Source organism: Micromonospora yongxingensis (genome assembly GCF_052601155.1).
Genome location: NZ_JBQXEO010000030.1, coordinates 1 through 56,205, shown reverse-complemented (window position 1 = coordinate 56,205; position 56,205 = coordinate 1). Strand labels below are relative to the sequence as shown.

Genomic DNA, 56,205 nt, shown 5'->3' with positions numbered 1-56,205 from the left:
GTCGCCCGGTCGCTCTGCGAGCACGGGGCTGCCGTGCTGTTCATCTCGCACCGGTTCAACGAGGTGTTCGACCTGTGTCACCGCGTCACCGTGCTGCGCGACGGCGCCTGGGTCTCCAGCGACCACGCCACCGACCTCACGGTCGACGAGGTGGTGCGACGCATGGTCGGCCGGGACGTCGCCTCCCTCTATCCGAAGCAGGACGCCGAGCTGCGGGACACGCTGCTGGAGGTCCGTGGGCTGACCCGGGCCGGCGTCTTCGCCGACGTGACGTTCTCCGTCCGGGGCGGGGAGATCGTGGCGCTCGCCGGCCTGGTCGGCGCCGGCCGCAGCGAGGTCGCCCGTGCCGTCTTCGGCGTCGACCGCTACGACGCTGGCGAGGTGCTGGTGGCCGGCCGAGCCGTCCCGGCGGGAAACCCGGGCCGGGCGATCGCCGCCGGCATGGCGCTGGTCCCCGAGGACCGACGGCAGCAGGGCCTGGTCATGGAGCTGTCTGTGGAGCGCAACGCCACCCTCGCCCGCCGCCGGGCACTGAGCCGGCTGGGCCTCCTGCTGGGCGGCGCCGAGCGTGCCGAGGCCCGCCACTGGACGCGGCGGCTGCAGGTGAAGACCTCCCGGCTCGGCGCGCCCGTGGCGACCCTCTCCGGGGGCAACCAGCAGAAGGTCGTGCTCGCCAAGTGGCTCGCCACCGAACCACGGGTCCTGATCATCGACGAACCCACCCGTGGCATCGACGTCGGCACCAAGTCCGAGGTGCACCGGCTGCTCTCGGAGCTGGCCGGTGAGGGCCTGGCCATCCTCATGATCAGCAGCGAGCTGCCCGAGGTGCTCGGCATGGCCGACCGGGTCCTGGTCATGCACGAGGGACGGCTGGTCCGAGAGCTGCCCCGGGACGAGGCGGACGAGACCTCCATCATGTTCGCCGCCACCGGTCAAGGAGCGACCGCATGAGCCTCACCGACGCCGGCGCGCCCGAACGGGCAGCCGGGAACGCCCCGAGCGACCCCGGCCGGCAGCGCCGCGGCCTCACCGAGCGGCTGCTGGCCGTACGCGAGCTGAGCCTGCTGATCGCGCTCGGCCTGCTGGTCCTGGTGACCACCGTGCGCAACGACCGGTTCCTCAGCGGCCAGAGTGTCAAGGACCTGCTGCTGGGCTGCGCGATCCTGGTGATCCTGGCGGTCGGCCAGACCCTGGTCATCATCACCCGCAACGTCGACCTCTCCGTCGGATCCATCCTGGGTCTGGTCGCCTTCGCCACCGGCTCGCTGTTCCTCTCCGCGCCCGGCACGCCCTGGCCCGTGGCGCTCGTCGTGGGCGTCGCGCTGGGTGCGCTGTGTGGCGCGGTCAACGGCGGCCTGATCGCGGTGGCCCGGGTGCCCGCCCTGGTCATCACGCTGGGCACCCTCTACGCCTTCCGCGGCATCGACTACTACTGGGCGTCCGGCAGTCAGATCAACGCGGCCGACATGCCACCGTCGTTCCTGCGGCTGGGCAACCAGACGGTGCTCGGCGTACCCGTGCTGTTCCTCGTCGCGCTGGTCGTCGTCGCCGTCGTCGGTTTCTACCTGCGCTCCTACCGCAGTGGCCGCGAGCTGTACGCGATCGGCTCCGAACCGGCCGCCGCCCGGCTGTCCGGCATCCCCGTGGGGCGGCGGGTGTTCGCCGTGTTCGTCGCCAGCGGCGCGCTTGCCGGCCTGGCCGGGGTGCTGTACGCGGCCCGGTTCGGCACCCTCGACGCGGCCGCCGGCACCGGCCTGGAACTCCAGGTCGTCGCCGCTGCCGTGGTCGGTGGGGTGGCGATCTTCGGAGGCAGCGGCAGCGCCTACGGCGCGGCGCTCGGCGCCGTGCTGCTGACCACGATCGGCAGCTCGCTCGCCGTCCTGCGCATCGACCCGTTCTGGCAGCAGGCCGTGGTCGGCGCACTCATCCTCGCCGCCATCGGGCTGGACCGGCTCCTGGCCCTGCGGGTGGCGGCCCGGCTCCGAGGGAGAAGCGCACATGGCGCATGACAGCCTGTACGCCGCACCGCCCACCGCCGAGGCCGAGCCCGGCGCGGGCCGCCTCGCCAGCCTGCGCGGGCTGCTGGGCTCCTGGGACGCGGCGATCGTCGCCGCCCTCGTGGTGGCCGTGCTCGTCGCCAGCCTGACCGTGGAGAACTTCGCCACCGGCCGCAACGCCCAGTTCCTGCTGCTCGACCTGGTGCCGCTGGCGCTCATCGCGCTGCCGATGACCCTGATCGTGATCACCGGCGAGATCGACCTCTCGGTGGCCAGCATGGTCGGCCTGTGCAGCACCCTGATGGGGCAGCTCTGGCTCTCCAGTGGACTGTCCCTGGAGCTGATCTGCGTCCTCGTGGTGCTGCTCGGCGCCGTGCTCGGCGCGGTCAACGGCCTCTTCGTCACCGGCTTCGGCCTGCCGTCGCTGGCGGTGACCATCGGCACGCTGGCCCTCTACCGTGGGTTGTCCTTCGTCGTGCTCGGCGACCAGGCCGTCGCGGACTTCCCGGCCGACTGGACCGCCGCCGTGGTGCGCACCATCCCCGGCACGTCGATCCCGGTCGTGGTGGTCCCGCTGCTGGTGCTCGCGGTGATCTTCGGGGTCGTGCTGCACGCCACCGCGGCCGGCCGGGCGCTCTACGCCATCGGCAACAACGACCAGGCCGCCACGTTCACCGGCGTCTCGGTGGCCCGGACGAAGTTCTGGCTCTTCGTGGTCTCCGGCGCGGTGTGCGGGCTGGTGGGCATCCTCTGGACCCTGCGGTACGCCAGCGCGCGCGGCGACAACGCCACCGGCCTGGAACTGACCGTGGTGACCGCCGTGCTGCTCGGCGGTGTCTCGATCTTCGGCGGTCGGGGTGCGCTGCTCGGTGTGCTGGCCGGCGTCCTGCTCCTGGGCGTCCTGCGCAACGCGCTGCAACTCGCCGACGTCGACGCCAACGCGCTGACGATCGTCACCGGCACCCTGCTCATCGCGTCCGTCGTGCTGCCCAACGCCGTCGCGGACGTCCGCGCCCGGCTGCACCGTCGACGACAGCGGCACCCCGCCGCTTCGTGACGTCCCCCGCGCACCAACCACCCCCGGAAGGATGACGATGTCCGCGTACCGCAGAGGCCTCCGTGTCGGGGCCACCAGCCTCACCCTCGCCGCACTGCTGCTCAGCGCCACGGCCTGTGGCGGCACCACCCGGGACAACTCCGGCAACGACGCCGGCGCCGGCAACCAGGCCAGCGGCGCCGCCAATCCCGACGCCGCCATCAAGGAAGGGCTCAAGATCGCCTTCCTGCCGAAGGCGCTGAACAACCCCTACTTCACCGTCTCGGACAACGGCGGCAAGGACGCGGTCACCGAGATCAAGGGTGAGTTCAAGGAGGTCGGCCCCTCCGAGGCCAGCGCCTCGTCCCAGGTCAGCTACATCAACACCCTGTCCCAGCAGGGCATGGACGTGATCGTCACCTCGGCCAACGACCCGAACGCGATCTGCGGCGCACTCAACCAGGCCAAGGCGGCCGGCGCGAAGATCGTCACCTTCGACTCCGACACCAAGCCGGAGTGCCGGCAGATCTTCGTCAACCAGGTGACCGCCGAGGGCATCGCCGAGAACCAGGTCAAGCTCATCAGCGAGCAGATCGGCGGCGAAGGCGAGATCGCCATCCTGTCCGCGACCGCCAACGCGACCAACCAGAACGCCTGGATCGCGCTGATGAAGGACGAGCTGAAGAAGCCCGAGTACAGCAAGATCAAGCTGGTCACGGTGGCGTACGGCAACGACGACGACCAGAAGTCCTTCCAGGAGACCCAGGGTCTGCTGCAGTCGTACCCCAACCTCAAGGGCATCATCTCCCCGACCACGGTCGGCGTCGCGGCGGCCGGCCGCTACCTCAGCGGGTCGCAGTACAAGGGCAAGGTCAAGCTGACCGGGCTGGGCACCCCGAACCAGATGCGCCAGTACGTCAAGGACGGCACCGTCGACGCGTTCGCCCTGTGGAGCCCGGCCGACCTCGGCTACCTCGCGGCGTACGCCGGCGCCGCACTGGCCTCCGGTCAGATCACCGGCGCCGAGGGCGACACGTTCAAGGCCGGCAAGCTCGGCGAGTTCACCGTCGGCAAGGACGGGGTGGTCGTCCTCGGCCCGCCCACCGTCTTCGACAAGAACAACATCGACCAGTTCCAGTTCTGACCGCACTCCCGGTCGGTGCCGGCGCACGCCGCGCCGCACCGACCGGGGGAGCCGACAGGAGAACCATGCCCCGCGTCTGCTTCACCCTCCAGGTCGACCCCGACCGCCTGGACGAATACCGCGCCCGCCACTCGCGGGTCTGGCCGGAGATGCTCACCGCCCTGGCCGAGAGCGGCTGGCACGACTACTCGCTCTTCCTCCGCGAGGACGGGCTGCTGGTGGGCTACCTGGTCACCGACGACTTCGCGGCCGCCCAGGCCGCCATGCGGACCAGCGACGTCAACGCCCGGTGGCAGGCGGAGATGGCGCCCTACTTCGTCGACCTCGACCACGGCGCCCCCGACCGCGCCATGCGGCCGTTGGACGAGGTCTTCAACCTTGAGGCGCAGCTCGTCGCGGCACGTGCGACGCGGCTCGCCACCGAGCCTGAGACGCGGCTCGCCGCGAAGACGGGAGAAACCCCATGACGCAGCCCGACGCGCGGACCCTCGAACGGGTGAAGCAGGCCCTGCGCGCCCAGCGCATCGAAACCCCGTCCTGGGCATACGCCAACTCCGGGACCCGGTTCAAGGTGTTCCCGCAGGAGGGTGTGCCGCGCAACCCGTACGAGAAGATCGCCGACGCGGCGGTCGTGCACCAGCTCACCGGCGTGGCGCCGACGGTGGCGCTGCACATCCCGTGGGACCGCGTCGACGACTACGCCGACCTGGCCGCCTACGCGGCCGACCAGGGCGTCAGCCTGGGCGCGATCAACGCCAACGTCTTCCAGGACAACGACTACAAGCTGGGCAGCGTCACCAACCCGGATCCGGGGGTACGCCGCAAGGCGATCGACCACCTGCTCGAGTGCGTCGACATCATGGACCGCACCGGCTCGCGCGACCTGAAGCTCTGGTTCTCCGACGGCACCAACTACCCGGGCCAGGACGACATCCGCGCCCGGCAGGACCGGCTCGCGGCGGCGCTGCGCGAGACCTACGACCGGCTCGGCGAGGGTCAACGGCTGCTGCTGGAGTACAAGCTGTTCGAGCCGGCCTTCTACGCCACCGACGTGCCGGACTGGGGCACCGCGTACGCGCACTGCCTCCAGTTGGGCCCCAAGGCGCAGGTGGTCATCGACACCGGGCACCACGCGCCGGGCACCAACATCGAGTTCATCGTGGCGATCCTGCTGCGCGCCGGGAAGCTCGGCGCCTTCGACTTCAACTCCCGCTTCTACGCCGACGACGACCTGATGGTCGGTTCCGCGGACCCGTTCCAGCTGTTCCGGATCATGCACGAGATCGTCCGCGGCGACGCGCTGGCGCCCGAGGCCGGCATCGCCTTCATGCTCGACCAGTGCCACAACATCGAGCCGAAGATCCCGGCGATCATCCGTTCGGTGCTCAACGTGCAGGAGGCGACGGCCAAGGCGCTGCTCGTCGACCGGGAGGCGCTCGCCGCCGCTCAGCAGGCCGGCGACGTGCTCGGCGCCAACGCCGCGCTGATGGACGCGTACAACACGGACGTCCGGCCGCTGCTCGCCGAACTCCGTACCGACCTGGGCCTCGATCCGGACCCCATGGCGGCGTACGCCCGCTCCGGGTACTTCGAGAAGATCCGCGCCGAACGCGCCGACGGCCAGCAGGCCGGCTGGGGCGCCTGACCACCACCGAAGAACGCAGACTGGGGACGTGAGGACGATGCAATCCGAGGTTCAGGCGCTGATCGCGCGCAGCAACCGGCTGGGTGCCGACCCGACGACGACGAACTACGCCGGTGGCAACACCTCCGCCAAGGGTGTGGACACCGATCCGGTCACCGGCGGCCCCGTCGAACTGCTCTGGGTCAAGGGTTCCGGCGGTGACCTCGGCACCCTCACCCGGGCCGGTCTGGCCGCGCTCCGGCTGGACCGGCTCCGCTCGCTCGTCGAGGTCTACCCCGGGATCGACCGGGAGGACGAGATGGTCGCCGCGTTCGACTACTGCCTGCACGGTCGGGGCGGCGCCGCGCCGTCCATCGACACCGCGATGCACGGGCTGGTCGACGCCGCGCACGTCGACCACCTGCACCCCGACGCCGGCATCGCCATCGCCGCGGCCGTGGACGGGCCGGAGCTGACCAAGGAGATCTTCGGCGACCGGGTGTCGTGGGTCCCGTGGCGGCGGCCGGGCTTCCAACTCGGCCTGGACATCGCCGCGGTGGCGCGGGCCAATCCGCAGGCGATCGGGGTGATCCTCGGTGGGCACGGGATCACCGCGTGGGGCGCGACCAGCGACGAGTGCGAACGCAACTCGCTGGAGATCATCCGGTCCGCGCAGGCGTACCTCGACCAGCGGGGCGCGGCCGAACCGCTCGGCCCGGTCATCAGCGGCTACGAGCCGCTGCCGACCGACGAGCGGCGGCGTCGGGCGGCCGCGCTGTTCCCGGTGCTGCGTGGCCTCGCGTCCACCGACCGACCGCAGGTGGGTCACTTCACCGACAGCGACGTGGTGCTGGACTTCGTGGCGCGGGAGAAGCATCCCGCGCTCGCCGCCCTCGGCACCTCCTGCCCGGACCACTTCCTGCGCACCAAGGTCCGGCCCATGGTGCTCGACCTGCCGCCCACCGCCCCGCTCGAGGACGTGACCGCCCGCCTCACGGAGCTGCACGCCTCCTACCGCGACGACTACCGCGCCTACTACGAGCGGCACGCCGGCCCGGACAGCCCTCCGATGCGAGGTGCCGATCCGGCGGTCGTCCTGGTGCCGGGCGTGGGCATGTTCAGCTTCGGGGCCAACAAGCAGACCGCCCGGGTCGCCGGCGAGTTCTACGTCAACGCCATCAACGTCATGCGTGGCGCGGAATCCGTGTCGACGTACGCGCCGATCGACGAGGCCGAGAAGTTCCGGATCGAGTACTGGGCACTGGAGGAGGCGAAACTCCAGCGCATGCCGAAACCGAAGGCCCTCGCCACACGGGTCGCGTTCGTCACCGGCGGTGGCTCCGGCATCGGCCGGGCGATCGCCCACCGGCTCGCCGCCGAGGGCGCGTGCGTCGTGGTCGCCGACCGCGACGCGGAGGCGGCCGCCGCCGTCGCCGCCGAGATCGGCACCACGGACGTCGCGGTCGCCGTCGCCGCCGACGTCAGTGACGGGGACGCCGTGGCCAGCGCCCTGCGCGAGGCGGTGCTCGCCTTCGGTGGCGTGGACCTGGTCGTGAACAACGCCGGCCTGTCGCTGTCCAAGTCGCTGCTGGAGACGACCGAGGCCGACTGGGACATCCAGCACGACGTGATGGCCAAGGGCTCCTTCCTCGTCTCCCGGGAGGCCGCGCGGGTGATGCTGGCGCAGGGGATGGGCGGGGATCTCGTCTACATCTCCAGCAAGAACTCCCTGTTCGCCGGCCCGAACAACGTGGCCTACGGTGCGGCCAAGGCGGATCAGGCGCACCAGGTCCGGTTGCTCGCCGCCGAACTCGGCGGCCACGGCATCCGGGTCAACGGCGTCAACCCGGACGGGGTGGTCCGCGGCTCCGGCATCTTCGCCGGTGGCTGGGGAGCCCAGCGGGCCGCCGTCTACGGCGTGCCGGAGGAGAAGCTCGGTGAGTTCTACGCCCAGCGCACGCTGCTCAAGCGCGAGGTGCTGCCCGAGCACGTCGCCAACGCGGTCTTCGTGCTCACCGGCGGTGAGCTCTCGCACACGACGGGAATGCACATCCCGGTGGACGCCGGCGTCGCCGCGGCGTTCCTGCGCTGAGCACGGTCCCCCGGAGATGAGGACGATGTGGTGAGCGGCGCCGTGCGCCTCGCCGCCGTCGACCTGGGTGCGTCCAGCGGCCGGGTCATGGCCGCCCGCGTCGCCCCCGGGGAGCTGGCGCTGGCGGAGGCGCACCGCTTCCGCAACGAACCGGTGTGGGTGGCGGGCACGCTGCACTGGGACGTCCTGGCGCTGTACCGGGGCGTCCTCGACGGCCTGCACGCCGCCGGCCCGGTCGCCAGCATCGGCGTCGACACGTGGGCGGTCGACTATGGACTCCTGGACGCGACGGGCGCGCTGCTCGGCAATCCGGTGCACTACCGCGACGGGCGTACCGACGGCGTCGGTGACCGGGTGGCGGAGCAGGTGGGGCCGGAGCGGCTCTACACCACGACCGGTCTGCAGCACCTGCCGTTCAACACCCTCTACCAGCTCGTCGCCGCGGCCGGCACACCACAGCTGGACATGGCGCACCGGCTGTTGCTGATCCCCGACCTCATCGCGTACTGGCTCACCGGTGAGATCGGCGCCGAGGTCACCAACGCCTCCACCACCCAGCTGTACGACCTGCGTCGCCGCGCCTGGGCGACCGACCTGATGGCCGACGCGGGCATCCGCGCCGAGCTGTTCCCGCCGCTGCGGGAGCCGGGCACCCGGATCGGCCCGGTCCTGCCCGCACTGGGCCTGCCCGGAAACCCCGACGTGGTGGCGGTGGGGTCACACGACACCGCGTCGGCCGTGGTGGGCGTGCCGGCGGTGAGTGAGCACTTCGCCTACATCTCCTGCGGCACCTGGTCCCTGGTCGGGGTCGAGCTGGACGCCCCGGTGCTCAGCGAGCAGAGCCGGCGGGCCAACTTCACCAACGAGTCCGGCGTCGACGGCACGATCCGCTACCTGCGCAACGTGATGGGCCTGTGGCCGCTGCAGGAGTCGCTGCGCGCCTGGGGCACCACGGACCTGCCCGCCCTGCTCCGGCAGGCGGCCGTCCAACCGGCCTTCCGCTCCGTCGTGGACCCCGACGACCCCACGTTCCTGCCACCCGGCGACATGCCCGCACGCATCGCCGACGCCTGCCGCCGCGCGGGGGAGCCGGTGCCGACCACCCCGGCGGCCACGGTCCGGTGCATCCTCGACAGCCTCGCGCTGGCGCACCGGCGCGCGGTCCGTCAGGCGCAACTGCTCGCCGGCCGGCACGTCGACGCCGTCCACATCGTCGGCGGCGGCGCCCGCAACGAACTCCTGTGCCAGCTCACCGCCGATGCCTGCGGGCTGCCGGTGCTCGCGGGGCCGGTCGAGGCCACCGCGTTGGGTAACGTTCTCGTGCAGGCCCGCTCCCTCGGCGTGGTCGGCGGCGACCTGTCGGCGCTGCGGACCGTGCTGCGCGAGACCCAGCAGATCGTGCGCTACGAGCCACGCGGCGCCGAGACGACGTGGCGGGCGGCCGCCCGGCGTCTCGGATGGGAGGACTGAGGATGCGAATAGCCCTGTTCGTCACCTGCCTGGCCGACACCCTGTTCCCCGAGGCGGCCAAGGCGACGGTGCGGCTCCTGGAACGGCTCGGCCACGAGGTCGTCTTCCCGCAGGATCAGACCTGCTGCGGGCAGATGCACATCAACACCGGCTACCCGGACGAGGCGGTGCGGCTGGTGCGCCGGCACGTGCGCACCTTCGCACCGTACGACGTGGTGGTCGCGCCCTCCGGCTCGTGCGTCGGCTCGGTGCGCCACCAGCACGCGGTGGTGGCCCGGGGCGCGGGTGACGAGCGGTTGGCCAGTCGGGCCGAGGAGGTCGCCAGCCGCACGTACGAGCTGTCCGAGCTGCTCGTCGACGTGCTCGGGGTGACCGACGTCGGCGCCTTCTACCCGCACCGGGTGACGTACCACCCGACCTGCCACTCGCTGCGGATGATCCGGGTGGGGGACAAGCCGCTGCGGTTGCTGCGTGAGGTGCGCGGCCTGGACCTGGTGGAGCTGCCGCAGGCCGAGGAGTGCTGCGGCTTCGGTGGCACGTTCTCGGTGAAGAACGCGGACACCTCGACGGCGATGCTGGCCGACAAGATGCGCCACGTGCTGGCCACCCGGGCCGACGTCTGCACCGCGGGGGACGCCTCCTGCCTGATGCACATCGGCGGTGGGCTGTCCCGCCTCCGGGCCGGCGTACGCACCGTGCACCTCGCGGAGATCCTGGCCAGCACCGAGGCCAGCGGTGGGCCGGTCGAGCTGGCGCAACGGCAGACCGGGGTGGTGACGGCGTGACCCGCACCTTCCTCGGCATGCCCGCCACCGCGCCCCGCGGCGTCGGTAACCTGCGCGGTGACGAGCCGTTTCCCGTCGCGGCCCGGCGAAGCCTCGCCGACGCCCAACTGCGCCGCAACCTCGGCCACGCCACCGCCACGATCCGCGCCAAGTCGGCGGCGGTCATCGACGAGGTGCCCGACTGGCAGGAGCTGCGCGAGGCCGGGCGGGCCGTCAAGGCCGACACCATGGCCCGCCTGCCCGAGCTGCTCCAGCAGTTGGAGGCCGCGGTCACCGCGGCCGGCGGCACCGTGCACTGGGCCGCCGACGCCGTCGAGGCCAACCGGATCGTCACCGACCTGGTCAGGGCCACCGGCAGCGACCGGGTCATGAAGGTCAAGTCGATGGCGACCCAGGAGATCGGCCTCAACGAGGCGCTGGAGGCCGCCGGCATCGAACCGGTGGAGACCGACCTCGCCGAGCTGATCGTCCAGCTCGGGCGGGACAAGCCCAGCCACATCCTGGTGCCGGCGATCCACCGCAACCGGGCGGAGATCCGCGAGATCTTCCTGCGCGAGATGCCCGGGGTCGACCCGGCGCTGACCGACGAACCCGCGATCCTGGCGGCCGCGGCCCGCCGCCACCTGCGTCGGACGTTCCTCAGCACCCGGGTCGCGGTCTCCGGGGCGAACTTCGCGGTGGCCGAGACCGGCACCCTCGCCGTGGTCGAGTCGGAGGGCAACGGCCGGATGTGCCTCACCCTGCCGGACACGCTGATCACCGTGATGGGCATCGAGAAGGTCATCCCCACCTGGGCCGACCTCGAGGTGTTCCTCCAACTGCTGCCCCGGGCCTCCACCGGCGAGCGGATGAACCCGTACACCTCGATGTGGACCGGTGTGACACCCGGCGACGGGCCGCAGGAGTTCCACCTCGTGCTGCTGGACAACGGCCGCAGCGCCGTCCTCGCCGACGAGGTCGGCCGTCAGGCGTTGCACTGCATCCGCTGCTCCGCCTGCCTCAACGTCTGCCCCGTGTACGAGCGCACCGGCGGGCACGCGTACGGCTCGGTCTATCCCGGGCCCATCGGGGCGGTGCTGTCACCGCAGCTGACCGGCGTGGAGGACAACGCCTCGCTGCCCTTCGCCTCCTCGCTCTGCGGCGCGTGCTTCGACGCCTGCCCCGTGAAGATCGACATTCCGTCGATCCTGGTGCACCTCCGCGCCCAGCACACGGCGGCGTACCGCAGTGAGCACCGCCTGCCCAGCGCCGAGGCGGTCACAATGGCCGCCGCCGCGTACACGATGGACCACCGCGCGCTGTACGAGGCCGCGCAACGGGCCTCGCGGGCCGCCCGCCTCGCCGGCCGGCGCGGCCGCGGCCTGCCGCCGCCGCTGTCCGGCTGGACGGTTGGCCGTGACCTGCCGCAGCCGCCGCCGCAGACGTTCCGCGAATGGTGGGCGCAACGATGACCTCCCGTGAGTTGATCCTCGGCCGCCTGCGCGCGGCCCTCGGCGGGACGCCTCCCACCCCCGGCGAGGTGCCACGGGACTACCGGCCCGCCAGCGGCGCCGGCGACCTCGATGTGCTGGTGCACCGGCTCACCGACTACCGGGCCACCGTGCACCGGTGTGCCGACGGCGAGGTCGCGCAGGTCGTGGACGGGATCCTCGGTGGCCGACGCGTCGTGGTCCCACCCGGGCTGCCCCGGCACTGGCTGCCCGACACCGTCGACGTGCTGACCGACGACGACCTCCCGAGGGAACAGGTCGCCGGGGCCGACGGGGTGGTCACCGCCGCGGCGGTCGCCGTCGCCGAGACCGGAACGGTGATCCTCGACGCGTCCCCCGACCAGGGGCGACGGGTCATCACGCTCCTGCCCGACGTGCACATCTGCGTCCTGCGTACCGATCAGGTGGTGGCGGGAGTTCCGGACGCCCTCGCGCGCCTCCACCCGCACCGCCCGCTCACCTGGATCAGCGGGCCGTCCGCCACCAGCGACATCGAACTCAACCGGGTCGAGGGCGTCCACGGCCCCCGGAACCTGCACGTGGTGATCGTCCCGGTCTGACCCGCACCGGGCCACAGGTGCGGGTCACGGTAGGAGCACGTTACAACCCGGCCTGCTCGGTGAACGTCTGTCGCAGGTAGTTCTTGGGCCTGGACCCCACGGTGGACCCGACGACCTCGCCCCCGCGGAACACCAGCAGCGTCGGCAGGGACATGACGCCGTAGCGGCGCGTGGACGCGGGGTTGTCGTCAGAGTTGATCTTGGCTACGACCATCCGGTCGCCGAACTCCCGGGCCAGCTCGGCGAGGCTCCGCTCGATCGCCTTGCACGGCGGGCACCACTCCGCCCAGAAGTCGACCACCACGGGCCGGTCGCTGGCCAGCACCAGCTCGGCGAACGTGTCGTCGGTGACGGTGACTAGGGAGCTGGTCTCCGTTTGGGGCATGTTTCCTCCCGGTGTGCGATGGCGTGGGCGAGCTGGGTGTGGAGCTGCTGGCGTACCGCGCCGAGCCGGTCGATGACCGCGTCGACCTCGACGAGCTTGCGTCGCAGCACCAGCACCGAGTCCGGGCAGACGTCGCCGGACGTGTTGCCGGCCCGGAGGCAGGCGACGAACGGGCGGACGTCGTCGAGGCCGAAGCCGACGTCGAGCAGCGCCCGGATCTCCCGCACGACCCGCAGTTCCGTCTCGTCGTAGACCCGGTAGCCGTTGGCGGAGCGCTGCGCGCGTACCAGCCCGTGCGCCTCGTAGTAGCGCAGCGACCGCGTACTCGTGCCGGCCCGCTCAGCCAGTTCGCCGATCAGCATCCGACCCCCTCCACCAGCCCGTCGCCACCACGCTAAACCTTGTCGCCAGCGTCAAGGCAAGCGTGTGCGAAGGGCGTCCGGCCGCGTCTCCACGCGCCGCCGCAGGGCCGCCAGCGGGAGGGTTCAGCCGAGCAGACCGCCGGTCGGCAGTGGCAGGCCGGGAAGTGACGGCAAGGGCACCGACGGCAGTGGCGCCGACGGCACCGGCACCGGCGGCAGTGGCAGTCGGGGCACCGTCGGGTCGGTGCCGGATGTCGGCGAGCGCGTCGGCGCGGGACGCTGTGGCGCCGGTGCCGTCCTGCCCGGTGTCGTGGCGGCGGAGGGCACGGGTGCGGCCGTCGACACCGCGGAAGACGGCATCGGTGCCACCGGTGCCGGCGCGCAGCGGGGCCAGCCGGGACACCCCTGCGCCGCCAGGTCCCGCAGGACGGCGTCGATGTCGGCACGCAGGCGGGTGGCGTCGGCCGGGTCGCTGACCCGATCCAGGTCGCGCTGGGCCTGGTCGATCAGGCGCTGGGCCTCGTCATACCGCCCCTCCGCGACGGCCCGGCGGGCCAGGCTCGTGGTGTGTTCGACGCCGAGCACGTCCGCCCGCTCCGGATGGAACACCTTGGTCAGCGACCACAGCGGACTGGTCGGCCCGGCGTCGCGGCTGGCGACCCCCAGCCCGGTCGCCAGCGTGAGGGCGGCGATCACCGCGGCGGCCGACCCCACGGCAAGGCGTCCGAGCGGTTGACGCCGGGGCGGGCTCGGGACCGAGACGGTGGGGGTGCCGGCCCGCAGCGTCCGGGACCGTCGGTCCGGAGTTGGCGAATCGGCGCCGGCCGCGCCGACCACGGTCTCCGGCTGGTCGGAGGTGATGTCGGCGCGCCACGCGGCCAGCATCGCGGCGAGGTCGTCGGCGCCGGCCTCGTGCTCGCCGCGTCCCAGCGCGTCGAGGAGCAGGTCGTCGCGGTTGATGCCGGCGAGGTCCAACTCCTCGCCACCGTCGGGCCGGGGCTCGCTCATGCCGCCACCTCGTCAAGTCCGTCGCCGGCAAGCGTACGGAGCCGGGCCAGGGCACGGGACTGCGCCACCCGTACGGCCGCCGCCGACATGCCGAGGATCGCGCCGACCTCCTCGGCGGTCAGGCCGACCGCCACCCGGAGGACGATGATCTCCCGCTGGACGTCGGGGAGGCGGTGCAGCAGCGCCGAGAGTCGACGGGCCAGATCGGTGGCGACGGCCTGCTGCTCCGGCCCCGGCGTGGTGTCCTCCTGCTCCAGATCCGAATCGGGGACGGCGATGGCGGCGCCACGGACCGCCGCACGTTGGGCGTCGGCGACCTTGTTCGCGGCGATGGCGAAGACGAACGCGGAGAACGGCCTGCCCTGGTCGCGGTAGCGGGGAAGGGCCTTCAACACCGCCAGGCAGACCTCCTGCGCGACGTCGTCGGCCGTGGTGTACGCCCCGCCGACGCGGCCCAGCCGTGCCCGGCAGTAACGGACCAGCCCTGGCCGCACGGTGCTGAGCAACGCAGCGAGAGCTGCCCGGTCACCCTGGGCGGCCAGGTGGACGAGCTCTGGCTCGATCACTGTGGTCATGGGGACGCGAGACACCTTCGTTACCGGCCGGTTAACCGCACGCTATCGAGACGCACGCCACTTTGCCTAGTTCACGGTCGGTGTTGGTGGCGTGGCGCAAAGAAGTTGTTGCGTTCGGCCGGGCCGCCGCGATGTCTCAGGTAGCGACCCGGGAGGGGAGGGTGGATGGGCGTCGAGGTGGCGGTGCAGGGGCTGACCAAGTCCTTCGGTGGTCAGCCGGTCTGGTCGGACGTCAGCCTGACCCTGCCGGCCGGCGAGATATCCGTGCTGCTGGGACCGTCCGGCACGGGCAAGTCGGTGTTCCTCAAGACCCTGGTGGGGCTGCTACGCCCCGACAGCGGGTCGATCTGGATCGAGGGCAAGGACCTGCCCCGGCTCTCGGAGCGGGCGCTGTACGAGGTGCGCAGGCTGTTCGGCGTGCTGTTCCAGGACGGTGCTCTCTTCGGCTCGATGACGATCTACGACAACGTGGCCTTCCCGCTGCGCGAGCACACCCGCAAGTCGGAGTCCCAGATCCGCGACGTGGTCACCGAGAAGCTCGACATGGTCGGCCTGGTCGGTGCCGAGAAGAAGCTCCCGGGGGAGATCTCCGGTGGGATGCGCAAGCGGGCCGGCCTTGCCCGCGCGCTCGTGCTCGACCCCCGCATCGTCCTGTTCGACGAACCCGACTCGGGGCTGGACCCGGTGCGCACCGCGTACCTGAACCAGCTGATCATCGACCTCAACCAGCGGACCGGGGCGACGTTCCTGATCGTCACCCACGACATCAACACCGCGCGCACGGTGCCGGACAACATCGGCCTGATCTACCACGGGCACCTGGCCATGTTCGGGTCCCGGGAGATGCTGCTGTCCAGCACCGAACCGGTGGTGCGACAGTTCCTCAACGCCCAGCGCATCGGACCGATCGGCATGGCCGAGGAGAAGGACGCCGAGGAACTGCGAGCCGAGGCGGACGCCGGCGCCGAACTGCCACCGCTGCCGCCCATCCCGCTGCAACTGCCGCCGACGGACGGGCGACCCCGCGCCGCCGAACGGCCACCGGGGCAGTGGTGCCGGGAGCACGGCGTCACCCCGCCACCCGGCTCCTTCGCCGGCCCACGCGACGCCGAGGGGTCCACGCTGGACGGACCACCGGCCGGGGACGGGCGGCAGGGCGCGGGGGTGTCCGGATGACGGGACCGCTCACCGCCGTACGGCACACCGGCGAGTTCTTCGCGTTCTGCCTGGACACCCTGCGCGGCCTCGGCCGGCGACCGGTGCAGGTCCGCGAGTTCGTCCAGCAGGCCTGGTTCATCAGCTCCGTGTCGATCCTGCCCGCCGCTCTCGTCTCCATCCCCTTCGGCGCGGTCATCGCGTTGCAGCTCGGCTCGCTGGTCCGTCAGCTCGGGGCGCAGTCGTTCACCGGCGCGGCGTCGGTGCTCGCGGTGGTCCGCGAGGCGGGGCCCATCGTCACCGCGCTGATCATCGCCGGCGCGGGTGGCTCGGCGATCTGCGCGGATCTCGGCTCCCGGAAGATCCGCGAGGAACTCGACGCGATGCAGGTGCTGGGCATCGATCCCATCCATCGCCTCGTGGTGCCCCGCGTGCTCGCCTCGATGCTGGTCGCCGTGCTGCTCAACGGTCTGGTCAGCGTGGTCGGGGTGACCGGCGGCTACCTGTTCAACGTGGTCCTGCAGGGCGGCACGCCCGGCGCGTACCTGGCCAGCTTCCAGGCCCTGGGGCAACTGCCCGACCTGCTGGTGGGTGAGGTCAAGGCGCTGCTGTTCGGCGCTGCCGCCGCGCTGGTCGCGTCGTACAAGGGCATGACCGCCAAGGGTGGCCCGAAGGGGGTCGGCGACGCGGTCAACCAGAGCGTGGTGATCACCTTCATGCTGCTGTTCGCGCTGAACTTCCTCGTCACGGCCGTGTACTTCCAGGTCGTACCGCAGAAGGGAAGCTGACGTGCTGGTGCTGCGACACCTCGACAACCTGGGCGGCCAGCTCGCCTTCTACCTGCGGGCGTTCGCCTGGGCGCCGCGCACAGTGCGCCGCTACAAGCGCGAGGTGGTACGGCTGCTGGCGGAGGTGAGCTTCGGCTCCGGGGCACTCGCCGTGCTCGGCGGCACCGTCGGTGTCATCTGCTTCCTGACCTTCTTCACCGGCACCGAGGTCGGACTGCAGGGCTACCAGGCGCTCAACCAGCTCGGCAGCAGCGCCTTCACCGGTTTCGTCTCGGCGTACTTCAACACGCGGGAGATCTCCCCGCTGGTCGCGGCGCTGGCCCTGTCGGCCACCGTGGGCTGCGGGTTCACCGCGCAGCTCGGGGCCATGCGGATCTCCGAGGAGGTCGACGCCCTCGAGGTGATGGGCGTGCCCTCGCTGCCGTTCCTCGTGACCACCCGCATGATCGCCGGGTTTCTCGCGGTCATCCCGCTGTACGTGGTGGGGCTGCTCTCCAGCTACCTGGCCACCCGCACCATCGCCGTGTACTACTACGGCCAGTCGGCCGGCACCTACGACTACTACTTCCACCTCTTCCTGCCACCCGAGGACGTGCTCTGGTCCTTCGGCAAGGTGCTCGTGTTCAGCGTGATCGTGGTCCTGGTGCACTGCTACTACGGCTACACGGCCACCGGTGGGCCCGCCGGTGTCGGCGTCGCCGTCGGACGGGCCGTCCGACTCGCGATCGTCGCGGTCAACATCGTCGACTTCTTCCTGTCGCTGGCCATCTGGGGCGCGACCACCACCGTCCGGATCGCGGGGTGAGCATGAGACATCGCATTCTCGGCATCGTCTTCATCGTCGTGCTGACCGCGGCGCTGACCGCCTCGGTGCTGCAGTACCGCAAGGCGTTCACCCCCGTCGACCGGGTCACGCTGCAGGCCGGTCGTTCCGGGCTGCAACTGAGCCCGGGGGCCGACGTCAAGGTCCGCGGGGTCGTCGTCGGCGAGGTGCGCTCGGTCGGCAGCGACGGCGCCGGGGCGAGGATCGGGCTGGCCCTGGACCCGGCCACGACGCCGCTGATCCCCGCCGACGTCAGCGCACGGCTGCTGCCCAAGACGCTCTTCGGTGAGCGGTACGTCGAGCTGGTCCCGCCGGTCGGCGGCACCGCCCCACCGATCCGCGACGGCGCCGTCATCACCCAGGACCGCAGCAGCACCGCCGTCGAGCTGGAACGGGTCCTCGACGAGGCGCTGCCGCTGCTGCAGGCGGTGCGGCCCGACCAGCTCGCCGCCACGCTGGGCGCGATCGCCGTCGCACTCGACGGGCGCGGCGAGCAACTCGGCGCGAACGTCGAGCGGCTCGACGCGTACCTGCGGCAGCTCAACCCGGCGATGCCGACCATCGCCGAGGACGTCCGGAAGCTCGCCGTCGTGCTGGACGGCTACGACGCCGCCCTGCCCGACCTGCTGGCCCTGCTGCGCGACGTCACCGTCACCGCCCGTACGGTCACCGACCAGCGCGCACAGCTGGCGGCTTTCCTCGCCGACGCCACCGACACCGCCGACGCCACCCGCAGCTTCCTCGACCGGCACGGTGACCAGATCATCGAACTCGGCCAGGTGAGCCGCCCCGTGCTGCAACTGCTCGCCACGTACGCCCCCGAGTACCCGTGCCTGATGAGCGGTCTGGTCGCCCTGCAACCCCGCGTCGAGGAGGTCTTCGCCGGCGGACGGATGCACATCACCCTCGAGGTCACCCGCGACGGTGGCAAGTACGAGAAGGGACGCGACGAACCCGTCTACGGCGCGCACGGCGGGCCGCAGTGCCGTGGACTGCCCCGACCGGGGCAGCCCGCGCCCGACGTACCCGTCGAGGACGGTTACGACCGTTCCGGTGCGCGCCCGCGTACCCCGTTGCCCGTCGGCCTGCCGGCGACCGCGCCCGCCGGCGCCTCCCCCGACATGGGCCGGGCCGCCACCGGCGAGGAGCGGGCGTTGGTCAAACCCCTGGTCGGCGCCGTCACCGGCATCCTGCCCGCGGAGGTCCCCGACATCGCGGTCCTGCTGTGGGGGCCGTTGCTGCGGGGAGGGGTGGTGAACGCGCGATGAGCAACCGGATCCTCGCCCCCTCGCTGAAGCTGGTGGTCTTCGCCGCGGTGACCCTGCTGCTGACGGCGCTGCTCGCGCAGACCCTCGGCGCCTTCCCACCCGGTGGCGTCACCTACCGCGCCCGGTTCACCGACGTGACCGGGTTGCTCGTGGGAGACGACGTCCGCGTCGCGGGCGTGCAGGTCGGTCGGGTCAGCGGCATCAGGGTGGTCGACGACACGGCCGCCGAGGTGGCCTTCACCGTCACCGCCGACGTCCCGGTGGCCACCAGCGTCCGCGCCAAGATCCGCTACCGCAACCTGGTGGGCCAGCGGTACGTGGCCCTCAGCGAGGGCCCGGGGGAGGGGCGACCACTGCGGCCCGACGGCCTGATCCCGCTCGGCCAGACCACCCCGGCGCTGGACCTCACCGTGCTGTTCAACGGTTTCCGGCCGCTGTTCACGGCCCTCGACCCGGACGACGTCAACAAGCTCGCCTACGAGATCATCCAGGTGCTCCAGGGCGAGGCCGGCACCGTCAGTAGTCTGCTGCGTCGCACCGCCTCACTCACCAACACCCTCGCCGACCGCGACGCCGTCATCGGCCGGGTCATCACCAACCTCAACAGCGTCCTGGGCACGCTGGCCGAACGGGACCAGAACCTCGACCAGAGCATCAGCCAGCTGCAGCAGTTCGTCTCCGGGCTGTCCGCCGACCGCACGGCCATCGGTGAGTCGCTGGTCAGCATCGGTGACCTCACCACCGCCACGTCGTCGCTGCTGCGTGACGTACGACCACCGCTCGCCGCGGACGTGCGCGCCCTGGACGAACTCTCCGGCACCCTCAACCGCAACGCGGCCGTCATCGACAGCACCCTGGGGCGGCTGCCCGAGCGGTACCAGTCCCTGACCCGCGTCGCGTCCTACGGCTCGTGGTTCAACTTCTACCTCTGCGACTTCGACGGCAACGTGGCGGTGTCGGGCCGGGCACCGCTCGACCTGCCCACCTTCAGCGCCCCGGCCGCCCGATGCGCCGGAGGCAGCCAGTGACACCGTTTCGGGAACGCAACCCCGTGGTCATCGGCACGCTCGGGCTGGTGCTGATCGTCGCCGTGCTGCTGGGCGCCTTCCAGCTCGACCGGCTGGCCGACCTCACCGGACGCGCCTACCAGGCGGCCTTCCACGACGCCAGCGGCCTCGTCACCGGCAACGAGGTGCGGGTCGCCGGCGTACGGGTGGGCAAGGTGACCGGCGTGGAACTCGCCCGCGACGGCGCGCCCCACGTGCGGGTCCGGTTCCGGGTGGACGACGACAGCGTCCGGCTCGGCACCGACACCGGCGCCACGATCAGGATCAAGACGGTGCTCGGCCAGAAGTACCTGGCCCTCGCACCGGCCGGACCGGGCCGACTGCGGGAGGGCGGGCAGATCCCCCTCGCCCGCACGGCGGCACCGTTCGACGTGGTGCAGGCGGTCACCGGGCTCGCCGACACCCTCGACAAGGTCGACACCGACCAGTTCGCCGCCGCCCTCACCACCCTGGCCGAGACCTTCCGGGACACTCCGGAGAGCGTCAACGCCTCCCTGGTCGGGCTCTCCCGACTCTCCCAGACCGTCGCCGGACGCGACGCCGAACTGCGGGCGCTGCTCGACCGCGCCCGGCAGGTGACCGCCGTGCTCGCCACCCGGGACGAGGAGTTCCGCAAACTGGTCACCGACGGTGAGGCGCTGCTGGGCGAGGTGAGCCGGCGACGGGACGCCATCCACCGGCTGCTCGTGGGCACCGACGAACTCGCCACCCAGCTGTCCGGACTGGTCAGCGACAACCGGGTCCAGCTCGCTCCGGCGCTGCACAAGCTGCGGGAGGTCGTCGCCATCCTGCAACGCAACCGGGACGACCTGGAGAAGACCATCCAGCGGATGGGTCCGTTCGTCACCGCGTTCGCCAACGTGGTGGGCAACGGCCGCTGGTTCGACTCGTACGTCTCCGGTCTGCTCCAGCCGTACCAGCCCACGACGGGAGGCCGCTGATGCCCGGTCCCATCCAGCGGTGGCGACGACCGGTCGCCGTCACCACCGTCCTCCTGGTGGCCGTCGCCGCCGGCGCGGTCGTCCTCCGCGACGGCACACCCCCACGGCGGGTGGTCGCCCACTTCACCCGCGCCGTCGGGGTGTATCCAGGATCGGACGTGCGGGTGCTGGGCGTCCGCGTCGGCGAGGTGGTCGCCGTGACCCCGCAGGGCCGCACCGTCCAGGTGACCATGTCCTACGACCCCGGCGTCGCCGTGCCCGCCGACGCGCAGGCGCTCATCGTGCCGCCCAGCGTGGTCAGCGACCGCTACGTCCAGCTCACTCCCGCCTTCGCCGGCGGAGCCGCGCTCGCCGACGGAGCCGAGATACCGCTGGAGCGGACCGCCGCTCCCATGGAGATCGACGACATCTACCAGGCGCTCGACGACTTCAACCGCACTCTCGGCCCGGAGGGTGCCAACCGCGACGGCGCCCTGTCCGACCTGGTGGCCACCGGCCGCGCCAACCTGGAGGGCAACGGCCAGAACCTGCACGACACCCTCGACGGGCTGTCCCAGGCACTGGCCACCCTCTCCGGCGGGCGGCAGGACCTGTTCGGGTCGGTGGCGAACCTGCAACAGTTCACCACCGCGCTGGCCCGCAGCGACCGCGAGGTACGCGCCTTCAACCAGCAGTTGGCCGACGTCGCCGAACAGCTGGCAGGGGAGCGCGACGAACTGGCCGCCGCGCTGCGCAACCTCTCCACGGCGCTGGCCGACGTCACCACGTTCGTGCGGCAGAACCGGGACGCGTTGACCTCCAACGTCGACGCGCTGGCCGACATCACCGGCATCCTGGTCCGCCAGCAGCAGGCCGTCATCGACATCCTCGACGTCGCCCCGCTCGCCCTGGGCAACCTCAACCTCGCCTACAACCCGCGATCCGGCACCCTGGACACCCGCGACAACGCCCTGGGTCCCTACGATCCCGCCGCCTTCGCCTGCTCCCTGATGGTGGACCAGCTCCCCGCGCGTCAGGTGCCCGCCACGTGCCTGGCACTCGCGCAGACCCTGCACTCCCGTGGGCTGCCCATGACCGACCAGCTGCGCAGGCTCCTCAAGCTGCCGCCCGGCGCCCCGGCGACCGGCGGGTCCTCACCGGGGAACCCTCCCCCCGGTGCGCCGATCCCCGACCAGGCGCCGGGCGGCGTCGACACCACCAACGACCCCACCCTCGGCGGCATCCTGCGGGGCCGGTCATGACCGCCCGGGCACTGCGAACCCTGGCCTGCGCGATCGTGGTGGCGATGCTGCCGGCCGGCTGCGGCCTGCCCGACCTCACCGATCTGCCGCTGCCCGGCGGTGCCCCGAAGGGCGACGGGTACGTGGTCACCGCCGAGTTCAGCGACGTGCTGGACCTGGTGCCGCAGGCCGCCGTGAAGGTCGACGACGTCACCGTCGGCAGCGTGGAGAAGATCTCCCTGGCCGGCTGGACCGCCCGCGTCACCCTGCGCATCGGCGCGGAGGTACGCCTGCCGTCCAACGCGACGGCCGCCGTCCGCCAGAGCAGCCTGCTGGGCGAGAAGTACGTGACCGTCGCGCCGCCGCCCACCGCCCCCGCCAGCGGTCGACTCGTCGACGGCGATCTCATCCCGCTGTCCCGGACCGCTCGCGGCGCCGAGGTGGAGGAGGTCCTCGCCGCCCTCGGGCTGCTGCTCAACGGTGGTGGCCTGGCGCAGTTGAAGACCATCAACCAGGAACTCGGCGCCGCACTCGACGGACGGGAACCGGCCGTTCGGGACGCGCTGCGCCAGCTCGACACGTTCATCGGCGGGCTGGACAGGCAGAAGGCAGACCTGGTCCGAGCCCTCGACGCGCTGGACCGGCTCAGCGGCCGGCTCGACCGGCAGAAGCAGGTGCTCGGCGAGGCCGTGGACTCGCTGGCTCCCGGCCTGACCGTGCTGGCCGGTCAGCGCGCCCAACTGACCCGGGCGTTGACGGCACTCGACCAGTTGGGCGACGTCGGCACCCGGGTCGTCAACCGGAGCCGCGAGGACACCCTGGCCGATGTGCGGGCGCTGCAACCGATCCTGGAGCAGTTGGCGCGCGCGGGGGACGACCTGCCGAAGTCGCTGGACTTCATGCTCTCCTACCCGTTCCCGCCGAACGTCACCGGCGCGATCGTCGGTGACTTCGTCAACCTCTCCGTCACCGCCGACCTCGACTCGGCGTCGATCCTGGCGAACCTGGTCGCGGCGGCGCCCGCCCCGGCCCGTCCGGCCGCACCGCCGGCGGGGACCCGGCGCGGCGGAGCACCAGCGGCGGGCGGTCCCGCACCTGCCACGCCGCGACCAGGCACCGGGTCCCGCCCCCTGCCCGACCTGCCGATCCTGAAGTGCCTGCCCGACCCGCGCAATTTCCCGGCGACGTGGACTCCGCCGAAGGACTGCCTGCTACCGGAGGGCTGTGTCCTGCTCAAGCCCGGCTCGACGGTGCCCATCGGCGGACTGATCCTGCCGAAGGGCCTCGTACCCCCGGGCACGGTCTTTCCCGCCGAGACCCAACTACCCGCGGGAACGGTCCTGTCGGCGCAGTGCGTCCTGCCGTTGACCGGCGCGGTGACCGGGCAGATCGGCGGCCTGCCGGACGTCCTGCGGGGAGGGCTGACGCCATGATCGGACGTACCGCGAAGGTTCAGGTTCTGGCGTTTCTGCTGGTGAGCGTTCTCGGCGTCAGTTATGTCGCCATCCGCTACGTGGGGCTCGGCGACCGGCTGCTCGGCGGAAGCTACGTCGTCCTCCTGGACCTCACCCGGGCCGGCGGCATCTTTCCCAACGCCCCGGTCACCTACCGGGGGGTGCCGGTCGGTCGGGTCGCCGCGGTCGCCCTGCGCGGCGACGGGGTCCGCGCCGACCTGCGGTTGCAGCGCGACGTCCGGATACCGGACGACCTGCGGGCCGTGGTGGCGCAACGCTCCGCCGTCGGCGAGCAGTACGTGGACCTGCGTCCGGAGCGTGACAGCGGGCCGTACCTCTCCGACGGCGCGGTGATCCCGGCCGACCGGACCGGTGTCCCGCTGGCGCCGGAGGTGCTGCTGAGCAACCTCGACGCCCTGGTCCGCTCCGTCGGCCCGGAGGATCTCACCGTCCTGATCACCGAACTCGGCACCGCGTTCGAGGGCAACGAGCTGGCTCTGGCCCGGATCCTCGACCACGGGGACGCCCTGCTGACCGACGCGACCACCCACCTGCCGGAGACACTCGCGTTGATCAACGACGGGCGAACCGTGCTCGCCACCCAGGCCGAGTCGGCCGAGGCGCTGCGCCGGTGGGCGGCGGGCCTTGCCCGGCTGGCGGCCACCGTCCGCGACGCCGACCCGGACCTGCGGCGGCTGCTCGCCGCCGGGCCTCCCGCCGGTCGGGAACTGGTCGCGTTGCTGCGCGGGCTGGAACCGACGGTCGGCACCCTCCTCGGCAACCTGGTGACCGTCAACGGCGTCGCGGCCCGGCGGCTGCCCGGCATCGAGCAACTGCTGGTGGTGTACCCGATCGCCGTCGCCGGAGGGTTCACGGTCACCCCGGGCGACGGCACCGCCCACCTCGGCCTGGTGCTGAACGTCGACGACCCGCCGCCCTGCGTGTACGGCGGCGGTGGAACCATGTGCGGCGCCGGGGACCGCGCGGCCGGCGCCAGTGTGCGGGGCGCCGCCAACGCGCCCCGACCGGGCGGACCGGAGCCCGCCGCCGACCCGGGGCCGTCCGGCGCCGCCCCGCCCGGCGGTTACGACCCCGCGACCGGCCTGGTGCTCGGCTCGGACGGCCGGCCACTGCAGTTCGGCGGGACCGGGGGCCAGTCCCGGATGGCCGGGGACCAGTCGTGGAAGCAGTTGCTGCTCGCCGGGGTCACCCGGTGACCGGCGTGAGCAAGGAGGTGGCGATGCGAGCTCGCAGGGACCACACGTTGAAGGTCATCAGGGGGGCGAAGGCCGGGGCTCCCGGCCGGGCTCCGCAGCGTCGGATCGTTCCCCGGCAGCTTCCCCGGGCGACGGAGCCGATCGACGACCTGCTGCGGCGGCTCGACCAGGAACCGGTCGAGGACCCGACGGAGTTCGACGATCCGGTGGGTGGGGACGACCCGGCGAGCGCGGACGGCACGCAGGAGGAGCCCTCCGGTGGGCGCGTCACGGACGAGCCGGGAAGGGCCGGGACGGCGGGACGGCGACGTGTCTCCATCGTCGTGCTCGTGGTGCTCCTGGCCGCGGCGCTCGGCGCCGCCGGCGTCACCGGCCGCCAGTGGTACGTCGAGCGGGCGACGGAGCAGGCCCGGCAGGCGGCCCTCTCGGCGGCCAGACAGGCCAGCGTCAACTTCGTCTCGGTCAGCGCGGCCAGCGTCGACCGGGACATCCAGCGGATCACGACCGGTGCCACCGGCGACTTCCGGGACGAGTTCACCCGGGGGCAGTCGCAGGTGCGCGCCGCGGTCGTGGAGAACAAGGTCGACTCGCGCGGGTCGGTGCTCCGGGCCGGGCTGGTCTCCGGGGATCGTCGTCGGGCGGTCGTGCTGGTGGCCGTCGACGCCACCGTCAAGAACGTCAAGGCACCCGAGGGGCGGCCGTCGCACTACCGGATCCAGCTCGACCTGGTGCGCGACCGGGAATCCGGCCGGTGGCTCGTGTCCCGACTGCAGTTCGTCGGCTGAGAGGGGGAGGACCGATGGGTAACCTGATCGAATTCGTGCGACGGCCGCGCGTACCCCGGCGGCGCCGGATGCGGCTCGTCCCGGTGCTGGCCGTCGCGATCGTGCTCGCGGCCGCCGTCGCCGGTCTCGGATGGTGGGGTGACCACCGGGCCGGTCAGCGGGACACGGCCGTACGGCAGGCGTTGGCCACCGCTCCCGCCGCCGCCAAGGCGATCTTCTCCTACGACTACCGCACGTTCGACGACAGCGTGGCCAACGGCCGAACCTTCGCCACCGGCTCGTTCGGCAGGGAGTACGAGCAGACCACGGCGGCGTTGAAGCAGACCGCGGCCGCGCAGCAGGCTGTCGTCGCGGCGGAGGTGTCCGCGACGGGTGTGGTGACCGCCACAGCGGAACGGGTCGAGCTGCTCGTGTACCTCAACCAGTACCGGCGCAACGTGAACACGGCCGGGGAGAAGGTCGACCAGAATCGGGTGGTGCTCACCCTGGTCCCGGTCGACGGGGAGTGGAAGGTGGCCAGGGCGGAGGCCATCTGACCGGCGGTCGCCCGCTGGCTCCGGACCGGGCGGGGGAGCCTCGTGACCTGCTTTGGAGCCGGAAAGCGCTAGGCTCCTGGCGTGATTGACGTGCAGGACAGCGGGAGCGACGAGCGGCTGCGCCGCATCGAGGCGGTCACCGACGCCGCGCTCTCCCAGCTCGACGTCAACGACCTCATGGAGGAGCTCCTCGAGCGTGTCCGAGAGGTGCTGAAAGTGGAAACGGCGGCCATCCTGCTGCTGGACGTGCACGCCCAGCAGTTCGTGGCCGCCGCGACGAAGGGGATGGGGGAGGAGATCCGGCAGGGGGCTCGGGTCCCCGTCGGCCACGGCCTCGCGGGTCGGATCGCCCGGGAGAAGCAACCCGTCATACTGCCCGACCTCGCCGCCGCCGACGACCCGGTTCTGTTCGGCCGCGGAGCCCGCTCGCTGTTGGGTGTGCCCATGTTCGCCCACGGGGAGGTGATCGGCGTCATTCACGTCGGCCGCCGGGCACCGCACCAGTTCACCGACGCCGACGTTCAGCTGCTGCAACTCGCCGCGGACCGGGCGAGCCTCGCCACCCGGACCAGGGCCAGTGGCCTCGACCGCACCGCCGCCCTCGCACTGCAACGCAGCCTGCTGCCCACCCACCTGCCGGACGCGCCCGGCGTGGACATGGCCGCCCGCTACGTGCCCGGTCACGACGCCGGCGTGGGCGGCGACTGGTACGACGTCTTCACGCTCCCGTCCGGCTGGCTGGGCGTCGTCATCGGTGACGTGTCCGGACACGGGCTGCGCTCGGCGGTCGTCATGGGTCGCCTCCGCAGTGCGCTGCGCGCCTACGCGCTGGTCTGCGACGACCCGGCCAGTGCGCTGACGCTGCTCGACCGCAAGATCCACCACTTCGAGGCCGGGAGTCTGGCCACGGTCCTCTACGCCATGATCTCCCCGGACCGCGCCACCATTCAGGTGTCCCTCGCCGGGCACCTGCAACCCATCCTGGCTTCGCCAGGACGCCCGGCCGAGCCGCTGACCATCCCGGTCGATCTTCCACTGGGTATCGGGCCGCGCCAGCCGGCCCGCCGGTGCACCGAGGTGGCGTTCCCGTCCGACGCCGTACTGGTCTGCTACACCGACGGGCTCGTCGAACGCCGGGGCGAGATCATCGACGTCGGCGTCGAACGGCTTCGCGCGGCGGTCGAACCAGGCTCCGCCGAGAAGGTCTGCGCCCGCATCATGAGCATGCTCGCCGGCAAACAGGCCACCGACGACATCGCCCTGCTCGCCATCCACACCGCCGACCGGATTCTCCCTGAGCCGCGCAACCCGGAGGCCGCGGCATGAGTACCGGTTTCGTGCATCCCGCCCTGTTCTACGCCGATCACGAGGAGTACCTGGCCGGGACGGTGCCGTTCATCCGGGCCGGTCTCGACGCCGACGAGCCGGTCATGGTCGCCGTGCCGGGGGACAACCTCGACCGCATCCGCACCGCTCTCGGCAGCGACGCGGCCCGGGTCCAGCTGCACGACATGAGCGTGGCCGGGCGCAATCCCGGGCGAATCCTCCCGGGCGTCCTGTTCGCCTTCGCCGCCGCCAACGCCGGAAAGCGTGTACGCATCATCGGCGAACCCATCTGGGCCGGCCGAAGCGAGACCGAGTACCCCGCCTGTGCGCAGCACGAGGCCCTCATCAACGCCGCGTTCGCCGGCCGGCCGGCCACCATCCTCTGCCCCTACGACACCGGCAGCCTGGAGCGGAGCTGGCTCGACGACGCCTACCGCACCCATCCCGTCCTGCAGATGGGCGGTGTGTCGTGGGAGAGCCCGGACTACGACGACCCGATCGCCGTGGCCGCGGGGTTCAACCTGCCGTTGCAGGAGCCGCCCCCCGAGGCGATCGTCATCGCCATCGATCTCCCGGCTCTCCCGGCCATCCGTCGGCTGGTGACCGCCGAGGCCGTAGCGGCTGGTCTGCCCCCGGACCGGGTCTCCGACCTGACCCTGGCGGTCAACGAACTGGCCACGAACACGATCAGGCACACCGCCGCCGGCGGCTCCCTCGCGGTCTGGACCGACCCGAAGAGGCTGATCTGCCAGTTCAGCGACACCGGGCACATCGCGAATCCGCTCGCCGGGCGGATTCCAGTGCCGCCGCAGCAGCCCGGCAGTCGAGGCCTCGTGCTGGTCAACCAACTCTGCGATCTGGTACGCGTCCACACCGTGCCCGGTGCCACCACCATCCGCCTGCACATGCACCGCTGAGGTCCGCGGGACGGCAGGGGCAGCCGGGCGGGGGATCGGCACTCAGAATGGCTGCGTGAGCCTGAAGATCGATCACATCTACGTGCCCGTCAAGTTCGACCTCGGCGGCACGTTGCAGGACGTGGAGCCGGCCGTTCCGCTGCTGGCCGGGTTGGGCGCCACCACCGTCGACGTGGTCGAGCACGAGGAGACCCGGGCCTACAACATCTCGTACCTCGCCACCCACCCCCCGGTGCTGCAACTCTCCCTCGGCACGTCGGCGGTGCGCGTCGGACACACCACCTGGGCCACCACCACCACAATCGTGATCTATCCGGCGCTGGGGGTGATCTCGGTGGACCTGCGGTTCGCCGCGCCAGAGCCGACGGCCGGCACCGAGGAGATCTGCCGGTTCTATGACGACCTGGTCCGCGAGAACACCCTCGACTACTTCCGGCACCTGCGCGACCTGGAGGTGTTCCCGGCGAACCTGGCAGGGCACCTGCGGGCGATCGAGGCCGAGCCCCGCGAACCGGGTGGCCTGAGGGTGTCCGCCCACGTCCAGGCGGTCCGCGCGATCCTGCAGGATTCACCCGGTTTCGAGCCACGGGAACGGTGCTACCCGTTTCAGAACATGCGGCAGTTCTTCGTGCTGCGCGGTCCGGAGGGCGGCGAGGACGAGCCGGTCGTGGAGTCCCTGCTGCGGCTCTCCGCGCTGCCGGTGACACCCGGTTCGGTGGCGGACGACGGTCCCCTGCGCCTGCGCGGCGTGGTGGTGCGCACGACGGGCTGGTCCACCGTGGCCGTCGTGCACGACGGGATCGAGGGCGGTCCGGCGACCGCCCGGATGGTCCAGGACATGTACGGGCAGATCCACGCCCAGTGGTTCTTCTGCCAGCTCTGGGTGGGGGTGGATCCGAATGACCACGACGAACTCGTCGGGCCGGGCCACTCACTCGGCGCGCGCATCACCCAGCTGGCCCGGGTGCAACTACAGCTCAGCCGAGGGCTGGCCGAGGTGGGCAACGTGGATCTGATGTACCGGGATCCGCTGCGGATCGCGGTGGCCACGTTCCTGATCGACGGCCTGCGGGTGCCCCGGCACCTCCAGGCCGCGCGGCAGCGCCTGGAACTGCTCCGCAGCAACCTGAGCCAGCTCTTCGGGTTGCAGACGGCGCTGTTCCAGCAGCGGTTGCAGTGGCTGTTCTCGATCACCGCGGTTGCCGGTGTCGCCGCGCTCCTGCCGGAGATGCTCCAGGTCGACAGCATGCGCTGGCGGGTCGTGACGGTCGCGCTGTTCGGCATGCTGGCGGTGTTCTGCTGGCTGCTGATTCGGCTGCTCGGACGCGCCGGCGTGCACGCGGGCCGAGCGAACCGCGCAGCCGGTCAGGCGACGGGCAGGCGGCCGCGGGTCGCCGTCGGGTGGGTCCGGCGGCGGCGCGGACGCTGACCGGCCCGTCGATTCTCAATTCAGCCCTTGCTGGATTCAGCATCGGCTGTATTGTGACGGGCATGCAGATGTTGACGCACGGCCAGGTGCTGGCCCGCTTCGGCCACGCCCTGTCCGACCCCGTGCGAGCGCGGCTGCTGCTGGCGCTGCGGGACGGCCCCGGATACCCCGCCGAGCTGGCCGAGCTGCTGGGCGCCACCCGGCAGAACGTGTCCAACCATCTCGCCTGCCTGCGCGGGTGTGGCCTGGTCGTCGCCGCTCCGGAGGGACGCCGCACCCGCTACGAGCTGGCGGACCCCCGCCTGACCCACGCCCTGGGAGACCTGCTGGGCCTGGTCCTCGCGGTCGACCCGGCGGCGTGCCCGACCTCCGTCGACGACGGGTGCTGCTGATGGTCACCCCGTTGCCGCTGGTGTCGCCTGGGCAGTCGCCGTCACGGCGGGCGACACTGACCCGGCGTGTGCGGCTGCTGGTGGCCGCGACCATCGCCTACAACACCGTCGAGGCCGTTGTGGCGATCACGGCCGGAGCCCTCGTCTCGTCGACCGCGCTGATCGGCTTCGGTCTGGACTCCGTCATCGAGGTGTCGTCGGCCGCGGCCGTGGCCTGGCAGTTCTCCGGCAGCGACCACGAGCGGCGCGAGCGGACCGCGCTTCGCATCATCGCGCTGTCGTTCTTCGGCCTGGCCGCCTACGTGACGGTGGAGTCCGTCCGGGCACTCCTCGGCGGCGACCGGGCCGAGCACTCCACGGTCGGGCTGGTGCTCGCCGCGGTGTCGCTCGCCGTGATGCCGGTCCTGTCCGCGGCGCAACGCCGCACCGGGCGTGAGCTCGGGTCGGCGTCGGCGGTGGCGGATTCGAAGCAGACGCTGCTCTGCACGTACCTGTCCGCGGTGCTGCTGGTCGGCCTGGCGGTCAACTCGCTGTTCGGCTGGTGGTGGGCCGACCCGGCCGCGGCCCTCGTGATCGCCGTGGTCGCGGTCAGGGAAGGCCGCGAGGCGTGGCGAGGGCGTCTCTGCTGCGCCCCGAGCTCAGCCACCGCACCCGGGGCGGCCGACTGCTCCGGGGGATGCTGCGCACCTGGGGAACAGCACTGAGGCCGGTCCCGCCTGCCTGGTGAGACGCCGAACGGTCGTCAACGTCGCAGGGTCGTGGACGGCGACTCACCGAAGCGCGCACGGTAGTCGGCGGCGAAGCGACCGAGGTGGACGAACCCGTGTTGCAGGGCAACGGTCGTCACGGACACCCCGGGAACGGTCGCTCGCAGCGCACGGTGGGCCGCGTACAGCCGGCACGCGCGCAGGTACGCCGTCGGCGTCGTCTGCAACTCCCGCCGGAAGCAGTCCTGCAGCGTCCGCACGCTCACCCGCAGAGCCTCCGCGACATCCCCGACCGTCAGGGCCTCGCCGTGGTGGTCGGTGATCAGGGCGCAGGCCTGACGGACGAGGCGCCCGGGGGCGGGGTGGCGTGGCGGTTCGGCGAGCAGGTCGGAATAGGTGTGCCGGTGGGCCAGCAACAACTGGGCGATGAGCCCCTGCTCGAAACGAGCGGCGACCTGGGGGTGGTCGAACAGCGACGCGTCCATGGGGTGTGCCAGCTCGTCGGCGAGGAAGTCCACACCGCGCGCCCACGCCCTCGCCGTGGGTGTGGTCATGGTCATGCCGATGTCGAAGCGGACCGGGCCGTCCACCGGGCGGCCCAGCAGGCGGGAGAGCTCCCGGTCGACGGTGCGCCGGTCGGCGTAGAAGATCCGGTGCGGTGAGCCTGCCGACCACTGCATGTCCGAGGCGTCGTACGGGGAGAGGACGGACGCGACGTCGGGTGTCGAGGTGACGCTGCGGCCGGCGTGCCGGACCACCGTGCCGCCACTGCGCGGGATCTGTACGAGGTAGAAGGTCTCCAGCGGAGTGGGCTGGATGCGTACGGCCTGCCCGTAGTCGAGGTCGATGACGCCCACGCCGCCCACCCGGTGGGCCGCCATCCGCAGCTGGACGCTGTGGACGCCCGACTGGGGCGTGAGGCGGTGCGCACAGAACACGCGACCCACCTCGGCCCGTGCCTGCTCGACGTCACGCGTCCGGATCGTCACGGCACCCATCCGACACCTCCCCGGCGTCCTGATGCGCTGACCCTAGGTGGCGACCGGGGTGACGGGGGTCGGAAAGGCGGCGACCCGACAAGGAGCAGGCCGGCTGCGCACGACGGACACATCCCGCGTGCGGCGGATAGCGGCCCATCGACGCTGCTGGTTAGCGTACGGACACCGCCGGCGCACCTGCTGCGGCGGTTCTCGTCCGCGGGTCACACCCCATCTCGGAGGCTGCCATGAGGATCGCCGTCGTCGGCGCCGGATTCGCCGGCCTGAGCGCAGCGAAGGTGTTGCGGCAGAGTGGCTTCCACGTCACCGTGTTCGAGAAGGCGCCCGACGTCGGTGGGGTGTGGAGTCGCACCCGCCGGTACCCCGGCCTCCGTACCCAGAACGACAAGGGCACCTACCACCTCTCCGACCTGCCCATGCCGGCGCGCTACCCGCAGTGGCCGACCGGCAAGCAGGTGCAGGAGTATCTGGAGCACTACGTGGACATGTTCGGGCTCGGCACAGCCCTGCGGCTCTCCACGGAGGTCGTCTCCGCCGAACTTCTCGACGACGAGACCGGGTGGCTGCTCGCGTCGCGGCCGGCGGGCGGCGGGGACCCGGTGACCATGGAGAGGTACGACCACCTCGTCGTCGCCAACGGCATCTTCTGCGATCCCCTCGTCCCGTCCTTCCCCGGCGCCGAGGACTTCACGGCCGCCGGCGGACGGGTCCTACCCGCGGGGGAGTTCCACGACCTCGCGGCGGCGCGGGGGAAGAACGTCGTCATCGTCGGGTACGGCAAGTCCTCCTGTGACGTGGCGATCCCCGTGAGCGATGTCGCCGCCCGGACCCACGTCGTCGCCCGCGAACTGCTCTGGAAGATGCCCAGGAAGCTCGGCGGCGCGCTCAACTACAAGTACCTCCTGCTCACCCGCATGGGTGAGGCGCTGTTCCGGTACATCACGCTGAAGGGCTTCGAGCGGTTCCTGCACGGTCCGGGCAACGGCCTGCGCCGCGGCATGCTCGACAGCGTCGGGTCGGTCGCGACCAGGCAGCTCAAGCTGCGTGAGCTGGGCCTCGTGCCGAACGGCAGCTTCCAGGACATCGCCCGCAGCACCGTCAGCCTCGTGACGGAGGGCTTCTTCGAGCGCGTCGCCGACGGCCGCATCAGCGTCCACCGGGACCGGACGATCAGCGATCTGCTGGTCGACGACGGTCGACCGGCCGCCCGTCTCGCCGACGGCACGGTGCTCGCCGCCGACCTCGTGATCTGTGGCACCGGCTTCCGGCAGCACGTGCCGTTCTTCGACGACGCGCTGCACGCCCGACTCCAGGACGACGCGGGCAACTTCATGCTGTACCGCCAGATCCTGCCGATCGACGTGCCACACCTGACGTTCGCCGGCTACAACTCCTCGTTCTTCAGCCCGCTCAGCGCGGAGATGGCCGCGGTCTGGACCGCCGCCTACCTGCGGGGCGGGATCACGCCGCCGCCGGTGGACCGGATGCGCGAGGAGGTCCGCGCGCGGGTGGCCTGGATGGCGGCGCGGACCGGAGGGCGGCACGCCCGAGGCACGAACGTCATCCCGTTCTCGATGCACAACATCGACGAGGTGCTCGACGAGCTCGGGCTCAACCTCGGCCGGCTGGCCCGGGCCCGGCAGTGGTTGCTGCCGGTCGACCCGCGTTCCTACCGGAGGGTGACGGCACGCATGATCCGGCGTACCGCCGACGAGGGCGCGACGGGTCGGGCCGAACCGGCACCGGCCCGCCGCGCCGCGCCCTGAGGGCCCGGCGGGCGAGTCGGCCGACGCGCTGGTTCACACGCCGTCGATCCGCCCCCGGGGGCGGTAACGTCGGCGAGCGCGAGCCTGTCCCGGATCCACGACACGAGGGGTGTACGGATGAACTGGACGCTGGAAGTGGTGATCGTGCCGGTCTCGGACGTGGACCGGGCCAAGGAGTTCTACGCCGAGCGGCTCGGCTTCACCGTGGACCACGACACCGTGATCAGTGACGACGCTCGGCTGGTGCAGCTGACCCCGCCGGGCTCCGGCTGCTCGGTGGTCATCGGCAAGGGAGCGGTGCCGGACATGCCGCCGGGCTCACTGAAAGGGCTGCAACTGGTGGTGCCCGACCTGCAGAAGGCCCGGGCGGAGCTGGTGGAGCGGGGCGTCGAGGTCAGCGAGATCCAGGTGCTGGGGGTCAACCCCCGACCGGTGCCGGACCCGTTGGACAACGTCGGTTTTGTCTTCTTCTCCGACCCGGACGGCAACGCCTGGGCGGTGCAGCAGATCTCCAGTCGGGCCTGAACCGTCGCGGGCGGACCCGAGGGTCCGCGCCGCCATAACCGCCAGAAAGGCGAATAACGTGGGATAAAATTCCCTCACAGGCGCATGAGGCTCGACGGTCCACGAGGAGGCCAGGGCGATGGCGGGGCAGATCACCGAGCACCGCTACCAGGCCCGGCGGCCGGACGTGCCCGTGCCGGCGGGCCTGGCCGGCAGCTGACCCGCTCCGTGCTGACGCGAGCATGGTCCCGGGGGCTGGGGGACAGCACGAGCCCGCGTGGGGCGACCGTTCTGGAACTGCTGTTCGACATCGTCTACGTCTTCGCGCTGGCCCGCCTCGCCGGGCGGGTCGCGGACGACCTGACCATCGTGCGGCACGCGCTGCTGTCCGAGGCGGGGCAGACGCTGCTGTTCTTCGCGGCGATGTGGATGATCTGGTCGCTGAACTCCCTGATGGCGAGCACGTACGACCCGCGCCGCACCGACATCCAGGTCGTCCTGCTGGCCACGATGTTCGGCACCCTGGTGCTCGCGGTCTCGCTGCCGCAGGCGTTCGGTCAGCGCGGGATGATCTTCGCCTGCACGTACGTCCTCATCCAGGTCGGCCGCCCGCTCTTCCTGACGTTGGCCCTGCGGGGCCACCCGATGTGGGAGGTCTCCGCCCGGGTGCTGACCTGGCACGCGGTGTCCGGCGTGCTCTGGATCGGCGGCGGCATCAGCGGAGGGCTCGGCCGCGGCGTCTTCTGGACCCTCGCCCTCGCCATCGAGGTTGCCGGGGCGGCAAGCAACTGGCCCGCGTTCGGGATTCGCGGGGCACGCCGTGACGCCCTGTCCAAGGTCTCCTACGTTCACCTCGCCGAGCGGTACAACCAGTTCTTCATGATCGCGCTCGCCGAGGTGGTGCTCGAAGCCGGTGCCGCCATCAGTTTTCCGGGCTTCTCCACCGAGCGGACCGCCACTCTCGTCGCCGCCTTCGTGGCGGTGGTGGCGTTCTGGCGGATCTACTTCTACCACATACGACCGGGCCGGGAGGCGACCGGCAGCCTCGCCGGGGAGGGCATGCAACTGTCCCGCTGGGCGAGCTTCAGCCTGCTGCTCATCGTCGGAGGCATCATCTGCACGGCGGTCGGCTTCGGGCAGGTCATCGAGGACCCCGACCCGCCGATCGACTGGGCGCTGGTGGTCATCATCTTCGGCGGCCCGGCGCTGTTCCTGATCGGGCGGACCTACCTGGAGAAGTTGTCCCCGACCGGGCCTCGCTGCCGGGTGCTGCTGGTCGGGGTGCTGCTGCTGGCCGTGGCGGCGCCACCCATGGTGTTCTTCCCGCCGGTCGCGGCGTCGGTCACCGCCGCCCTGATCCTGGCCGCGGTCGGCGTCGCCGACGGGTTCACCCATAAACGCGGAGCGGAGACGAATCCGCCGTTGTAGCGGGCGAGCGCGTCGAGTAGGTTTCCGGATACGCCGTCGAGCCGGGAGGAGGTCAGAACAATGTCCGATGTTCTGCGCCCCCTCCGCGCCTCGGCGTCCGCGCGGATCTGACCCGGGGCGCTCGCTTCCCGGAGGATCAATCCATGACCGATCTGGTCATCCGTCCGCTCGTCGCGGGCGAGGAAAACCTGTTCGACTCCATGTCCGATCCGCTGCCCCAACTGCGTCAGGTCGGCTACGCCGACGGGATCGCCGGCGGCGGTTACCGCCCCGAGCACACCTGGGTCGCCCTCCGCGGCGGCCGGGTGGTCGGCCGGGCGGCCTGGCTCCTCCCGCCCGGCGCCGTCGGTGCGCCCTGGCTGGAGCGGTTCGACCTGGACGCCGAGCCGGAGGTGGGCGCCGCACTGCTGCGCGCCGCCCACGAGGCGCTGGGCGGTCCCGGTCTGTACTACGCCGCCATGCCGGCGCACTGGCGGCGCCGGCCCGAGGTGCTGGGCGTGATGAGGGCGCCGCTGGCCGCGGCCCGGCTCGCCGGGCTGGTCGAGCGCGGGGAGCGGCTCAGATGCTCGTGGACGGGCACGCCGCTGCCGGCCACCTCCGGTCGGTACGTCTTCCGCCCGGCCACCGATTCGGCGGAGATCAACGCCCTGGTGGCCCGCATCGCCGAGCCGGACGTCCTGACCGGCGTGGAGATCGCGCGGCTGGTCCGGGGCGTCGACCTGGCCACCGACCCGCTGGCCTGGCTGGACGGGACGGCCGGCGACTGGCGGGTCGCGTTGGACGACGGCGAGCCGGTCGGACTGGTCGGGACGGCCGGGGACGCCTGCTACCCGCTCGTCGCCTACCTCGGTCTGCTCGACGAGGCCGTCCGGGCTGAGCTGCTGGCCGAGGCGGTGCGGGTGCTGGCCGCCGGCGGCGCCCGGGAGGTGATCGCCGACGTCGACGCCCACCGGGTGGCGGTGCTGGCGGAGCTGGAACGGACCGGCTTCCGGCAGTTGCGCGCGCGGGTCGCCTTCGCACCGGCAGCCGCTCCGGTGGCCGCCGCCGACCATCTGGACTAGCTGATCGGGGTACGCCCTGCCGCCACCAGGGCGTACCCGTCCCCACCGCCCCATCGATCGACGGCCCGGTGAGAGGATCTGCCGGTGCCGAAGATCCTTGCCAGCACCCACCAGCAGGCCTAGCGTCGATGGACCTGTTCGGTGTGCACCTCACCGTCCTCACCCTCTGCCTCGCCCTCGCCGTCGGCGGGCTGATGGTGCTCCTGTCGGCGGTCGTCGGGCTCTACCTCTGGCCGTTGCGCCGCCGTGCGCTGCGTGAGGCACCATCGCAACCGCTCGACTTCGCCTCCGCCACCCGGGCCGCCGAGGCCGTCGTGGCGGCCGAGGCCGCGGACCCGGGGGTCAGGCCGGAGTCCCGGAGCCGGTTGCTGAGCCACGGCACGCGTACCGGCAGGGTGGTGCTGCTGCTGCACGGGTACACCCTGGGGCCGGAACAGTACGACGAAGTGGCCCGGGAGTTCTTCGCCCGCGGCTACAACGTCTGGGTTCCGCGGGCACCCCACCACGGCACCGTCGACCGCCGGGCACACCACCGCGTCGAGGCGACTGAGCTGACCGCGTACGCCGCCCAGGCGTTGACCGTCGCGGCGGGTCTCGGCGACGAGGTGGGTGTCGTGGGGATCTCCGGCGGCGCGGTGCTGGCCGCCTGGTTGGCGCAGGTCCGCGGCGACGTCGTGCGCCGCCTCCTGCTGCTGTCGCCGTTCTTCGGCCCCGACCCACGTCAGGCTCCGGCGTTCGCCGTCAAACCGCTCATCGTGCTGTACGGGCGCCGCCTTCTGTCCGACCGCGTCACCTCGCGCGGCTACTCCTTCTCGGCGGTCACGCAGTACCTGACGATCGCCCGCAACCTCCCCGACCCGCCCCGGCGGACTGGTCTGCTGACCGCCGCGGTAGCGATGAGCCCGCTCGACGGGGTGGTGGATCCCGCCGCAGCGGTGACCGTGCCCCGCAGGATCGCCGAGGCCAGCGGCATCGAGCTACGCGTCCGCATGCTGCCGGAGGCGTTGGCCGTCCGCCACGATGTCCTCGACCTCGCCTCGCTCGGCGCCGACGGACCCGCGTTGCATCGGCTGTACGTGGCGCTCTACGAGGGAGAGCCGGCGCCGACCACCGGACTCGTCCGGACGACGAGCGCGGGCGAGTAACCGTCGACGGTGTCGTGGTAACGGCACCGACCGGCGGCGCTATGCGGCGATCCGCTGCTCCAGGCCGTCGAGGAGCGCCTGGAGGCCGAACTCGAAGGAATTGTCGGGCGCTGCGGCATAGTCGGCCGCCGCCGGAGTCTCGAGGCGGGCACGCAGGTGCGGGTAGTCCATGGCGATCTCCTTGGCCCTGGCCATGGCTTCCTGGAACTGTTCGTCGGCGGTGGTGTCGTCCCGGGTGAGTTTCCGGGTGAGGGAGGCGGTCGCGGCGGCGCCGGCCGCGTTGCCGAGAACGTAGGTGAAGACGGCGGAGGCGGCCAGGTCGGCCTGGGTGCCGTTGAAGCCGGCGGCCTCGTAGACGGCGAGGGTGTGGTCGTCGTGGCGGGCCTTGCCGTCGCCGTAGACGACATGGGCGGCGAAGGCCTGCACCAGCCAGGGGTGTCGGGTGAACATCTCGTACAGGTCGACGGCCATGGCGGTGACCGCCGTCCGCCAGTCGACGTCCGGGTCGGGCAGGTTGAGCTCGCTCCACACCTGGTCGGTGGCGAGCAGGACGAGGTTGTCCTTGTTCTTGACGTGCCAGTACATGGCCGTGGCGGCCGAATCGAGTCGTTTGCCCAGGGCGCGCATGTTCAGGCCTTCGAGGCCCTCGGCGTCGAGGAGTTCGACGGCGGTCCGAACGATCTGATCCCGAGTGAGCGTGTCGCGCGGCATGCCCCTCACCGTACGCAGTCGCTTGCACAAAGTTCAACAGCGGTATTGCACGAAGTTCAAGTGGCCGCTACCGTCGTCATCGCCAGTACTTGAACTAAGTGCAAATTGAAGGAGATCCGCATGAACACCCTCGCCGCCGTCATGCAACTGCTCGTCGCCGCAGCCTTCGTCAGCATCCCGCTGGTTCGCCACCGCTTCGGCCCTGTCGCGAAGGCCGCAGCGGAGGCCGAACTCCGCCGCCAGAACGTCCGCCCGGGAGTACTGGAGGAGAACAAGCTCAGGTTCGACGCCAGCGGCCACGAGACCGCCGCCCCGGTGGCCGTCGCCGCGGTGATGACCGCCATCGCGGCCCTGAACCTCGCGGGCGCCGACCTGGCCCAGCCGCTGACCTGGATCTTCTCCTCCCTGGTCGTGCTCATGAACGGGGTGATCGTCTACAGCAACCTCACCGCGGTGACGTCCGTGGAGACGGCCTTCCGTCGCAAGGGCGACCCGGAGTTGACCCGCGTCGAGGTCAAGCCGTTCCTCCAGGCCGCCGAGGACGCATTCCCCCGGTGGGTACGCGCCCAGACCTACCTTCGCAACACGGTGGTCTTCGGCGGCTCCGCCGTCGCCCTGCTCGCCGTCTCCCTGGCCTGACAACCGGCGAGGGGTCCGACGGTGGGTGCACGGCAAGGGCCTTCGCGGCGATGCTGTCGTTGCCAAGGCCCTTCGCCGTCAGTTGGTGGGTTCGGGGGCGCCGTTGAACACCGGCGGGGCATATCCGGCGGGCTTGTCGCCGACGCCGAGGCCAGGGCTCACGACCCAGGACTGGTACTGCGGGGTGAACATTCCGTAGGGCATCCCGACGTGCGGCGCGCTGGCCTGCTCGAGTCGCCGACGGGCGTTCGCCGGGATCTCGAAGTCGAGCGCGGCGAGGTTGTTGTCCAGCTGCTCGGGGCTGCTCGCCCCGATGATCACCGAGGCAACCGCCGGCTGCGTGGCCGCCCAGTTGATGGCCACCTGGGCCATGCTGCGGCCCAGGTCGGCGGCCACGCCCTCCAGCGCCTCGATCACCTGCCAGTCGCTGGGGTTGATCTCGCGACCCGGGGCGTCGGGATTGGTCAACCGGCCGGTCCCGCTCATGCCCTCGCCGGTGCGCCGGTACTTGCCGCTGAGCAGGCCACCGCCGATCGGGCTCCAGGCGGTGAGGCCCATGCCCAGCGTCTGGGCCATTGCCACGTACTCCGCCTCGATGTCGCGCATGACCAGGGAGTACGGAAGCTGCACGGTGATCATCGGGGCCAGCCCGTGCGCCTCGGCGTAGCTCTGGGCCCGGGCCGCGTACCAGGCCGGTACGTCGGAGAGCCCGGCGTACCGGATCTTGCCGGCACGTACCAGGTCGTCGAAGGTCTGCACGACCTCCTCGACCGGGGTGATCCGGTCCCACGTGTGCAGCAGGTACAGGTCGATGTAGTCGGTGCCGAGCCGGCGCAGCGAGGCGTCCAGGGCGCGCACGATGTGCTTGCGACCGTTGCCGCTGGCGTTCGGGTCGCTCGGGTCGATGGTGTTGGTGAACTTGCTGGTGAGCACGAGCCGGTCCCGGACTCCGGCGCGGTCGATCAGACGGCCGAGCATCCGTTCGCTCTCCCCGGCGGTGTAGAAGTCCGCCGTGTCGATGAAGTTTCCGCCCGCCTCCAGGTACCGCCGGAAGATCGGTTCGGCCTCGTCCTCGGTCTTCCCGTACGCGGCGTGGAACCCGTCGACGCCGAAGTTCATCGTGCCCAGGGCCAGTCGGCTGACCCGCAGACCGGACCGCCCGAGCAGGTAGTAGTGGTTCATCGTCACGCCCTCCTGATCGCTCGTCGGCCCGGAGCGGACCGCGTGGTGCAGACTGTTGCGCGGCAGAAATGGACCGGCAAGTCCAAACCCCGAGCTACGGTTGGGTCCGCAGGTCCAGGTGCACACCGTGGGAGGTCTCGTGACGCGCGCGTTGACCCGCAAGGGCGAGGCGACCCGGGCGCGGATCGTCGCCGGCGCCGCCGCCGAGATCCGGGAGCGGGGTGTCGACGAGGTACGGCTCGAGGACGTGATGGCCCGTACCGGAACCAGCAAGGGCCAGGTCTTCCACTACTTTCCCGACGGCAAGGACGAGCTGCTGCTCGCCGTGGCCGAGCACGAGGCCGACCAGGTGCTCCTCGACCAGGAGCCGATGCTGAGCAACCTGACGTCCTGGCCGGCCTGGCTGGCGTGGCGCGACCTGCTGATCGAGCGCTACCTCGCCCAGGGCATGACGTGCCCGCTCAACGGTCTGCTCGGTCAGACGGGCCGGCGTACACCGGGCGCGCAGGCGGTGGTGACCGGCCTCATGGGGCGCTGGCAGAAGGCGATCACCGAGGGCATCCGGCACATGCAGTCGACCGGGGACATCGCCCCAGAGGTGGACGCCGACCGCGCCGCGGCGGCCCTGCTGGCCGGCATCCAGGGCGGCGTGCTGCTGCTGCTCTCCACCGGGAGGATCGACCACCTGGAGGCCGTCCTCGACCTGACCATCGACTCCCTCCGGATGGCCGCCCGCACGGGCGGTGGATGACCTTGGGGCGCCGGCGGTGAGTTAACCTCGGACGCGAGTTGCTGGAGATCGGAGCAGGCGTGGCGGGTGACGACGACATCTCCGGGTGAAGACCCCGGCCGGCCGCAGACGGGCGCGTGATCGCGCTGTCGCCGCGGCCCTCGTCGTCATGCCCTGCTCGCGCCGGGCCGCCTGTGTGCGCCCGGATCTCCGTTCTCCGAGGTCACCATGTCTGTTCGACCCGCACTGATCGCCCATGACCTGCTGCGCATCCGGGGTGACCGCCGGGTGCTCGACGGTGTCTCCCTGACCGCCGCGCCCGGCCACCGGATCGGCCTGATCGGCGAGAACGGCACCGGCAAGACGACCCTGTTGCGGGTCCTCGCCGGCGTCGACGAACCCGACTCCGGCACCGTCGCCCGCCCACCGGATCTCGGCTTCCTGCACCAGGAGATGCCCTTCAGCCCGGCCGCGACCGTCGCCACCGTCCTGGACGACGCACTCCGCGAGGCGCGAGCGGACCTCGCCGAACTGGACCGGCTCGGCACGGAACTGGCCGCGACGCCCGAGGACACCGAGCGACGTGCCGAGCTGCTGGCCGCGTACGGCGAGACCCTGGAGCGGGCGCAGGACCGCGACGCCTGGGACGCCGACCGGCGCGCGCTGACGGTGCTCGCCGGCCTCGGCCTCGGCGGGACACCCCACGAGCGTCGGCTGACCGCACTGTCCGGCGGGCAGCGTGGCCGTCTCGCGCTGGCCGCGATGCTGATCCGCCGGCCGGACGCGCTGCTGCTCGACGAGCCCACCAACCACCTCGACGACGCGGCGGCGGCGTTCGTCGAGGAACAGCTCCGCGCGATGCCCGGAGTGGTCGTGGTGGCCAGTCACGACCGGGCGTTCCTAGACGCCGTGTGCACCCACGTCATCGACCTGGACCCGGCGGTGGAGGGGCCGGTCCGCTACGGCGGCGGGTACACGGCGTACCTGTCGGTGAAGCGCGCCGAGGCCGAGCGGTGGCGCCGGCGCTACGACGACGAGCAGGCGCAGCTCGCCGAGCTGCGCGAGGCCGCAGCCGTGACGGGGCACCAGGTCGCGCACGGGCGTGGCCCCCGCGACAGCGAGAAGATGGGGTACGGGCACACCGCCGGCCGGGTGCAGAACCAGATCTCCCGCCGGGTGCGCGACGCCGCCCGCCGGTTGGAGACGCTGGAGCGCCATCAGGTCGCCCCGCCGCCGGAGCCGCTGCGTTTCCACGCACCCGTTCTCGCCACCGGTGCCGGCGACGACGCCATCGTCACGATGCGCCAGGTGGAGGTCCCCGGCCGACTGCGGGTGGAGCAGTTCACCGTGACGGCCAGCGACCGGCTGGTGGTGAGTGGCCCGAACGGCGCCGGCAAGTCGACCCTGCTGGCGGTCCTCGCCGGCCGGCTGACCTGTGCCGGTGCCGTCTCGCGGCGGCCTGGTCTACGCGTCGGACTGCTGACCCAGGACACCGTCTTCGCCGATCCACGGCGGACCGCCCGGGAGACCTTCGCGACGACCGTCGGTGTGCGACGGGCCGAGGAGGTGCCGCTGTCGTCGCTCGGGTTGCTCGCGCCCGCCGATCTCGACCGACCGGTGGGGGAGCTGTCGGTCGGCCAGCGCCGCCGGCTCGGCCTCGCGGTGCTCGTCGCCGATCCGCCGGAGCTGCTCCTGCTGGACGAGCCGACCAATCACCTCTCCCCACGGCTCTGCGACGAACTGGAGGAGGCGTTGGGCACCGGGCCGGGCGCCATCGTCGTCGCCAGCCACGACCGGCGGCTCCGATCCCGGTGGCCGGGCCGGGAGGTCACTCTCACCGTCGGACCGTCCGCCGTTGGAAACGTTTTCGTAACGAGCCCTTGACCTCTCCGCCACCAGCGGAGCAGACTCCCGGAAACGTTTACAGCTATCGGGTGGAGGTGCCGAACGTGGGTCGTAAACGTTTACAGGAATCGGCTGACGGCCGGCCCACTGTGCACACCGTCGCCGCCCGCGCCGGTGTCTCCATCGCGTCCGCGTCCCGGGTGCTCAACGGCATCGGCGGCAGCCCGGAGACGATCCGCAAGGTGCGTGCCGCCGCGGCCGAGGTCGGGTACGTGCCCAACGCGATCGCCCGGTCGCTGCAGTCCCAGCGCACCGGCCTGGTCGCGCTCGCCGTCGAGGACATCGGCAACCCGGTCTACGTGGAGATGATGCGCGCCATCGAGGCCGTCGTCGCCTCCTCCGGTCGGCAGCTGCTGGTGCACGCCACCGGCGGGCGGATCGACAACGAGACCGCCCTGCTGCGCCGGCTCGCCAACCGCTACGTGGACGGGATGATCGTCTCGCCGATCCGGGTCACCGACGACCACCTGACCGCCCTGGTGGACAGCCCGGTACCGGTCGTGGTGGTCGGCCAGCTCGGCGCGGACGCCGAGGTGGACAACGTACGCACCGACTCCCGGCACGGTGTCGCGCTGGCCGTGGACCACCTCGTCGCCACCGGCCGACGCCGGATCGGCTTCGTGAACGGTCCGCTCGACACCGTCCCGGGCACCGCGCGTGACGCCGGCTTCCGAGCGGCCCTGACCCACCACGGCATCCCGCTCGACGAAGACCTCATCGAGGTCGGCGACTTCCAGTACGCCGCCGGCCGGGAAGCCACGCAACGGCTGCTCGCCCGCACCGACCCGGACGCGCTGGTCTGCGCCAACGACCTGATCGCGGTCGGCGCGCTGCACGCCCTGCTGGCCGCCGGCCGCCGGGTGCCGCAGGACGTCGCCGTGGTCGGCATGGACGACACCGAGCTGGCCCGGATGATGTTTCCCCAGCTCTCCAGCGTCTCGCTCGGCTCGGCCGAGCGTGGTCGCCGGGCCGCCGAGCTGCTCCTGCAACGCATCGCCGACCCGAGCCTGCCGCCACGGCGCGAGCAGGTGCCACCGAGCCTCGCCATCCGGGCGTCCAGCGGCACGACGCTGCCCGCTCCCCGGCCGGCAGACCCACCGACCACCCACCCGTCCAGCGAAGGGGTGACCTCATGACCACGCTGGCCGAACGGCCGGACGTCGAGCGGGCCGGCCCGGCCCGCCGGCCGAGCCGGTTCCGTTCCGACCGGACCGCCATCTACCTGCTGCTGCTGCCGTCGCTGCTGCCGATCCTGGTGCTGTCGGTGTTCCCGCTGCTGCGCGGCATCTACCTCGGCTTCACCGACGCCCGGGCAGGGCGCGACGTCGAGGTCTCCTTCACCGGCCTGGCCAACTACCGCGAGCTTCTGGGCGACGAGCTGTTCTGGAACTCGTTCAAGATCGGGCTGGTCTGGGCGCTCGGGGTGACGGTGCTGCAGTTCCTGCTCGCCCTCGGTCTGGCCCTGCTGCTCAACCAGCAGCTGCGGTTCCGGGGCGTGGCCCGGGTGCTGGCCGTGGTGCCGTGGGCGATGCCGCCGGTCGTGGTCGGCATCCTCTGGAAGCTCGTCTACCACCCGGACGCCGGCCTGCTCAACGAGTTCTTCCACCGCATCGGCGCCGACGGGATGCGCACCAACTGGCTCGGCGACTTCAGCACCGCGCTGCCCGCCGTCATCCTCGTCGGGGTCTGGGCCGGCATGCCGCAGACGACCGTCGTCCTGCTGGCCGGCCTCCAGGGGGTGGGCCGCGAGCTGCACGAGGCGGCCGCCGTGGACGGGGCGAGCACGTGGCACCGGTTCCGGCACGTCACGCTGCCCGCCCTGACCCCGGTGATCGTGGCGATCACGTCGCTGGACTTCATCTGGAACTTCAACTCGTTCGGTCTGGTCTACGTGCTGACCGCGGGCGGGCCGGGCGGCAAGACGATGCTGCCGATGCTCTTCGCCTACGAGGAGGCGTTCCGCTACGGCAACTACGGCTACGCCGCCGCGCTCGGCAACGTGATGGTCGTCCTCATCGTCGCGCTGCTCGCCGTCTATCTGCGCCGCCGGCTGAGGGAGGCGAACTGACATGTTTGGCAAGCCGAGTCGTACCGGGCGCACCCTGCAGTACGTGGCGCTCGCCGGCTACCTGATCTTCCTCGGGTTCCCGCTGGTCTGGCTGGTCTCGACGGCGTTCAAGCCGCCCCGGGAGCTGGTGCGGCTGCACCCCACGCTGATTCCGAGCGACCCGACCGTGCAGAACTTCGTCCAGGCCTTCACCGAGCAGGAGCTGGGCCGGGCGGCGCTGAACAGCCTCCAGGTCTCGCTCGCGTCGGCGGTGCTGACCGTGCTGGTCGCCATGCCGGCGTCGTACGCGCTGGCCCGGTTCCGCTCCAAGCTCGGCACCGCGGCGCTGGGCTGGGTGCTGCTGTCCCAGCTCTTCCCGTTCGTGCTGCTGATCATCCCGATCTTCCTGGTGCTGCGGCAGGTCGGCCTGGCCAACACGCACGCCGGGCTGGTGCTGATCTACGTGGTCTGGGCGCTGCCGTTCGCCCTCTGGATGCTGCAGGGCTTCGTCCGCAACATCCCACGGGAGCTGGAGGAGGCCGCCTCCGTGGACGGCGCGAGCCGCGTGCAGGTGCTGCGCCGGGTGGTGTTCCCGCTGCTCGCCCCGGGCCTGGTCGCCACCGCACTGTTCTCCTTCATCTCCGCCTGGAACGAGTTCTTCTTCGCACTGGTGCTGATCAAGACCCCGGAGCTGGCCACCCTGCCGGTCGCGTTGGCCCGGTTCGTCGGCATCGAGGGCACCGCCCGGCTCGGGCCCCTCGCAGCCGGTTCACTGCTGGCCACACTGCCCAGCCTGATCTTCTTCGCGTTCATGCAACGCCGGCTCTCGTCCGGGTCGCTCGCCGGCGCGGTCAAGGGCTGAACCGTCCCCCACCCACCACCAAGGAGGTAACCCCCATGCTCCGTACCCGATTCCGTCGACTCGCCGCGGCCACCGCGGTCGCGGTCGTCGGCCTCGGCGCGCTCGCCGCGTGCGGTGACGGCGGCGGCGACGAGGCCACGTCCGGCCCGGCCAAGCTGCGCTTCCTCAGCCTCGCCTGGCAGAAGGAGTCGCTGCAGGTCAACAAGGACCTCGTCGCCAAGTGGAACGCCGAGCACCCCGACATCCAGGTCGAGTACGTCCAGGGTGACTGGAACTCGGTGCACGACCAGTTGCTGACCTCCTTCGAGGGCGGCGACGCGCCGGACATCGTGCACTACGAGGCGTCCGCGATCGGCGAGTTCAGCAAGCAGGGCTACCTGGCCGACCTGTCCGGGCTCGTCTCGGGCGACCTGAAGGGTCAGATCGACCAGGGCGTCTGGGACACGGCCACCGTCGACGGCAAGGTCGCCGGGGTGCCGTTCCTGCTGGAGTCGCAGGTCGTCATCGCCAACAAGAAGCTGCTCGACGCCGCCGGCGTCACGGTGCCGCCGGCCGACGGTGGCTGGACCTGGGACGAGTTCCAGGGCAACGCGCAGAAGCTCACCAAGCCCGGGCAGTACGGCGTGGCCTGGGCGCTGAAGTCGCCGACCAACCGGGTGCTCAACCTGGCACTCAACTACGACGGGAAGTTCTTCTACACCGACGGCGGGCGCACCGAGGTCCGGGTCGGCGACGCGGAGAAGGAGATCCCGAAGCGCATCCACGACATGATCTACACCGCGAAGTCCGCCTCCCCGGAGGCGCTCGGCATGAGCGGCGCGGACACGCTGCCCGGCTTCTTCGGCGGCAAGTACGCGATGCTGCCCGGCTCGGTGTCGCTGCGTCAGCAGATGGTCGAGCAGGCGCCGCCCGGCTTCGAGTGGGTCACCCTGCCACCGGTCAAGGGGCTGTCCAGCAAGCAGGCGGCCAACCCGCAGACGCTGTCGGTCTCCGAGGACAGCAAGCACAAGAAGCAGGCCGCGCAGTTCCTCGAGTACTTCCTGAACCCGACCAACATGGCCGCGCTGGCCAAGGGTGACTGGCTGGTGCCGACCGGCAAGCAGGCCAACGAGGAGCTGGTCAAGGTCACCGGCGGCAAGCAGGGCTGGGACGTCGCCGCGGACAGCGCCGCGGACCTGACGGTCGCCCCGTTCCAGCAGGCCGACGGCTACCCGGAGTGGAAGACCAAGTACGCCACCCCGGCTCTCCAGCAGTACTTCGCCAACAAGATCACCCTCGATCAGCTCGGTACGCAGCTGGTCGATGGTGGCAAGCAGGTTCTGAGGTAGGACATGTCACTCTTGCTCGACACATCGGTCGGCTGCCTGGTCGGCGCCGCGGTCGGAGACGCCCTCGGCGGCGCCACCGAGACGGCACTGCCAGAGCAGATCCGCGCGCGGTTCGGCGGCTGGGTCGAGGGCATCGTGCCCCCGTACCACGCCGACTGGGCCACCGCGCGGCCGCTCGCGCCGTACCACAAGGGCGACGGGCACATCACCGACGACACGTTGATGACCCACGCCCTGGTCCGCGCCTACGCGGCCAAACGCGACCACCTCGACGCGTACGACGTGGTCGAGCTGCTGGTCCCCGATCTGATCGAGCGGGTGGTCTACATCCCCGACCTGGAGCGGGAGGGGGTGACCTTCCACCGGCTCGCGGCCGCCGAGCGGTGGCTGGTCACCCGCCTGCACCACGCTCACGCCGACCCGCGTGAGGCCGGGGTCGGCAACATCGTCAACTGTGGTGCGGCCATGTACATGGCCCCGGTCGGCATCGTCAACGCGGGCGACCCGGCCGGGGCGTACGCCGAGGCGGTGGAGATCGCCGGGGCGCACCAGCACAGCTACGGGCGGGAGGCCGCCGCCGTCTTCGCGGCGGCGGTCGCCGCGGCGGCGACCCCCGGCGCCAGCGTCGAGGACGTCGTCACCGCGGCGTTGGACCTGGCCCGCGACGGCACCCGGGCGGCCATCGACGCGGTGGTCAAGGAGGCCCGGAGCCACCACGACTGGAAGCAGGCGATCCCGGCGTTGCGCGCCGCGGTGGCCCCCTACGACACGGTGGGGGAGGAGTACCGCAACCCCGGCCTCGGCGCGCGGCGACCGAGCCGGCTGCACGCCATCGAGGAACTGCCGGTCGCCATCGGCATGCTCGTGGTGGCCGGCGGCGAGTTCCGCGCGGCGGTGCTCGGCTCGGTCAACTACGGCCGCGACGCCGACTCCACCGCCACGATGTCCGGTGCCATCGCCGGGGCGCTCGGCGGCGCCGCCGCGGTGCCCGCGGAGTGGTCCGAGGTGGTCGCCACGGCCTCCCGGACCGACCTGGTGGAGCCGGCCCGGATCCTCGCGGGCGTGGCCGGCGAGGTCTTCGAGCGGGACCAGGCCCGGTTCACCCGGCGGGCGGAGCGCTTCGCCGGGCTTGCCGGCGGCGCCGGTTCGGGCGGGGAGTCGACCCGGTGAGGATCACCTGGGTCCAGCCGGAGGACCTGCTGCCGCACGAGTTGGCGGCCAGCCGGGACGAGGGTCGCGACGTCGCGGTCCTCGCCGAGCGGTGGACGACGGCCGGCGGGGACCTGACCCCGCCGGTCAGCGGGGCGTCGCCGGCCCCGGCGTCGCCGGAGCTGCGGGCGCTCGCGACGGAGCTGCTGGACGCAGCCGACGCGCTGCCCGGCGTCGCCGCCGACGACGAGCCGGACGACCTGGCCGCGCTGCGGGCGAAGTGGCCGGCGGCCTGGTCGCTGCCGACCGACGTGAGCTTCGACCGGCTGCACGGCGCGTGGCTCGGTCGGGCGGTCGGCTGCCTGCTCGGCAAGCCGGTGGAGAAGATCCCCCGGGAGGGGATCCGGGAGATCCTCACCGCCACCGGCCGGTGGCCGCTGCGCGACTGGTTCACCGCGAAGGGGCTGCCGGACGACGTCGCCGCCCGCTGGCCGTGGAACCGGCGCAGCGCGCCGACCAGCCTCGCCGAGAACATCGACGGCATGCCCGAGGACGACGACCTGAACTACGCGTTGCTGGCCCTGCGGGTGCTGGAGACACACGGGCGGGCCTTCACCAGCGCGGACGTGGCCCAGGCGTGGCTGGACTGGCTGCCCGGCGGGAGGGTCTTCACGGCCGAACGGGTGGCGTACCGGAACCTGCTGCTCGGCTTCCCGCCGCCGGAGAGCGCCCGCCGGCACAACCCGTTCCGGGAGTGGATCGGCGCGCAGATCCGTACCGACGTCTACGGCTGGGTCAACCCCGGCCGGCCGGACCGGGCCGCCGAGCTGGCCCACAGGGACGCCACCGTCAGCCACGTCCGCAGTGGCGTGCACGGCGCGCTCTGGGCCGCTGCCCTCGCCGCCGCCGCGCCCGTCGCGGCGAGCGTCGACGAGGTGCTCGACGCGGCGGAGGCGGTGCTGCCGCCGCGCAGCCGGTTCGCGGCCACGGTCCGCGAGGCGCGTGCTCTCGGCGCGGGCACCGACGACTGGGAACGGGTGGTCGACGAGCTGTACGCCCGGCACGGCCACCTGCACTGGGTGCACGTGCGCAACAACGCCGCGCTGGTGGCGGCCGCGCTGGCGTACGGCCGCGGTGACCTGGAGCGGAGCATCACCGCCGTGGTCAGCGGCGGCTGGGACACCGATTCGACCGGCGCGACGGTCGGCGCGGTGACCGGTGCCCTCACCGGGGCGTCCGGGCTGCCGCAGCGGTGGGTCTCCCCGCTGCGTAACCGGCTGGCCAGCAGCATCGCCGGCTTCGACGGGATCGGCTTCGACGAGCTGGCCGAGCGGACCCGGGCCCTGGCGCAGCCGGGGAGTGGGTCGTGAGGCGGCAGCGGTGGACGGAAGGGAGCGCGGCATGAGCGCGCGCGTGGCGGTGGTGGGCAGCAGCAACCTGGACCTGGTGGTGTCGGCGTCGCGTCTGCCCGCCCCCGGGGAGACGGTGCTGGGCGAGGACTTCCGGACCGTGCCCGGCGGCAAGGGCGCCAACCAGGCGGTCGCCGCCGCCCGGGCCGGTGCCGCCTGCGACTTCGTCGGCGCGGTCGGCGACGACGAGTTCGGTACGCGGATGCGGGCGAGCCTGGCCGGCGCCGGGGTGGACGTTCGGGGCCTGCGGACCGTCGCCGGTCCCTCCGGCGTCGCGCTGATCGCCGTCGACCGGGACGCGGAGAACTTCATCGTCGTGGCACCCGGCGCCAACGGCACGCTGACCGAGCTGGACGCCGACGACCGGGCGACGATCGCAGCGGCGGACGTGCTGCTGCTCCAGCTGGAGGTGCCGCTGGCCGCCGTGGTGCAGGCGGCCGACTGGGCCCGCTCGGCGGGCACGACCGTCGTGGTGAACGCCGCTCCGGCGGCGGTCCTGCCGACGGAGCTGCTCGACCTGGTCGACGTGCTGGTCGTCAACGAACACGAGGCGGCGGTCGTCGCCGGGGTCTTCTCCGACGACCCGCCGGTGCTGCTCGACGCCCTGCTGGAGCTGGTGCCCCGGGTGGTGCTGACCCTCGGCGCGCGCGGTGCCGCGTACGCCGACCGCGGTGGTCTGCGCCTGGCGGTCCCCGCCCCGCGCGTCGACGCGGTGGACACCACCGCCGCGGGCGACGCCTTCACCGGCGCGCTCGCCGTTTCCTGGGCCGAGCGCGGCGGCGCCAGCAGCGAAGACACCGTCACGGCGAGCCTGCGCTGGGCGTGTGCCGCCGGCGCGGCCTGCGCCCAGCGGCCCGGCGCGTCCACCGCGCTGCCCGAGCGGTCCGCCATCGACGCCCTCCACGACGCGACCTACCGAGGTACCCCGTGAGCTTCAACCCGTACGTCCCGCGCCCGATCGACCGCCCGACGGACGTGCCGCTCGGCGGGCACGCCGACCTGACCACCCTGGACGAGGCGAAGATCTTCGCCGCACCCGACGACCCGGCCGACTGGCCGGCCTGGCGCGAGCAGCTCACCCGCTGGCGGGCCGACGCCCGAGCCCGGCTCGGCTACACCGGCACGCACTACGACGAGATCGCCGGCGACTGCTTCAGCGTCTGCCTGGCCTGGCTGTGGGACGAGGCGCTCTACGACCACGAGCGCGGCGTCTTCACCGTCGACGGGTTCCTCGACGCGGCCGGGCGGGACTTCGGGGGCTTCGACGGGGTGGTGCTCTGGCACGCGTACCCGGTGATCGGCCTGGACGACCGCAACCAGTTCGACTGGTACCGGGACGTGCCGGAGCTGCCCGAGGTGGTGCGGGCGTTCCAGGAGCGCGGGGTGCGGGTCTTCATCGACTACAACCCGTGGGACACCGGCACCCGCCGGGAGGCGGGCAGCGACGCGGAGGAGGTCGCGGCCCTGGCCGGCAAGCTCGGCGTCGACGGAGTCTTCCTGGACACCCTCAAGGAGGGCGCCGGCGAGTTGCGCGCCGCGCTGGACGCCGTGCGGCCCGGGATGGTCCTGGAAGGTGAGAGCCGCGTCCCGCTGGCCCGGATCGCCGACCACGCCATGTCCTGGGCGCAGTGGTTCGCCGACTCCGAGGTCCCCGGTGTGCTGCGGGCGAAGTGGTTCGAACGTCGGCACGTGCTGCACCACACCCGCCGCTGGCACCGCGACCACCTCGACGAGCTGCACTCCGCCTGGCTCAACGGCGTCGGAGTGCTGGTGTGGGAGAGCGTCTTCGGCGTCTGGGTCGGCTGGAACGACCGCGACCGGGCGGTGCTGCGGGCGATGCGCCGGGTGCAGACCAGCCACGCCGCGTGGTTGCGCGCCGAGGACTGGGTCCCGCTCGCCGACCACCCCGGCGAGGGCCAGGTGTACGCGTCCCGCTGGACGCACCAGGACGAGCCCCTGTGGACGGTGGTGAACCGGGGCGCGGACCACGACGGGCCGTGGCTGCTCACCGAGGCACGCCCCGACCGACGCTTCGTCGACCTGGTCACCGGCACCGAGCTGACCGTCACCGAGACCGCCGACGGCCGGTTGGCGGTGGGCGGCCCGCTGCGGGCCGGCGCGATCGCCGCCGTGGTGGTCACCGACGCCGCCGCCCACCGGCACGAGCCGCCCACCGGCGACCCGTCCTTCCCGGCCCGGGCCGCGGTCCGCCTCCCGACCCCCTGGGCGCCCCGGCCGCAGCCGCCGCAGGGCATGGTCGCCGTCGAGGCCGGCCGGCGGGACCTTGTCGTCCGGCACCGGGTGCGGGAGACCGGGCTGTACGGCGAGGCGCCCTACGTCGACGAGTGGAAACCGCTACCGCCCCGGCTGCACCACACCGGTACGCTGCGCCGCAGCGTCCGGCTCGGCCGGTTCGCCATCGCCACCCACGAGGTCACCCACGGCGAGTACGCCGAGTTCCTGAGCGCCACCGGCTACCGCCCGGTGCGTCCCGAGCGGTTCACGGCGGGACGCGGACCGGCCGACGCCCCGGTGACCGGAGTGGAGCTCGCCGACGCCCGGGCGTACGCGGCGTGGGCGGGGCTGCGGCTGCCCACCGAGGACGAGTGGCAGGTGGCCGCCGAGGCGGGCCTGCTCGTCCGGCGGGAACCACTGGTGTGGAACCTGACCGAGAGCGAGCACTCCGACGGGCGTACCCGGTTCGCCATCCTCAAGGGTGGCGCCGGCTACCGGGCGGAGGGCTCCGACTGGTACCTCGACGGCGGCCCGCAGCCCGCGGACGTCTCGGTGAAGCTGCTGCTGACCGGCGCCGGGCTCACCCGTTCCGACCAGGTCGGCTTCCGCTGCGCGGCCGACCTGGTGCCGGACCCCACGTCGGTGCCCGAGGCGGAGGTGAACCAGTGACCGCGCCCCTGGACGGGATCAAGGTCGTCGACCTGGCCACCCTCTTCGCCGGGCCGCTCGCCGCGGCCTTCCTCGGCGACTTCGGCGCCGATGTGATCAAGGTCGAGCATCCGGCCAAGCCGGACCCGTCACGCGGGCACGGCCCGGCCCGGGACGGCGTCGGACTCTGGTGGAAGGTGCTCGGCCGCAACAAGCGCACCGTCACCCTCAACCTGTCCGACCCGGACGGTGCCGCGCTGCTGCGCCGGCTGCTCGCCGACGCCGACGTGCTGGTGGAGAACTTCCGCCCGGGCACGCTGGAGCGGTGGGGGCTCGGCCCGGCGGACCTGCACGCGGTCAACCCCCGGCTGGTCATCACGCGGATCAGCGGGTTCGGGCAGGTCGGGCCGTACGCCCGGCGGCCCGGCTTCGGCACCCTCGCCGAGGCGATGAGCGGCTTCGCCGCGGCCACCGGGGAACCGGACGGCCCACCCACCCTGCCCCCGTTCGGGCTGGCCGACTCGGTCACCGCGCTCGCCGCCGCGTACGCGGTGATGCTGGCCCTGCGCGCCCGGGACGCCACCGGCACCGGCCAGGTGGTGGACCTCGCCATCATCGAGCCGATCATGGCGATGCTCGGTCCGCAGATCACCTGGTACGACCAGCTCGGCTACATCCAGCCCCGGCTGGGCAACCGGTCCAACAACAACGCGCCCCGCAACACCTACCGGTGCGCGGACGGGCGCTGGGTCGCGGTCTCCACCAGCGCGCAGAGCATCGCCGAACGGGTGCTGCGGCTGGTCGGTCGACCCGAGCTGATCGACGAGCCGTGGTTCGCCACCGGCAGCGGCCGAGCGGCGCACGCCGACGAGTTGGACGCCGCCGTGAGCGCCTGGGTGGCGAAACGGGACCGCGACGAGGTGGTGGCCGCGTTCGAGGCGGCGCAGGCGGCGGTCGCGCCGGTCTACGACGTCCGGGACATCCTCGCCGACCCGCAGTACGCGGCGCTGGGCACCGTGCGCAGCGTCCCGGACGAGGAGTTGGGCGAGGTACGGATGCAGAACGTGCCGTTCCGGCTCACCGACACGCCGGGGGAGATCCGGCACGCGGGCCGCCGGCACGGCCAGGACACCGACGACGTGTTCGGGGCGCTCGGCCTGAGCGCCGACGAGCTGGCCGCGCTGCGCGAGCGGGGCGTGCTCTGATGCTGCTCACCTGGCTCTACGTGCCCGGTGACCGTCCGGACCGGTTCGCCAAGGCGGTCGCCTCGGGTGCCGACGCGGTCATCCTCGACCTTGAGGACGCCGTGGTCGCCGGGCGCAAGTCGTACGCCCGGGACGCGGTCGCCGAGTTCCTCGCCGAGGCGCACCCGGTGCCGGTGCAGGTGCGGGTCAACGAGCTGACCGGGCCGGACGTCGAGGCGGACCTGTTCGCGGTGTCGGGCCGGCCGGGGCTGACCGGGCTACGGCTGCCGAAGGTGGAGTCGGCCGCGACCCTCGCGGCTCTCGCCGGACGGGTCGACGTGCCACTGCACCCGCTGGTCGAGTCGGCCCTCGGGTTGGAGGCCGCGTACGCGATCGCGTCCGCCCACCCCACGGTGGCCTCGATCGGGCTCGGTGAGGCCGACCTCCGCTCCGACCTGGGGGTGAGCGACGACGACGGGTTGCTCTGGGCGCGCGGCCGGGTGGTGGTGGCCGCCCGTGCCGCCGGTCTGGTCCCGCCGGCGATGTCGGTGTACCCCGACGTCACCGACATGGCCGGTCTGGCAGCCTCCTGCGCGGTGGGTCGGCGGCTCGGCTTCCTCGGCCGCACGGCGATCCACCCGCGTCAGCTTCCGGTGATCGTCGAGGCGTTCCGGCCGGCCGACCGGGAGGTGGCCCGGGCCGCGGAGCTGCTGGCCGCGGTGGCCGAGGCGCAGCGGCGGGACTCGGGCACCGTGGTGCTGCCCGACGGCCGGTTCGCCGACCGCGCCATGGTCGCCGCCGCCGAACGCACCGTCGACCTGGCCGCCCGCTTCGCCGCCTGACCGCGCTCCACCCCCAGGGAAGGGTGGTGCGGATCAGTGGCCGCGCGGCTGGGTCACCGGTGTGCTGCACCGGCGCCGGTTGCCGGCTGGGCCGCCGGGACGGTCTTCGGCACCCGGTCGAGCCGGTCGAGCCGCGCCAGCTCGGCGGTGCCGCCCCGGACCACGGCCGCGGCCAGCGCGGTGGTCGCCGGGTGGACCCCGTTCTGCCGCTCCGCTCCTGCGATCCGGACCGCCTGCGTCAGGTGCGCCCGCAGGTGCTGGGCGACCAGCCGGTCGAACGGCTTCCCGGCGGCCGCCCGCAGCGCGGTCAGCTCCTCGGCGGTCACCATGCCCGGCATGTCGTGCCCCTCGTGCGGGTTGGTCGCGGGCGCCCCGGAGTCCGCCAGCAGCCGGCGGGACCGGTCCAGGTCGGCGCGGTGGGCGGCCCCGACCTCGGCGGCCAGCCGCCGCCACGCCGGGTCGGTGGTCCGGGTCGGCACCAGGTCGAGCACCGGCAGCAGTCGTTCGGCCATCGCCACCGTCAGCTGGAGCCAGGCGATGTCGGTGGGGCTGAACGGTCCTGCCGTACCCGCGGCGGGCACCGCGCTCGGCGTCGCGACCGCCGTCGGGGCGGTCGCGGACGGTGGCGCGTTGCCGGCGGGGTCCGGTGATCCGGCGGCGCAACCGCCGGCGAGCAGGACCGCGATGAGCAGCGTGGACGGTGCGACGACTCGGGCTCGCATCCGGCCTCCCTTTCCGCCCGGGAGGGCGGGCCCGGCGTGAGCGGGCCCGCCCTCGGGTCGAACGTGTCGGCTCAGATCGGCCGGCCGTCGTGCCCACACTTGATCACCGGGCGGATGCAGTCCTGGACGCGGCGGGCCATCTCCGCGACCGGCCAGGCGTTGAAGAAGTCGCCGTGCATGGTGTAGCCGGCACCCGAGGCCAGCCGGAACTGCGCCGGGTTGCCGTTGACCGGGTACCGCAGCACCTGCCGCAGCTTCGGCACGTGCACCGGGTGCGTCGCCGGGCAGGCCTGGTTCACCGGGTACGCCATGTGGCTCTTGTGATCAGGCGAATCCAGGTCCCGGCCGTTCCAGCACTGCGGGAAGTCCAGGTACGACTCCATCATCGTCCCGGCCGGGCAGGTGACGAAGTCCTTCGACGGCGCCACGTGTCCCGCGTGCAGGCACGACCAGCGGGCGATGCTCTCGTTCGGGCCGGTCGCCCGAGCGTTGCCCGCCACGATCCGCAGCCCCTGCGGGATGGGCTGGGTGGCCGCGACGACGTCTGCGCGTACGCCCTCACCCAGGTAGTAGAACGTGACGATGGTCGGCTCGACCGGCACGTTGTTGTTGTACAGGGTGGGCACCCAGTACGACGAGACGTCCGTGCGCGGGTTGCAGGTGGTCGGAGAGTTGACCAGGTCGAGGAGCGTGGTGTGCGCGTTCGTCACCGTGCTGCCGAAGAAGCTGTGCATGTGCGAGGCGCCGGGCAGACCGGGGAAGATGATCGGGTCGTCCGGCAACCGGTGGCTGTACGCGCAGTCGGCGGGGAACTCGGCGACCCGGATGGCGTTGATGCCCGGGGCGGCGTCGGCCCGGTTGGTGGTGGAAGCGATGTACGTGCCGAGTAGCACCAGCACGGCGCCGATCGCCGCGGCGAAGCGCAGCCGGCGGTGGATGCCGGAGAGGGGTGCGGCCCTGTCCATCTCGTGACTCCTGTCGGGGGGACGGGTCAGGGACAGCTCCGGCGCCGCCGCCGAAGACATCGGAGTTCGCCCTGGCCAGACTTGATGGTGGTCTGTTGAGCCGAGTGCGAGAGAGCGCTCTCACAGACCAGCTTCGCCCCGATGTCGACACTTGTCAATACATGCCGCAGTTGGTGGAAATGATGACGACGA

General features: G+C 72.2%; 54 protein-coding genes (1 of these 54 only partly in view). 45 read left to right on the top strand and 9 right to left on the bottom strand.

Annotation, left to right across the window (positions count from 1 at the left end; all coding sequences use genetic code 11):
* The 11 genes from ACTWLT_RS27510 to ACTWLT_RS27460 all read left to right on the top strand — a co-directional run.
* On the top strand, positions 1-951 hold the 3' portion of the coding sequence (locus ACTWLT_RS27510) for a sugar ABC transporter ATP-binding protein (RefSeq protein ID WP_445320837.1). The gene continues 573 nt to the left of window position 1, outside the view; the window shows 951 of its 1,524 coding nt (coding positions 574-1,524); its start codon lies off the left edge, out of view; its stop codon occupies positions 949-951.
* Positions 948-2,009 carry an ABC transporter permease gene (locus tag ACTWLT_RS27505; RefSeq protein WP_445320836.1) on the top strand — a complete coding sequence of 354 codons (1,062 nt, stop codon included), beginning with the start codon at positions 948-950 and terminating at the stop codon, positions 2,007-2,009. Before ACTWLT_RS27510 ends, ACTWLT_RS27505 begins: the two co-directional genes overlap by 4 nt.
* Positions 1,999-3,054: an ABC transporter permease gene (locus ACTWLT_RS27500; RefSeq protein ID WP_445320835.1), complete on the top strand. Its 1,056-nt coding sequence runs from the start codon at positions 1,999-2,001 to the stop codon at positions 3,052-3,054. The genes ACTWLT_RS27505 and ACTWLT_RS27500 overlap by 11 nt, the downstream gene beginning before the upstream one ends.
* Positions 3,055-3,091: 37 nt before the next feature.
* Entirely contained in the window at positions 3,092-4,177 is a 1,086-nt protein-coding gene (gene rhaS, locus ACTWLT_RS27495) for a rhamnose ABC transporter substrate-binding protein (protein WP_445320834.1), read from the top strand.
* Positions 4,178-4,242: 65 nt separating this feature from the next.
* A complete protein-coding gene (locus ACTWLT_RS27490) occupies positions 4,243-4,644 on the top strand; it encodes an L-rhamnose mutarotase (protein WP_445320833.1) in 402 nt (133 codons plus the stop codon).
* Complete coding sequence (gene rhaI, locus ACTWLT_RS27485) at positions 4,641-5,822, top strand: L-rhamnose isomerase (protein WP_445320832.1); 1,182 nt, start codon at positions 4,641-4,643, stop codon at positions 5,820-5,822. Before ACTWLT_RS27490 ends, rhaI begins: the two co-directional genes overlap by 4 nt.
* Positions 5,823-5,859: 37 nt before the next feature.
* Entirely contained in the window at positions 5,860-7,893 is a 2,034-nt protein-coding gene (locus tag ACTWLT_RS27480; RefSeq protein WP_445320858.1) for a bifunctional aldolase/short-chain dehydrogenase, read from the top strand.
* A gap of 30 nt (positions 7,894-7,923) precedes the next feature.
* Complete coding sequence (locus tag ACTWLT_RS27475) at positions 7,924-9,363, top strand: rhamnulokinase (protein ID WP_445320831.1); 1,440 nt, start codon at positions 7,924-7,926, stop codon at positions 9,361-9,363.
* Positions 9,364-9,365: 2 nt separating this feature from the next.
* Positions 9,366-10,148 carry a (Fe-S)-binding protein gene (locus tag ACTWLT_RS27470; protein WP_445320830.1) on the top strand — a complete coding sequence of 261 codons (783 nt, stop codon included), beginning with the start codon at positions 9,366-9,368 and terminating at the stop codon, positions 10,146-10,148.
* Positions 10,149-10,165: 17 nt separating this feature from the next.
* Complete coding sequence (locus ACTWLT_RS27465; RefSeq protein ID WP_445320857.1) at positions 10,166-11,599, top strand: LutB/LldF family L-lactate oxidation iron-sulfur protein; 1,434 nt, start codon at positions 10,166-10,168, stop codon at positions 11,597-11,599.
* Positions 11,596-12,198 (top strand): LutC/YkgG family protein, encoded by a 603-nt coding sequence (locus ACTWLT_RS27460; protein ID WP_445320829.1) that lies wholly within the window; start codon positions 11,596-11,598, stop codon positions 12,196-12,198. The genes ACTWLT_RS27465 and ACTWLT_RS27460 overlap by 4 nt, the downstream gene beginning before the upstream one ends.
* A gap of 40 nt (positions 12,199-12,238) precedes the next feature.
* On the opposite strand, the gene trxA is transcribed toward ACTWLT_RS27460, so the two are convergent.
* From trxA to shbA, 4 genes are all read right to left on the bottom strand, one after another.
* Positions 12,239-12,583 carry a thioredoxin gene (gene trxA / locus ACTWLT_RS27455; protein WP_445320828.1) on the bottom strand — a complete coding sequence of 115 codons (345 nt, stop codon included), beginning with the start codon at positions 12,581-12,583 and terminating at the stop codon, positions 12,239-12,241.
* Positions 12,556-12,945, bottom strand: a complete 390-nt coding sequence (locus tag ACTWLT_RS27450) for a MerR family transcriptional regulator (RefSeq protein WP_445320827.1) — start codon at positions 12,943-12,945, stop codon at positions 12,556-12,558. Before ACTWLT_RS27450 ends, trxA begins: the two co-directional genes overlap by 28 nt.
* A gap of 123 nt (positions 12,946-13,068) precedes the next feature.
* Entirely contained in the window at positions 13,069-13,953 is an 885-nt protein-coding gene (locus ACTWLT_RS27445) for an anti-sigma-D factor RsdA (protein ID WP_445320826.1), read from the bottom strand.
* Entirely contained in the window at positions 13,950-14,528 is a 579-nt protein-coding gene (shbA, locus tag ACTWLT_RS27440) for an RNA polymerase sigma factor ShbA (protein ID WP_445320825.1), read from the bottom strand. Before shbA ends, ACTWLT_RS27445 begins: the two co-directional genes overlap by 4 nt.
* 165 nt (positions 14,529-14,693) lie before the next feature.
* Here shbA and ACTWLT_RS27435 point away from each other — a divergent pair, with 165 nt between their 5' ends.
* From ACTWLT_RS27435 to ACTWLT_RS27360, 16 genes are all read left to right on the top strand, one after another.
* Positions 14,694-15,704, top strand: coding sequence for an ABC transporter ATP-binding protein (locus tag ACTWLT_RS27435; protein WP_445320824.1), 1,011 nt, complete (start codon positions 14,694-14,696; stop codon positions 15,702-15,704).
* A complete protein-coding gene (locus ACTWLT_RS27430) occupies positions 15,701-16,471 on the top strand; it encodes an MlaE family ABC transporter permease (protein ID WP_445320823.1) in 771 nt (256 codons plus the stop codon). Before ACTWLT_RS27435 ends, ACTWLT_RS27430 begins: the two co-directional genes overlap by 4 nt.
* A 1-nt stretch (position 16,472) precedes the next feature.
* Positions 16,473-17,276 carry an MlaE family ABC transporter permease gene (locus ACTWLT_RS27425; RefSeq protein WP_445320822.1) on the top strand — a complete coding sequence of 268 codons (804 nt, stop codon included), beginning with the start codon at positions 16,473-16,475 and terminating at the stop codon, positions 17,274-17,276.
* 2 nt (positions 17,277-17,278) lie between these two features.
* Positions 17,279-18,562: an MCE family protein gene (locus ACTWLT_RS27420; protein ID WP_445320821.1), complete on the top strand. Its 1,284-nt coding sequence runs from the start codon at positions 17,279-17,281 to the stop codon at positions 18,560-18,562.
* Positions 18,559-19,590 (top strand): MCE family protein, encoded by a 1,032-nt coding sequence (locus ACTWLT_RS27415; protein ID WP_445320820.1) that lies wholly within the window; start codon positions 18,559-18,561, stop codon positions 19,588-19,590. The genes ACTWLT_RS27420 and ACTWLT_RS27415 overlap by 4 nt, the downstream gene beginning before the upstream one ends.
* Positions 19,587-20,570, top strand: coding sequence for an MCE family protein (locus ACTWLT_RS27410; RefSeq protein WP_445320819.1), 984 nt, complete (start codon positions 19,587-19,589; stop codon positions 20,568-20,570). Before ACTWLT_RS27415 ends, ACTWLT_RS27410 begins: the two co-directional genes overlap by 4 nt.
* Positions 20,570-21,811 carry an MCE family protein gene (locus ACTWLT_RS27405; RefSeq protein ID WP_445320818.1) on the top strand — a complete coding sequence of 414 codons (1,242 nt, stop codon included), beginning with the start codon at positions 20,570-20,572 and terminating at the stop codon, positions 21,809-21,811. The genes ACTWLT_RS27410 and ACTWLT_RS27405 overlap by 1 nt, the downstream gene beginning before the upstream one ends.
* Positions 21,808-23,223, top strand: coding sequence for an MCE family protein (locus ACTWLT_RS27400; protein ID WP_445320817.1), 1,416 nt, complete (start codon positions 21,808-21,810; stop codon positions 23,221-23,223). Before ACTWLT_RS27405 ends, ACTWLT_RS27400 begins: the two co-directional genes overlap by 4 nt.
* Positions 23,220-24,461, top strand: a complete 1,242-nt coding sequence (locus ACTWLT_RS27395) for an MCE family protein (RefSeq protein WP_445320816.1) — start codon at positions 23,220-23,222, stop codon at positions 24,459-24,461. Before ACTWLT_RS27400 ends, ACTWLT_RS27395 begins: the two co-directional genes overlap by 4 nt.
* A gap of 23 nt (positions 24,462-24,484) precedes the next feature.
* Entirely contained in the window at positions 24,485-25,246 is a 762-nt protein-coding gene (locus ACTWLT_RS27390; RefSeq protein ID WP_445320815.1) for an Rv1363c family protein, read from the top strand.
* Between the two features lie 14 nt (positions 25,247-25,260).
* Positions 25,261-25,782 (top strand): hypothetical protein, encoded by a 522-nt coding sequence (locus tag ACTWLT_RS27385; protein ID WP_445320814.1) that lies wholly within the window; start codon positions 25,261-25,263, stop codon positions 25,780-25,782.
* Positions 25,783-25,863: 81 nt separating this feature from the next.
* Positions 25,864-27,108, top strand: coding sequence for a PP2C family protein-serine/threonine phosphatase (locus ACTWLT_RS27380; RefSeq protein ID WP_445320813.1), 1,245 nt, complete (start codon positions 25,864-25,866; stop codon positions 27,106-27,108).
* Complete coding sequence (locus ACTWLT_RS27375; protein ID WP_445320812.1) at positions 27,105-28,025, top strand: anti-sigma factor RsbA family regulatory protein; 921 nt, start codon at positions 27,105-27,107, stop codon at positions 28,023-28,025. Before ACTWLT_RS27380 ends, ACTWLT_RS27375 begins: the two co-directional genes overlap by 4 nt.
* 55 nt (positions 28,026-28,080) lie before the next feature.
* Positions 28,081-29,454 (top strand): hypothetical protein, encoded by a 1,374-nt coding sequence (locus ACTWLT_RS27370; protein WP_445320811.1) that lies wholly within the window; start codon positions 28,081-28,083, stop codon positions 29,452-29,454.
* 62 nt (positions 29,455-29,516) lie between these two features.
* Positions 29,517-29,846, top strand: coding sequence for an ArsR/SmtB family transcription factor (locus ACTWLT_RS27365; protein WP_445320810.1), 330 nt, complete (start codon positions 29,517-29,519; stop codon positions 29,844-29,846).
* A complete protein-coding gene (locus tag ACTWLT_RS27360; RefSeq protein ID WP_445320856.1) occupies positions 29,846-30,550 on the top strand; it encodes a cation efflux transmembrane domain-containing protein in 705 nt (234 codons plus the stop codon). Before ACTWLT_RS27365 ends, ACTWLT_RS27360 begins: the two co-directional genes overlap by 1 nt.
* Positions 30,551-30,588: 38 nt before the next feature.
* On the opposite strand, the gene ACTWLT_RS27355 is transcribed toward ACTWLT_RS27360, so the two are convergent.
* Positions 30,589-31,551, bottom strand: a complete 963-nt coding sequence (locus tag ACTWLT_RS27355; RefSeq protein ID WP_445320809.1) for an AraC family transcriptional regulator — start codon at positions 31,549-31,551, stop codon at positions 30,589-30,591.
* A gap of 227 nt (positions 31,552-31,778) precedes the next feature.
* Between ACTWLT_RS27355 and ACTWLT_RS27350 the strand changes: the two genes are divergently transcribed.
* The 5 genes from ACTWLT_RS27350 to ACTWLT_RS27330 all read left to right on the top strand — a co-directional run bounded on the left by ACTWLT_RS27350 (position 31,779) and on the right by ACTWLT_RS27330 (position 37,455).
* The gene (locus ACTWLT_RS27350) at positions 31,779-33,317 is read left to right on the top strand and encodes a flavin-containing monooxygenase (RefSeq protein WP_445320808.1); all 1,539 of its coding nucleotides are present in this window, start codon (positions 31,779-31,781) and stop codon (positions 33,315-33,317) included.
* Positions 33,318-33,434: 117 nt separating this feature from the next.
* On the top strand, positions 33,435-33,842 hold the full coding sequence (locus ACTWLT_RS27345; protein WP_252415211.1) for a VOC family protein: 408 nt from the start codon (positions 33,435-33,437) through the stop codon (positions 33,840-33,842).
* Positions 33,843-34,049: 207 nt separating this feature from the next.
* Positions 34,050-35,249, top strand: a complete 1,200-nt coding sequence (locus tag ACTWLT_RS27340) for a low temperature requirement protein A (RefSeq protein ID WP_445320807.1) — start codon at positions 34,050-34,052, stop codon at positions 35,247-35,249.
* A 143-nt stretch (positions 35,250-35,392) separates the two neighbouring features.
* Positions 35,393-36,310 (top strand): acetyltransferase, encoded by a 918-nt coding sequence (locus tag ACTWLT_RS27335; RefSeq protein WP_445320806.1) that lies wholly within the window; start codon positions 35,393-35,395, stop codon positions 36,308-36,310.
* Between the two features lie 128 nt (positions 36,311-36,438).
* Positions 36,439-37,455 carry an alpha/beta hydrolase gene (locus ACTWLT_RS27330; RefSeq protein ID WP_445320805.1) on the top strand — a complete coding sequence of 339 codons (1,017 nt, stop codon included), beginning with the start codon at positions 36,439-36,441 and terminating at the stop codon, positions 37,453-37,455.
* Positions 37,456-37,494: 39 nt separating this feature from the next.
* Here ACTWLT_RS27330 and ACTWLT_RS27325 read toward each other — a convergent pair whose 3' ends face one another.
* Positions 37,495-38,166, bottom strand: a complete 672-nt coding sequence (locus ACTWLT_RS27325; RefSeq protein WP_445320804.1) for a TetR/AcrR family transcriptional regulator C-terminal domain-containing protein — start codon at positions 38,164-38,166, stop codon at positions 37,495-37,497.
* Between the two features lie 120 nt (positions 38,167-38,286).
* Here ACTWLT_RS27325 and ACTWLT_RS27320 point away from each other — a divergent pair, with 120 nt between their 5' ends.
* A complete protein-coding gene (locus tag ACTWLT_RS27320) occupies positions 38,287-38,805 on the top strand; it encodes a hypothetical protein (protein WP_445320803.1) in 519 nt (172 codons plus the stop codon).
* Positions 38,806-38,883: 78 nt separating this feature from the next.
* On the opposite strand, the gene ACTWLT_RS27315 is transcribed toward ACTWLT_RS27320, so the two are convergent.
* Complete coding sequence (locus ACTWLT_RS27315; RefSeq protein WP_445320855.1) at positions 38,884-39,987, bottom strand: aldo/keto reductase; 1,104 nt, start codon at positions 39,985-39,987, stop codon at positions 38,884-38,886.
* Positions 39,988-40,126: 139 nt separating this feature from the next.
* Here ACTWLT_RS27315 and ACTWLT_RS27310 point away from each other — a divergent pair, with 139 nt between their 5' ends.
* The 12 genes from ACTWLT_RS27310 to ACTWLT_RS27255 all read left to right on the top strand — a co-directional run bounded on the left by ACTWLT_RS27310 (position 40,127) and on the right by ACTWLT_RS27255 (position 54,326).
* On the top strand, positions 40,127-40,738 hold the full coding sequence (locus tag ACTWLT_RS27310; protein WP_445320802.1) for a TetR/AcrR family transcriptional regulator: 612 nt from the start codon (positions 40,127-40,129) through the stop codon (positions 40,736-40,738).
* Positions 40,739-40,945: 207 nt separating this feature from the next.
* On the top strand, positions 40,946-42,601 hold the full coding sequence (locus ACTWLT_RS27305; protein WP_445320801.1) for an ABC-F family ATP-binding cassette domain-containing protein: 1,656 nt from the start codon (positions 40,946-40,948) through the stop codon (positions 42,599-42,601).
* A 65-nt stretch (positions 42,602-42,666) separates the two neighbouring features.
* Positions 42,667-43,758 carry a LacI family DNA-binding transcriptional regulator gene (locus ACTWLT_RS27300; RefSeq protein WP_445320800.1) on the top strand — a complete coding sequence of 364 codons (1,092 nt, stop codon included), beginning with the start codon at positions 42,667-42,669 and terminating at the stop codon, positions 43,756-43,758.
* Positions 43,755-44,690 (top strand): carbohydrate ABC transporter permease, encoded by a 936-nt coding sequence (locus ACTWLT_RS27295; RefSeq protein ID WP_445320799.1) that lies wholly within the window; start codon positions 43,755-43,757, stop codon positions 44,688-44,690. The genes ACTWLT_RS27300 and ACTWLT_RS27295 overlap by 4 nt, the downstream gene beginning before the upstream one ends.
* 1 nt (position 44,691) lies before the next feature.
* Positions 44,692-45,531: a carbohydrate ABC transporter permease gene (locus tag ACTWLT_RS27290; protein ID WP_252415225.1), complete on the top strand. Its 840-nt coding sequence runs from the start codon at positions 44,692-44,694 to the stop codon at positions 45,529-45,531.
* Positions 45,532-45,566: 35 nt separating this feature from the next.
* Entirely contained in the window at positions 45,567-46,859 is a 1,293-nt protein-coding gene (locus ACTWLT_RS27285; protein ID WP_445320798.1) for an ABC transporter substrate-binding protein, read from the top strand.
* A 3-nt stretch (positions 46,860-46,862) separates the two neighbouring features.
* Positions 46,863-48,029 (top strand): ADP-ribosylglycohydrolase family protein, encoded by a 1,167-nt coding sequence (locus ACTWLT_RS27280; protein WP_445320797.1) that lies wholly within the window; start codon positions 46,863-46,865, stop codon positions 48,027-48,029.
* Positions 48,026-49,378: an ADP-ribosylglycohydrolase family protein gene (locus ACTWLT_RS27275; RefSeq protein ID WP_445320796.1), complete on the top strand. Its 1,353-nt coding sequence runs from the start codon at positions 48,026-48,028 to the stop codon at positions 49,376-49,378. The genes ACTWLT_RS27280 and ACTWLT_RS27275 overlap by 4 nt, the downstream gene beginning before the upstream one ends.
* A gap of 31 nt (positions 49,379-49,409) precedes the next feature.
* Positions 49,410-50,348, top strand: a complete 939-nt coding sequence (locus ACTWLT_RS27270; RefSeq protein WP_445320795.1) for a ribokinase — start codon at positions 49,410-49,412, stop codon at positions 50,346-50,348.
* Positions 50,345-52,321, top strand: a complete 1,977-nt coding sequence (locus ACTWLT_RS27265) for an SUMF1/EgtB/PvdO family nonheme iron enzyme (RefSeq protein WP_445320794.1) — start codon at positions 50,345-50,347, stop codon at positions 52,319-52,321. The genes ACTWLT_RS27270 and ACTWLT_RS27265 overlap by 4 nt, the downstream gene beginning before the upstream one ends.
* Positions 52,318-53,505 (top strand): CaiB/BaiF CoA transferase family protein, encoded by a 1,188-nt coding sequence (locus ACTWLT_RS27260; protein ID WP_445320793.1) that lies wholly within the window; start codon positions 52,318-52,320, stop codon positions 53,503-53,505. Before ACTWLT_RS27265 ends, ACTWLT_RS27260 begins: the two co-directional genes overlap by 4 nt.
* Entirely contained in the window at positions 53,505-54,326 is an 822-nt protein-coding gene (locus ACTWLT_RS27255; RefSeq protein ID WP_445320792.1) for an HpcH/HpaI aldolase/citrate lyase family protein, read from the top strand. The genes ACTWLT_RS27260 and ACTWLT_RS27255 overlap by 1 nt, the downstream gene beginning before the upstream one ends.
* A gap of 53 nt (positions 54,327-54,379) precedes the next feature.
* On the opposite strand, the gene ACTWLT_RS27250 is transcribed toward ACTWLT_RS27255, so the two are convergent.
* Both ACTWLT_RS27250 and ACTWLT_RS27245 read right to left on the bottom strand, forming a co-directional pair.
* Complete coding sequence (locus ACTWLT_RS27250) at positions 54,380-55,048, bottom strand: DUF305 domain-containing protein (protein ID WP_445320791.1); 669 nt, start codon at positions 55,046-55,048, stop codon at positions 54,380-54,382.
* 71 nt (positions 55,049-55,119) lie between these two features.
* Positions 55,120-56,013 (bottom strand): DUF1996 domain-containing protein, encoded by an 894-nt coding sequence (locus tag ACTWLT_RS27245; RefSeq protein WP_445320790.1) that lies wholly within the window; start codon positions 56,011-56,013, stop codon positions 55,120-55,122.
* Positions 56,014-56,205 lie beyond the last annotated feature (192 nt).

Excerpts from the sequence above, each read along its gene's own strand:
- ACTWLT_RS27505 (WP_445320836.1), top strand. The coding sequence starts at position 948 with ATGAGCCTCACCGACGCCGGCGCGCCCGAACGGGCAGCCGGGAACGCC.
- ACTWLT_RS27500 (WP_445320835.1), top strand. The coding sequence starts at position 1,999 with ATGGCGCATGACAGCCTGTACGCCGCACCGCCCACCGCCGAGGCCGAG.
- rhaS (WP_445320834.1), top strand. The coding sequence starts at position 3,092 with ATGTCCGCGTACCGCAGAGGCCTCCGTGTCGGGGCCACCAGCCTCACC.
- ACTWLT_RS27490 (WP_445320833.1), top strand. The coding sequence starts at position 4,243 with ATGCCCCGCGTCTGCTTCACCCTCCAGGTCGACCCCGACCGCCTGGAC.
- rhaI (WP_445320832.1), top strand. The coding sequence starts at position 4,641 with ATGACGCAGCCCGACGCGCGGACCCTCGAACGGGTGAAGCAGGCCCTG.
- ACTWLT_RS27480 (WP_445320858.1), top strand. The coding sequence starts at position 5,860 with ATGCAATCCGAGGTTCAGGCGCTGATCGCGCGCAGCAACCGGCTGGGT.
- ACTWLT_RS27470 (WP_445320830.1), top strand. The coding sequence starts at position 9,366 with ATGCGAATAGCCCTGTTCGTCACCTGCCTGGCCGACACCCTGTTCCCC.
- ACTWLT_RS27465 (WP_445320857.1), top strand. The coding sequence starts at position 10,166 with ATGCCCGCCACCGCGCCCCGCGGCGTCGGTAACCTGCGCGGTGACGAG.
- ACTWLT_RS27460 (WP_445320829.1), top strand. The coding sequence starts at position 11,596 with ATGACCTCCCGTGAGTTGATCCTCGGCCGCCTGCGCGCGGCCCTCGGC.
- trxA (WP_445320828.1), bottom strand. The coding sequence starts at position 12,583 with ATGCCCCAAACGGAGACCAGCTCCCTAGTCACCGTCACCGACGACACG.
- ACTWLT_RS27450 (WP_445320827.1), bottom strand. The coding sequence starts at position 12,945 with ATGCTGATCGGCGAACTGGCTGAGCGGGCCGGCACGAGTACGCGGTCG.
- ACTWLT_RS27445 (WP_445320826.1), bottom strand. The coding sequence starts at position 13,953 with ATGAGCGAGCCCCGGCCCGACGGTGGCGAGGAGTTGGACCTCGCCGGC.
- shbA (WP_445320825.1), bottom strand. The coding sequence starts at position 14,528 with ATGACCACAGTGATCGAGCCAGAGCTCGTCCACCTGGCCGCCCAGGGT.
- ACTWLT_RS27435 (WP_445320824.1), top strand. The coding sequence starts at position 14,694 with ATGGGCGTCGAGGTGGCGGTGCAGGGGCTGACCAAGTCCTTCGGTGGT.
- ACTWLT_RS27430 (WP_445320823.1), top strand. The coding sequence starts at position 15,701 with ATGACGGGACCGCTCACCGCCGTACGGCACACCGGCGAGTTCTTCGCG.
- ACTWLT_RS27420 (WP_445320821.1), top strand. The coding sequence starts at position 17,279 with ATGAGACATCGCATTCTCGGCATCGTCTTCATCGTCGTGCTGACCGCG.
- ACTWLT_RS27415 (WP_445320820.1), top strand. The coding sequence starts at position 18,559 with ATGAGCAACCGGATCCTCGCCCCCTCGCTGAAGCTGGTGGTCTTCGCC.
- ACTWLT_RS27405 (WP_445320818.1), top strand. The coding sequence starts at position 20,570 with ATGCCCGGTCCCATCCAGCGGTGGCGACGACCGGTCGCCGTCACCACC.
- ACTWLT_RS27400 (WP_445320817.1), top strand. The coding sequence starts at position 21,808 with ATGACCGCCCGGGCACTGCGAACCCTGGCCTGCGCGATCGTGGTGGCG.
- ACTWLT_RS27395 (WP_445320816.1), top strand. The coding sequence starts at position 23,220 with ATGATCGGACGTACCGCGAAGGTTCAGGTTCTGGCGTTTCTGCTGGTG.
- ACTWLT_RS27390 (WP_445320815.1), top strand. The coding sequence starts at position 24,485 with ATGCGAGCTCGCAGGGACCACACGTTGAAGGTCATCAGGGGGGCGAAG.
- ACTWLT_RS27385 (WP_445320814.1), top strand. The coding sequence starts at position 25,261 with ATGGGTAACCTGATCGAATTCGTGCGACGGCCGCGCGTACCCCGGCGG.
- ACTWLT_RS27375 (WP_445320812.1), top strand. The coding sequence starts at position 27,105 with ATGAGTACCGGTTTCGTGCATCCCGCCCTGTTCTACGCCGATCACGAG.
- ACTWLT_RS27365 (WP_445320810.1), top strand. The coding sequence starts at position 29,517 with ATGCAGATGTTGACGCACGGCCAGGTGCTGGCCCGCTTCGGCCACGCC.
- ACTWLT_RS27360 (WP_445320856.1), top strand. The coding sequence starts at position 29,846 with ATGGTCACCCCGTTGCCGCTGGTGTCGCCTGGGCAGTCGCCGTCACGG.
- ACTWLT_RS27355 (WP_445320809.1), bottom strand. The coding sequence starts at position 31,551 with ATGGGTGCCGTGACGATCCGGACGCGTGACGTCGAGCAGGCACGGGCC.
- ACTWLT_RS27350 (WP_445320808.1), top strand. The coding sequence starts at position 31,779 with ATGAGGATCGCCGTCGTCGGCGCCGGATTCGCCGGCCTGAGCGCAGCG.
- ACTWLT_RS27345 (WP_252415211.1), top strand. The coding sequence starts at position 33,435 with ATGAACTGGACGCTGGAAGTGGTGATCGTGCCGGTCTCGGACGTGGAC.
- ACTWLT_RS27335 (WP_445320806.1), top strand. The coding sequence starts at position 35,393 with ATGACCGATCTGGTCATCCGTCCGCTCGTCGCGGGCGAGGAAAACCTG.
- ACTWLT_RS27330 (WP_445320805.1), top strand. The coding sequence starts at position 36,439 with ATGGACCTGTTCGGTGTGCACCTCACCGTCCTCACCCTCTGCCTCGCC.
- ACTWLT_RS27325 (WP_445320804.1), bottom strand. The coding sequence starts at position 38,166 with ATGCCGCGCGACACGCTCACTCGGGATCAGATCGTTCGGACCGCCGTC.
- ACTWLT_RS27320 (WP_445320803.1), top strand. The coding sequence starts at position 38,287 with ATGAACACCCTCGCCGCCGTCATGCAACTGCTCGTCGCCGCAGCCTTC.
- ACTWLT_RS27315 (WP_445320855.1), bottom strand. The coding sequence starts at position 39,987 with ATGAACCACTACTACCTGCTCGGGCGGTCCGGTCTGCGGGTCAGCCGA.
- ACTWLT_RS27305 (WP_445320801.1), top strand. The coding sequence starts at position 40,946 with ATGTCTGTTCGACCCGCACTGATCGCCCATGACCTGCTGCGCATCCGG.
- ACTWLT_RS27295 (WP_445320799.1), top strand. The coding sequence starts at position 43,755 with ATGACCACGCTGGCCGAACGGCCGGACGTCGAGCGGGCCGGCCCGGCC.
- ACTWLT_RS27290 (WP_252415225.1), top strand. The coding sequence starts at position 44,692 with ATGTTTGGCAAGCCGAGTCGTACCGGGCGCACCCTGCAGTACGTGGCG.
- ACTWLT_RS27285 (WP_445320798.1), top strand. The coding sequence starts at position 45,567 with ATGCTCCGTACCCGATTCCGTCGACTCGCCGCGGCCACCGCGGTCGCG.
- ACTWLT_RS27280 (WP_445320797.1), top strand. The coding sequence starts at position 46,863 with ATGTCACTCTTGCTCGACACATCGGTCGGCTGCCTGGTCGGCGCCGCG.
- ACTWLT_RS27270 (WP_445320795.1), top strand. The coding sequence starts at position 49,410 with ATGAGCGCGCGCGTGGCGGTGGTGGGCAGCAGCAACCTGGACCTGGTG.
- ACTWLT_RS27255 (WP_445320792.1), top strand. The coding sequence starts at position 53,505 with ATGCTGCTCACCTGGCTCTACGTGCCCGGTGACCGTCCGGACCGGTTC.
- ACTWLT_RS27250 (WP_445320791.1), bottom strand. The coding sequence starts at position 55,048 with ATGCGAGCCCGAGTCGTCGCACCGTCCACGCTGCTCATCGCGGTCCTG.
- ACTWLT_RS27245 (WP_445320790.1), bottom strand. The coding sequence starts at position 56,013 with ATGGACAGGGCCGCACCCCTCTCCGGCATCCACCGCCGGCTGCGCTTC.